At 38.0% G+C, this 57,671-nt stretch carries 58 protein-coding genes, 1 tRNA gene, 1 other RNA gene and 5 pseudogenes (1 of these 65 cut by a window edge); 51 read left to right on the top strand and 14 right to left on the bottom strand.

What is annotated here, in order from left to right; all coding sequences use genetic code 11:
* The 16 genes and pseudogenes from ACOI1C_RS13020 to ACOI1C_RS12945 all read left to right on the top strand — a co-directional run.
* Nucleotides 1-94, top strand: partial view of an ATP phosphoribosyltransferase regulatory subunit gene (locus tag ACOI1C_RS13020; RefSeq protein ID WP_422510958.1) — the 3' end only. 1,082 nt of this gene lie to the left of the window's left edge; the window shows 94 of its 1,176 coding nt (coding positions 1,083-1,176); its start codon lies off the left edge, out of view; its stop codon occupies nucleotides 92-94.
* Nucleotides 91-717, top strand: a complete 627-nt coding sequence (hisG, locus tag ACOI1C_RS13015; RefSeq protein WP_422510957.1) for an ATP phosphoribosyltransferase — start codon at nucleotides 91-93, stop codon at nucleotides 715-717. Before ACOI1C_RS13020 ends, hisG begins: the two co-directional genes overlap by 4 nt.
* A 13-nt stretch (nucleotides 718-730) precedes the next feature.
* Nucleotides 731-2,002: a histidinol dehydrogenase gene (hisD, locus tag ACOI1C_RS13010; RefSeq protein WP_422510956.1), complete on the top strand. Its 1,272-nt coding sequence runs from the start codon at nucleotides 731-733 to the stop codon at nucleotides 2,000-2,002.
* Nucleotides 2,002-2,595, top strand: coding sequence for an imidazoleglycerol-phosphate dehydratase HisB (gene hisB, locus ACOI1C_RS13005; RefSeq protein ID WP_422510955.1), 594 nt, complete (start codon nucleotides 2,002-2,004; stop codon nucleotides 2,593-2,595). Before hisD ends, hisB begins: the two co-directional genes overlap by 1 nt.
* Complete coding sequence (hisH, locus tag ACOI1C_RS13000; RefSeq protein WP_422510954.1) at nucleotides 2,596-3,234, top strand: imidazole glycerol phosphate synthase subunit HisH; 639 nt, start codon at nucleotides 2,596-2,598, stop codon at nucleotides 3,232-3,234.
* Nucleotides 3,231-3,971 (top strand): 1-(5-phosphoribosyl)-5-[(5-phosphoribosylamino)methylideneamino]imidazole-4-carboxamide isomerase, encoded by a 741-nt coding sequence (gene hisA, locus ACOI1C_RS12995; protein WP_422510953.1) that lies wholly within the window; start codon nucleotides 3,231-3,233, stop codon nucleotides 3,969-3,971. Before hisH ends, hisA begins: the two co-directional genes overlap by 4 nt.
* Complete coding sequence (gene hisF / locus ACOI1C_RS12990) at nucleotides 3,965-4,723, top strand: imidazole glycerol phosphate synthase subunit HisF (protein ID WP_422510952.1); 759 nt, start codon at nucleotides 3,965-3,967, stop codon at nucleotides 4,721-4,723. Before hisA ends, hisF begins: the two co-directional genes overlap by 7 nt.
* Nucleotides 4,720-5,349, top strand: a complete 630-nt coding sequence (gene hisIE, locus ACOI1C_RS12985) for a bifunctional phosphoribosyl-AMP cyclohydrolase/phosphoribosyl-ATP diphosphatase HisIE (RefSeq protein ID WP_422510951.1) — start codon at nucleotides 4,720-4,722, stop codon at nucleotides 5,347-5,349. Before hisF ends, hisIE begins: the two co-directional genes overlap by 4 nt.
* A gap of 1,152 nt (nucleotides 5,350-6,501) precedes the next feature.
* Nucleotides 6,502-6,600 (top strand): annotated as a pseudogene (locus ACOI1C_RS12980) (DNA mismatch repair protein MutT); the annotation flags it as partial.
* A gap of 174 nt (nucleotides 6,601-6,774) precedes the next feature.
* Nucleotides 6,775-8,130 (top strand): tetratricopeptide repeat protein, encoded by a 1,356-nt coding sequence (locus ACOI1C_RS12975; RefSeq protein WP_422510950.1) that lies wholly within the window; start codon nucleotides 6,775-6,777, stop codon nucleotides 8,128-8,130.
* 262 nt (nucleotides 8,131-8,392) lie between these two features.
* Nucleotides 8,393-9,346 (top strand): thioredoxin-disulfide reductase, encoded by a 954-nt coding sequence (gene trxB / locus ACOI1C_RS12970; RefSeq protein ID WP_422510949.1) that lies wholly within the window; start codon nucleotides 8,393-8,395, stop codon nucleotides 9,344-9,346.
* 639 nt (nucleotides 9,347-9,985) lie between these two features.
* Nucleotides 9,986-10,444: an NUDIX hydrolase gene (locus ACOI1C_RS12965; RefSeq protein WP_422510948.1), complete on the top strand. Its 459-nt coding sequence runs from the start codon at nucleotides 9,986-9,988 to the stop codon at nucleotides 10,442-10,444.
* A 35-nt stretch (nucleotides 10,445-10,479) separates the two neighbouring features.
* A complete protein-coding gene (rapZ, locus tag ACOI1C_RS12960) occupies nucleotides 10,480-11,370 on the top strand; it encodes an RNase adapter RapZ (RefSeq protein WP_422510947.1) in 891 nt (296 codons plus the stop codon).
* On the top strand, nucleotides 11,370-12,344 hold the full coding sequence (locus ACOI1C_RS12955) for a gluconeogenesis factor YvcK family protein (protein WP_422510946.1): 975 nt from the start codon (nucleotides 11,370-11,372) through the stop codon (nucleotides 12,342-12,344). The genes rapZ and ACOI1C_RS12955 overlap by 1 nt, the downstream gene beginning before the upstream one ends.
* An 87-nt stretch (nucleotides 12,345-12,431) precedes the next feature.
* Complete coding sequence (whiA, locus tag ACOI1C_RS12950; protein WP_422510945.1) at nucleotides 12,432-13,385, top strand: DNA-binding protein WhiA; 954 nt, start codon at nucleotides 12,432-12,434, stop codon at nucleotides 13,383-13,385.
* Between the two features lie 13 nt (nucleotides 13,386-13,398).
* Nucleotides 13,399-13,656, top strand: coding sequence for an HPr family phosphocarrier protein (locus tag ACOI1C_RS12945; protein ID WP_422510944.1), 258 nt, complete (start codon nucleotides 13,399-13,401; stop codon nucleotides 13,654-13,656).
* Nucleotides 13,657-14,061: 405 nt separating this feature from the next.
* Here ACOI1C_RS12945 and clpP read toward each other — a convergent pair whose 3' ends face one another.
* On the bottom strand, nucleotides 14,062-14,667 hold the full coding sequence (clpP, locus tag ACOI1C_RS12940) for an ATP-dependent Clp endopeptidase proteolytic subunit ClpP (RefSeq protein WP_422510943.1): 606 nt from the start codon (nucleotides 14,665-14,667) through the stop codon (nucleotides 14,062-14,064).
* Between the two features lie 264 nt (nucleotides 14,668-14,931).
* On the opposite strand from clpP, the gene ACOI1C_RS12935 reads away from it, so the two are divergent.
* Nucleotides 14,932-15,006 (top strand) — tRNA-Arg (locus ACOI1C_RS12935).
* 70 nt (nucleotides 15,007-15,076) lie between these two features.
* Here the strand turns inward: ACOI1C_RS12935 and ACOI1C_RS12930 are convergent.
* From ACOI1C_RS12930 to yvfG, 5 genes are all read right to left on the bottom strand, one after another.
* The gene (locus ACOI1C_RS12930) at nucleotides 15,077-15,202 is read right to left on the bottom strand and encodes a hypothetical protein (protein WP_422510942.1); all 126 of its coding nucleotides are present in this window, start codon (nucleotides 15,200-15,202) and stop codon (nucleotides 15,077-15,079) included.
* A gap of 33 nt (nucleotides 15,203-15,235) precedes the next feature.
* Nucleotides 15,236-15,553 (bottom strand): hypothetical protein, encoded by a 318-nt coding sequence (locus ACOI1C_RS12925; protein ID WP_422510941.1) that lies wholly within the window; start codon nucleotides 15,551-15,553, stop codon nucleotides 15,236-15,238.
* Nucleotides 15,554-15,662: 109 nt separating this feature from the next.
* Entirely contained in the window at nucleotides 15,663-16,127 is a 465-nt protein-coding gene (locus tag ACOI1C_RS12920; protein WP_422510940.1) for an SRPBCC family protein, read from the bottom strand.
* 126 nt (nucleotides 16,128-16,253) lie between these two features.
* A complete protein-coding gene (locus ACOI1C_RS12915; protein ID WP_422510939.1) occupies nucleotides 16,254-16,583 on the bottom strand; it encodes a DUF3817 domain-containing protein in 330 nt (109 codons plus the stop codon).
* Between the two features lie 100 nt (nucleotides 16,584-16,683).
* Nucleotides 16,684-16,902 carry a protein YvfG gene (gene yvfG / locus ACOI1C_RS12910; RefSeq protein WP_422510938.1) on the bottom strand — a complete coding sequence of 73 codons (219 nt, stop codon included), beginning with the start codon at nucleotides 16,900-16,902 and terminating at the stop codon, nucleotides 16,684-16,686.
* Between the two features lie 80 nt (nucleotides 16,903-16,982).
* Here yvfG and rpoN point away from each other — a divergent pair, with 80 nt between their 5' ends.
* From rpoN to ssrA, 13 genes are all read left to right on the top strand, one after another.
* A complete protein-coding gene (rpoN, locus tag ACOI1C_RS12905) occupies nucleotides 16,983-18,287 on the top strand; it encodes an RNA polymerase factor sigma-54 (protein WP_422510937.1) in 1,305 nt (434 codons plus the stop codon).
* A gap of 10 nt (nucleotides 18,288-18,297) precedes the next feature.
* Nucleotides 18,298-18,549, top strand: a complete 252-nt coding sequence (locus tag ACOI1C_RS12900; RefSeq protein WP_422510936.1) for a glutaredoxin family protein — start codon at nucleotides 18,298-18,300, stop codon at nucleotides 18,547-18,549.
* 145 nt (nucleotides 18,550-18,694) lie between these two features.
* The gene (locus ACOI1C_RS12895; protein ID WP_422510935.1) at nucleotides 18,695-19,714 is read left to right on the top strand and encodes a sugar-binding transcriptional regulator; all 1,020 of its coding nucleotides are present in this window, start codon (nucleotides 18,695-18,697) and stop codon (nucleotides 19,712-19,714) included.
* Nucleotides 19,715-19,889: 175 nt separating this feature from the next.
* A complete protein-coding gene (gene gap, locus ACOI1C_RS12890; protein ID WP_422510934.1) occupies nucleotides 19,890-20,900 on the top strand; it encodes a type I glyceraldehyde-3-phosphate dehydrogenase in 1,011 nt (336 codons plus the stop codon).
* A 177-nt stretch (nucleotides 20,901-21,077) separates the two neighbouring features.
* Nucleotides 21,078-22,262, top strand: coding sequence for a phosphoglycerate kinase (locus ACOI1C_RS12885; RefSeq protein ID WP_422510933.1), 1,185 nt, complete (start codon nucleotides 21,078-21,080; stop codon nucleotides 22,260-22,262).
* Between the two features lie 34 nt (nucleotides 22,263-22,296).
* Entirely contained in the window at nucleotides 22,297-23,058 is a 762-nt protein-coding gene (gene tpiA / locus ACOI1C_RS12880) for a triose-phosphate isomerase (protein WP_422510932.1), read from the top strand.
* Entirely contained in the window at nucleotides 23,051-24,586 is a 1,536-nt protein-coding gene (gene gpmI / locus ACOI1C_RS12875; protein ID WP_422510931.1) for a 2,3-bisphosphoglycerate-independent phosphoglycerate mutase, read from the top strand. Before tpiA ends, gpmI begins: the two co-directional genes overlap by 8 nt.
* Before the next feature lie 25 nt (nucleotides 24,587-24,611).
* Nucleotides 24,612-25,904 (top strand): phosphopyruvate hydratase, encoded by a 1,293-nt coding sequence (gene eno, locus ACOI1C_RS12870; protein WP_422510930.1) that lies wholly within the window; start codon nucleotides 24,612-24,614, stop codon nucleotides 25,902-25,904.
* 705 nt (nucleotides 25,905-26,609) lie between these two features.
* Complete coding sequence (secG, locus tag ACOI1C_RS12865; protein ID WP_422510983.1) at nucleotides 26,610-26,843, top strand: preprotein translocase subunit SecG; 234 nt, start codon at nucleotides 26,610-26,612, stop codon at nucleotides 26,841-26,843.
* 132 nt (nucleotides 26,844-26,975) lie between these two features.
* Nucleotides 26,976-27,722 (top strand): alpha/beta hydrolase, encoded by a 747-nt coding sequence (locus ACOI1C_RS12860; protein WP_422510929.1) that lies wholly within the window; start codon nucleotides 26,976-26,978, stop codon nucleotides 27,720-27,722.
* Nucleotides 27,723-27,786: 64 nt separating this feature from the next.
* A complete protein-coding gene (gene rnr / locus ACOI1C_RS12855; RefSeq protein ID WP_422510928.1) occupies nucleotides 27,787-30,123 on the top strand; it encodes a ribonuclease R in 2,337 nt (778 codons plus the stop codon).
* Nucleotides 30,124-30,225: 102 nt separating this feature from the next.
* Entirely contained in the window at nucleotides 30,226-30,693 is a 468-nt protein-coding gene (gene smpB, locus ACOI1C_RS12850) for an SsrA-binding protein SmpB (protein WP_422510927.1), read from the top strand.
* A gap of 186 nt (nucleotides 30,694-30,879) precedes the next feature.
* Nucleotides 30,880-31,218: a transfer-messenger RNA gene (gene ssrA / locus ACOI1C_RS12845) on the top strand.
* Nucleotides 31,219-31,921: 703 nt separating this feature from the next.
* Here the strand turns inward: ssrA and ACOI1C_RS12840 are convergent.
* The gene (locus tag ACOI1C_RS12840) at nucleotides 31,922-32,200 is read right to left on the bottom strand and encodes a stage II sporulation protein P (protein WP_422510926.1); all 279 of its coding nucleotides are present in this window, start codon (nucleotides 32,198-32,200) and stop codon (nucleotides 31,922-31,924) included.
* An 8-nt stretch (nucleotides 32,201-32,208) separates the two neighbouring features.
* On the opposite strand from ACOI1C_RS12840, the pseudogene ACOI1C_RS12835 reads away from it, so the two are divergent.
* From ACOI1C_RS12835 to ACOI1C_RS12795, 9 genes and pseudogenes are all read left to right on the top strand, one after another.
* Nucleotides 32,209-32,310 (top strand): annotated as a pseudogene (locus ACOI1C_RS12835) (transposase); the annotation flags it as partial.
* Nucleotides 32,311-32,555: 245 nt separating this feature from the next.
* The gene (locus tag ACOI1C_RS12830) at nucleotides 32,556-32,825 is read left to right on the top strand and encodes a hypothetical protein (protein WP_422510925.1); all 270 of its coding nucleotides are present in this window, start codon (nucleotides 32,556-32,558) and stop codon (nucleotides 32,823-32,825) included.
* A 46-nt stretch (nucleotides 32,826-32,871) separates the two neighbouring features.
* Nucleotides 32,872-33,012 (top strand): hypothetical protein, encoded by a 141-nt coding sequence (locus tag ACOI1C_RS12825; protein WP_422510924.1) that lies wholly within the window; start codon nucleotides 32,872-32,874, stop codon nucleotides 33,010-33,012.
* Between the two features lie 448 nt (nucleotides 33,013-33,460).
* Nucleotides 33,461-34,156, top strand: a complete 696-nt coding sequence (locus ACOI1C_RS12820) for an ABC transporter ATP-binding protein (protein ID WP_422510923.1) — start codon at nucleotides 33,461-33,463, stop codon at nucleotides 34,154-34,156.
* Nucleotides 34,149-37,337 carry an ABC transporter permease gene (locus ACOI1C_RS12815; protein WP_422510922.1) on the top strand — a complete coding sequence of 1,063 codons (3,189 nt, stop codon included), beginning with the start codon at nucleotides 34,149-34,151 and terminating at the stop codon, nucleotides 37,335-37,337. The genes ACOI1C_RS12820 and ACOI1C_RS12815 overlap by 8 nt, the downstream gene beginning before the upstream one ends.
* A 497-nt stretch (nucleotides 37,338-37,834) precedes the next feature.
* Nucleotides 37,835-38,095, top strand: a complete 261-nt coding sequence (locus ACOI1C_RS12810; protein ID WP_422510921.1) for a hypothetical protein — start codon at nucleotides 37,835-37,837, stop codon at nucleotides 38,093-38,095.
* Nucleotides 38,096-38,398: 303 nt separating this feature from the next.
* Entirely contained in the window at nucleotides 38,399-38,977 is a 579-nt protein-coding gene (locus ACOI1C_RS12805) for an MFS transporter (RefSeq protein ID WP_422510920.1), read from the top strand.
* 238 nt (nucleotides 38,978-39,215) lie between these two features.
* Entirely contained in the window at nucleotides 39,216-39,470 is a 255-nt protein-coding gene (locus ACOI1C_RS12800) for a hypothetical protein (RefSeq protein ID WP_422510919.1), read from the top strand.
* A 482-nt stretch (nucleotides 39,471-39,952) separates the two neighbouring features.
* Nucleotides 39,953-40,648, top strand: a complete 696-nt coding sequence (locus tag ACOI1C_RS12795) for an MFS transporter (RefSeq protein WP_422510918.1) — start codon at nucleotides 39,953-39,955, stop codon at nucleotides 40,646-40,648.
* A 966-nt stretch (nucleotides 40,649-41,614) separates the two neighbouring features.
* Here ACOI1C_RS12795 and ACOI1C_RS12790 read toward each other — a convergent pair.
* Nucleotides 41,615-42,520 carry a hypothetical protein gene (locus ACOI1C_RS12790; RefSeq protein ID WP_422510917.1) on the bottom strand — a complete coding sequence of 302 codons (906 nt, stop codon included), beginning with the start codon at nucleotides 42,518-42,520 and terminating at the stop codon, nucleotides 41,615-41,617.
* Between the two features lie 503 nt (nucleotides 42,521-43,023).
* Here ACOI1C_RS12790 and ACOI1C_RS12785 point away from each other — a divergent pair.
* Nucleotides 43,024-44,384, top strand: a pseudogene (locus tag ACOI1C_RS12785) (IS4 family transposase).
* A 352-nt stretch (nucleotides 44,385-44,736) separates the two neighbouring features.
* The gene (locus ACOI1C_RS12780; protein WP_422510916.1) at nucleotides 44,737-44,916 is read left to right on the top strand and encodes a hypothetical protein; all 180 of its coding nucleotides are present in this window, start codon (nucleotides 44,737-44,739) and stop codon (nucleotides 44,914-44,916) included.
* Between the two features lie 217 nt (nucleotides 44,917-45,133).
* On the opposite strand, the gene ACOI1C_RS12775 is transcribed toward ACOI1C_RS12780, so the two are convergent.
* From ACOI1C_RS12775 to ACOI1C_RS12765, 3 genes are read right to left on the bottom strand one after another with little or no spacing between them, the layout of a single operon-like run.
* Nucleotides 45,134-45,283, bottom strand: a complete 150-nt coding sequence (locus ACOI1C_RS12775) for a type II toxin-antitoxin system RelE/ParE family toxin (RefSeq protein ID WP_422510915.1) — start codon at nucleotides 45,281-45,283, stop codon at nucleotides 45,134-45,136.
* Nucleotides 45,267-45,413, bottom strand: a complete 147-nt coding sequence (locus ACOI1C_RS12770) for a hypothetical protein (protein ID WP_422510914.1) — start codon at nucleotides 45,411-45,413, stop codon at nucleotides 45,267-45,269. Before ACOI1C_RS12770 ends, ACOI1C_RS12775 begins: the two co-directional genes overlap by 17 nt.
* A 1-nt stretch (nucleotide 45,414) precedes the next feature.
* Nucleotides 45,415-45,762 (bottom strand): AbrB/MazE/SpoVT family DNA-binding domain-containing protein, encoded by a 348-nt coding sequence (locus tag ACOI1C_RS12765; RefSeq protein WP_422510913.1) that lies wholly within the window; start codon nucleotides 45,760-45,762, stop codon nucleotides 45,415-45,417.
* Between the two features lie 477 nt (nucleotides 45,763-46,239).
* Here ACOI1C_RS12765 and ACOI1C_RS12760 point away from each other — a divergent pair, with 477 nt between their 5' ends.
* The 9 genes and pseudogenes from ACOI1C_RS12760 to ACOI1C_RS12720 all read left to right on the top strand — a co-directional run bounded on the left by ACOI1C_RS12760 (nucleotide 46,240) and on the right by ACOI1C_RS12720 (nucleotide 53,017).
* Entirely contained in the window at nucleotides 46,240-46,707 is a 468-nt protein-coding gene (locus ACOI1C_RS12760) for a GNAT family N-acetyltransferase (RefSeq protein ID WP_422510912.1), read from the top strand.
* Nucleotides 46,708-46,712: 5 nt separating this feature from the next.
* Nucleotides 46,713-47,243 (top strand): GNAT family N-acetyltransferase, encoded by a 531-nt coding sequence (locus ACOI1C_RS12755; protein ID WP_422510911.1) that lies wholly within the window; start codon nucleotides 46,713-46,715, stop codon nucleotides 47,241-47,243.
* A gap of 690 nt (nucleotides 47,244-47,933) precedes the next feature.
* On the top strand, nucleotides 47,934-48,242 hold the full coding sequence (locus tag ACOI1C_RS12750; RefSeq protein ID WP_422510910.1) for a hypothetical protein: 309 nt from the start codon (nucleotides 47,934-47,936) through the stop codon (nucleotides 48,240-48,242).
* Nucleotides 48,243-48,459: 217 nt separating this feature from the next.
* Entirely contained in the window at nucleotides 48,460-49,017 is a 558-nt protein-coding gene (locus ACOI1C_RS12745) for a histidine phosphatase family protein (protein ID WP_422510909.1), read from the top strand.
* A 280-nt stretch (nucleotides 49,018-49,297) separates the two neighbouring features.
* Nucleotides 49,298-49,606 (top strand): hypothetical protein, encoded by a 309-nt coding sequence (locus ACOI1C_RS12740; protein ID WP_422510908.1) that lies wholly within the window; start codon nucleotides 49,298-49,300, stop codon nucleotides 49,604-49,606.
* 71 nt (nucleotides 49,607-49,677) lie between these two features.
* A pseudogene (locus ACOI1C_RS12735) lies at nucleotides 49,678-50,259 on the top strand (DUF4256 domain-containing protein).
* Nucleotides 50,260-50,380: 121 nt separating this feature from the next.
* Nucleotides 50,381-51,610: an RtcB family protein gene (locus tag ACOI1C_RS12730; RefSeq protein WP_422510907.1), complete on the top strand. Its 1,230-nt coding sequence runs from the start codon at nucleotides 50,381-50,383 to the stop codon at nucleotides 51,608-51,610.
* Nucleotides 51,611-51,758: 148 nt separating this feature from the next.
* Complete coding sequence (locus tag ACOI1C_RS12725; protein ID WP_422510982.1) at nucleotides 51,759-52,382, top strand: DUF3885 domain-containing protein; 624 nt, start codon at nucleotides 51,759-51,761, stop codon at nucleotides 52,380-52,382.
* Between the two features lie 158 nt (nucleotides 52,383-52,540).
* On the top strand, nucleotides 52,541-53,017 hold the full coding sequence (locus ACOI1C_RS12720; RefSeq protein WP_422510906.1) for a hypothetical protein: 477 nt from the start codon (nucleotides 52,541-52,543) through the stop codon (nucleotides 53,015-53,017).
* Between the two features lie 90 nt (nucleotides 53,018-53,107).
* On the opposite strand, the gene ACOI1C_RS12715 is transcribed toward ACOI1C_RS12720, so the two are convergent.
* Together ACOI1C_RS12715 and ACOI1C_RS12710 are read right to left on the bottom strand one after the other, a co-directional pair.
* A complete protein-coding gene (locus tag ACOI1C_RS12715; protein WP_422510905.1) occupies nucleotides 53,108-54,934 on the bottom strand; it encodes a dihydroorotate dehydrogenase in 1,827 nt (608 codons plus the stop codon).
* 116 nt (nucleotides 54,935-55,050) lie between these two features.
* On the bottom strand, nucleotides 55,051-55,419 hold the full coding sequence (locus ACOI1C_RS12710; protein ID WP_422510904.1) for a hypothetical protein: 369 nt from the start codon (nucleotides 55,417-55,419) through the stop codon (nucleotides 55,051-55,053).
* 402 nt (nucleotides 55,420-55,821) lie between these two features.
* On the opposite strand from ACOI1C_RS12710, the pseudogene ACOI1C_RS12705 reads away from it, so the two are divergent.
* Nucleotides 55,822-56,276 (top strand): annotated as a pseudogene (locus tag ACOI1C_RS12705) (NUDIX hydrolase).
* Between the two features lie 72 nt (nucleotides 56,277-56,348).
* On the opposite strand, the gene ACOI1C_RS12700 reads toward ACOI1C_RS12705, so the two are convergent.
* Nucleotides 56,349-57,575, bottom strand: coding sequence for a translocation protein TolB (locus ACOI1C_RS12700; protein ID WP_422510903.1), 1,227 nt, complete (start codon nucleotides 57,573-57,575; stop codon nucleotides 56,349-56,351).
* Between the last annotated feature and the right edge of the window lie 96 nt (nucleotides 57,576-57,671).

Below are 57,671 nucleotides of genomic sequence, written 5' to 3'. Positions count from 1 at the left end.
TCTACAGGATCTAGCGGGAGTCAGTGACGTTGATTCTTTTACCGCGAAATTTAAAGAAGTTTCTTATTTTATAGGGAGTGAGAATCACAGATGAGTTCTTTCCTAACCATTGCTATGCCAAAAGGCCGGATTTTTGAAGAAGCAGCTGAGCTGATGAGAAAGGCCGGATACCCAATACCAGAAGAATTTGATGAGTCAAGAAAGCTCATTTTAGATATAGAAGAGGCAAGAATGCGCTTTATTTTAGCAAAGCCCATGGATGTGGTGACCTATGTGGAGCACGGTGTTGCTGATGTAGGGATTGCTGGAAAAGATGTCATGATGGAAGAAGATCGTGATGTGTACGAAGTTCTTGACTTGAAGATTAGTGAATGTCATCTTGCGGTAGCAGGTCTAGCAAACGTGACATTTCGAGATGTGGCACCAAAGGTAGCAACAAAATATCCAAACGTGGCCGCAAGTTACTTCAGAGAGCAAGGGGAGCAAGTCGAAATAATTAAACTAAATGGATCCATTGAGCTTGCGCCACTCATTGGTCTTGCCGATCGGATTGTAGATATTGTGTCAACCGGTCAAACGTTAAAGGAAAACGGGCTGATCGAATTAGAGAGAATTGCCGATATCACCTCACGGCTAATTGTAAACCCAGTGAGTTACCGAGTGAAGGATCAAATCATAGATGAGTTAGTTCAACGGCTATCAAACGTAATTGAGTAAAGGAGGGGAACCAATGAACATAGTTAAAAATCCAGACTCTGCCTCGTTAAAACGGACACTTGAACAAGGAACAGACGAGCAGCGTTTTGCCGTCCTAGATATTATCACAGAGGTAAGGAAAAACGGGGATGCAGCCCTTTTTTCTTTGACCGAGAAGTTTGATCGTGTAGCCTTAGATCAGTTAAGGGTGACGGATACGGAAATCCAAGAAGCCTATCAAGATCTAGATGAGCAGCTTTTACCGATCATACGTGAAGCAGCTAGTAATATTAAAGATTATCACCAAAGACAAAAAAGAGAATCTTGGATTACAACTTCGGAAAACGGCACAATACTCGGTCAAAAAATGACCGCCTTAGATTCTGTCGGTATGTATGTGCCTGGTGGTTTGGCTGCTTATCCTTCTTCTGTTTTAATGAATGTCATTCCGGCTCTAGTTGCTGGGGTGAAACGAATTGTGATGGTATCTCCACCACTTGAAAACGGGAATCTACCTGCGGGTGTTCTGGTTGCAGCCAATGAGCTTGGCATCCGAGAGATTTATAAGGTTGGAGGAGCTCAGGCAATTGCAGCCCTAGCTTACGGTACAGAGAGTATTGAAAAAGTTGATAAAATCGTGGGACCGGGCAACATTTATGTGGCCCTTGCTAAGCGTGAGGTTTTTGGACATGTTTCAATTGACATGATCGCAGGACCGAGTGAGATTGTTATTTTGGCAGACGAAACAGCAAGACCAGTCGAAGTAGCGGCCGACCTGTTGTCACAGGCTGAGCATGATGAACGAGCATCGAGTGTTCTGGTCACGACTTCTATGACTCTTGCTGAGCAGGTGAAAGAGGAAGTGTATAAGCAGCTTGAAACGCTTCCAAGAAAAGAAATAGCCAGAGTGTCGATTGATACGTATGGGGCCATCTATGTAACGGATACTTTAAATGCGGCTATTGATCTTGTAAATGAGCTAGCGCCTGAGCACTTGGAAGTGATAACTGAGAGTCCGATGGATTTACTTGGTAGAATTCGACATGCAGGAGCTATTTTCCTAGGGAGATATAGCTCGGAGCCAATCGGGGATTATTTTGCTGGACCGAACCATGTTCTTCCAACAAACGGTACAGCTCGATTTTCAAGTCCCTTGAATGTGGACGACTTTATGAAAAAATCTAGTATTATCTTCTATAGTGAACAGGCCATGAAGGAAAATGGACATAAGGTAGCGGCTTTTGCCAGATTAGAAGGTTTGGAAGCCCATGCGCGTGCAGTTGAATATCGATTGGAGGAAGTATGATGTCAGAATTACGACAAGCGATCGTGGAGCGGAATACAAATGAAACACAAATTTCTCTTCAGTTTACCATTGATGGGGAAGGTCAATCAGATTTAGAAACGAGTGTCCCTTTTATGAATCACATGCTTGATTTATTTACGAAGCATGGTCAATTTAATTTGAATGTGGATGCAAAAGGCGATATCGAAATTGATGATCATCATACAACAGAGGATATCGGTATTTGTTTAGGAATGGCTTTAAAGGAAGCGCTAGGAGATAAAAAAGGCATTAAACGGTATGGAAATGCTTTTGTACCAATGGACGAAGCATTAGCCCAGGTTGTGGTGGACTTGAGTAATCGTCCACATCTCGAGTTCCGAGCGGCGTTTCCAAGTCAAAAGGTCGGAATGTTTGATACTGAACTCGTTCATGAGTTTTTGTGGAAGCTTGCCTTAGAAGCAAGAATGAACCTTCACGTTATCGTTCATTATGGTCAAAATACACACCATATTATTGAAGCAATTTTTAAAGCGTTAGGTCGTGCTTTGGATGAGGCGACAACGATTGACCCACGAATTAAGGGGGTCCCATCCACGAAGGGAATGTTATAGATGATTGGCATTATTGATTATGGCATGGGGAATTTATATAGCGTGAGTAAGGCATTAGAGCGTCTTGGGGTGGAGTGTATTCTGTCTAGTGATGAACATGAGCTGTCTCAAACAGACGGGCTCATTTTACCTGGTGTTGGTTCCTTTAAGGATGCAATGGAGATTCTGAATAAGACGGGTCTATCAGAGTTTGTAAAGCAGCAGGCAGCAAGTGGGAAGCCATTGCTTGGTATTTGTCTTGGCATGCAGCTGCTTTTTGAGGAAAGCACAGAAAATGGCCGATCATCTGGACTAGGTTTGTTATCTGGGAGTGTGACTCGCTTTCCTGGAGTAGACAGTGAAGGCAACAGCTATAAGGTACCTCATATGGGCTGGAACCGTTTGGCATTTCATCAGTCAAATCCCCTTTTAGAAGGGCTAGAAGAAGGCTATGTGTATTTTGTACACTCCTATCATGTTGACACAGATGTTGAAGAAGTAATCCTTGCAAGCACCTCGTATGATGTTCAAGTACCGGCAGTGGTAGGAAAGAACAATGTTTTTGGCACACAGTTTCACCCGGAAAAAAGTAGTGAGCTAGGTATGGCCATGCTAAAGAATTTCGTGACCATTGTAGAGAAGGGAGAGGACATAGGATGAGCCAATTTATTATTTATCCGGCTATTGATATGCGGGGAGGCAAATGTGTAAGACTTTTGCAGGGTGATTATGAAAAAGAAACGGTGTATGGTGATTCTCCGTTTGATATGGCCTCCCTTTTTTCAGAGCAAGGTGCGAGTTGGATTCATATGGTGGATTTAGATGGTGCAAAAGTTGGCAAGCGTGTGAATCATGAGTATGTGATTCAAGTTGCCAAACAGCTTAGATCAAACGTTCAAATTGGTGGGGGCATTCGTACGAGCCAAGACGTGGAATATTATTTAGAAAATGGTGTGGATCGTGTCATTCTAGGGAGTGCGGCGATTAAGGATCCGACATTTGTCAAAGAAATGCTTCGTGCTTATGGAGGCAAAATTGCCATTGGCCTTGATGCTAAAGATGGGCTAGTGGCAACAGAAGGCTGGCTGGAAACATCTTCAGTCAAAGCAACGGATTTGGCTCTTGAGCTAGTAGAGTTTGGTGCGGAAACGTTTATTTTTACGGATATTGCAACCGATGGGATGCTTTCAGGTCCTAATGTGGAAGCTGTTGTCGAGCTTGCCAAACTAACGGGTAAAAATGTTATTGCCTCAGGTGGGGTGAGCTCACTTGAAGATTTGCGCAAGTTAAAAGAGTACTCTTCCTTTGGTGTAGGTGGAGCAATTGTTGGCAAGGCCTTGTATACGAATCAGTTTACTGTCGCCGAGGCTGTTCGAGAGGTGGAAACCTCATGCTAGCCAAACGAATTATTCCGTGTTTAGACGTAAAAGACGGTCGTGTGGTAAAAGGGGTTCAATTCGTAGGTCTGCGTGATGCAGGGGATCCAGTTGATCTAGCAAAGTTCTATGATGAGGAAGGTGCAGATGAGCTCGTTTTTCTTGATATCTCAGCGTCCAATGAAGGCAGAAAGACAATGGTTGACGTTGTTGAGAAGGTTGCAGCAAAGCTTGCCATTCCATTTACAGTTGGCGGTGGAATTAACACAATAGAGGATATGAAACGAATTTTACGAGCTGGAGCAGACAAGGTTTCGGTTAATACAGCTGCCTTACTTAACCCGGGTCTTATTAATGAAGGGGCTGACTTTTTTGGCTCACAATGTATTGTTTGTGCGATTGATGCAAGGTACGACGCGGAACTTGGATCATGGCGAGTATATACACATGGTGGAAGAAATTCTACTGATTGGGAAGTGGTCGCTTGGGCGAAGGAAGCAGTTCGACGTGGAGCGGGAGAGATACTGTTAACAAGTATGGATAAGGACGGGGAGAAATCCGGATTTAATCTTGAGTTGACGAAGGCTGTGAGCTCTGCTGTAACCGTTCCAGTTATTGCTTCAGGCGGTGCAGGTTCGGCTGAGCATTTTGTTGAAGCGTTTGAAGAGGGTCTAGCCGATGCTGCCTTGGCCGCTTCTATCTTCCATTATAAAGAAACGTCCGTCAAAGAAGTGAAGCAATATCTTCGCGAGAAAGGTGTGGCAGTCAGGTGAGTATAGAAAAAGTGAAATTCGACGATAAAGGTTTAGTTCCAGCGATTGTTCAAGATGCTGTAAGTAAGGAAGTTCTAACACTTGCGTATATGAATGAAGAGTCGCTTGGAAAGTCTCTTGAAACGGGGGAGACATGGTTTTACAGCCGTTCTAGACAAGAGCTTTGGCACAAAGGGGCTACCTCTTTGAACACTCAAAAGATTGTCTCGATGAAATATGATTGTGACCAAGATGCGATTCTTGTTGGAGTAATCCCAGCAGGTCCAGCTTGCCATACGGGAGCATATACATGTTTTAACACAGTGTTAAAGGGCGAGGGGCAGGAACTAACTAGTGGTGATCGCTTTGCTATCCTAAACGAACTCGAATCCGTTATAGCCGCTCGTGAAAAGGAACGCCCTGAGGGAGCCTACACGACCTATCTATTTGACAAAGGTGTCGATAAAATTCTTAAAAAAATCGGGGAAGAAGCAGGAGAAGTCATTATTGCGGCAAAAAACCGTGATGCCGAGGAGCTAACCTGGGAAGTCGCAGACCTCCTATATCATGTTCTCGTCCTACTTCAAGAGCAAAAACTACCTCTAGACCGAGTGCTGGCAGCGTTAGAAGAGCGTCATAAAAGGTAAGAGTCAACAAACGCTGTAGTTCTTTAAAGCGGCGGGGGCCTGTCCCCCGCCGCTTTAAAGGGATAAAGTAAATAGCATGGAATGGGCCTATTTTCGGATGAAGATAGGTCATTTAGTTGTGGTTTTGGAGGTAATTGAGTAATCGCTGATATATCCGAATAATCGCTGATATATCCGAATAATGGCTGATATATCCGAATAATCGCTGATATATCCGAATAATCGCTGATATATCCGAGTAATCGCTGATATATCCGAATAATCGCTGATATATCCAGATAATCGCTGATATATCCGAGTAATCGCTGATATATCCGAATAATCGCTGATATATCCGAATAATCGCTGATATATCCAGATAATCGCTGATATATCCGAATAATCGCTGATATATCCGAATAATCGCTGATATATCCAGATAATCGCTGATATATCCGAATAATCGCTGATATATCCGAATAATCGCTGATATATCCGAATAATCGCTGATATATCCGAATAATCGCTGATATATCCAGATAATCGCTGATATATTCGAGTAATCGCTGATATATCCGAATAATCGCTGATATATCCGAATAATCGCTGATATATCCGAATAATCGCTGATATATCCAGATAATCGCTGATATATTCGAGTGATCGCTGATATATCCGAGTAATCGCTGATATATCCGAATAATCGCTGATATATCCGAATAATCGCTGATATATCCGAGTAATCGCTGATATATCCGAATAATCGCTGATAAAACCGAATAATCGCTGATATATCCGAATAATCGCTGATATATCCGAATAATCGCTGATGTATCCGAGTAATCGCTGATATATCCGAATAATCGCTGATATATCCGAGTAATCGCTGATATATCCAGATAATCGCTGATATATTCGAATAATCGCTGATATATCCAGATAATCGCTGATATATCCGAATAATCGCTGATATATCCAGATAATCGCTGATATATCCGAATAATCGATAAAAAAATCTATTTATTGCTCATAAAGCTTAACGGTTAGCTGTTCGAAACCTAGTATTATATATGAGCTGCATCTTAATTACCACAAATCAATCCCATCTCACTGATAAAATTGGAAGAAACACTCAATTCTTGCTAATAGCGATTAAAAAAGGGCTAAAAAAATGTGAGTGAAAACAAAAAATACAAACTAATAACAGTCTGTATGATTCAAGACGGTGACAAAGTGCTATTAATTGACCGTCAGCATGATCACTTCATAGGGTAAATCTCCCCTGGCGGAAAGGTTGAGTTTCCTGAGAGCATTGTGGATGTGTATTTCATATTTGAATAGATAGCAGTGAACCGACGAATTTCAACAAATATCGGGGAGTGACTGGCACTTGTCGAATATGGTATAATTAAAATTCATGATTGATGGTTTCGAAGGGAGGAAGGGATGAGTAAACTAGTGGGTGCAATAGAGCAAAAGGCAATCGTTATTCCCTTTCATATAGATGGAGATTTTTTCTTTAAAAAAGGCATGCGTGCTTATCGAAATAGAGAGTTAGATAGAGCCATACATCTTTTGAAGAGGGCTCATGAGCTTGATCCAGAAGATCAAACCATTCTTTTTCAATTAGCTACCGTTCTTTCAGATACAGGGCAATATCAGTTATCGACTGAATACTTCAAAATTGTCATAGAAGAGCTTGATCCAGAAATGGTAGAATGCTATTATTTTATATCTAATAATTATGCGCACCTCGGTTTGTTTCACGAGGCAAAGAAGCATGCATATAAATACTTAGAGCTTGCTCCAAACGGAGATTTTGTGGAAGAAATTGAGGACTTATTAGAAGTTCTTTGTATAGATCCCGACACGGAAGAGGATGAGGATGATCTGATATTCTTACAGGATCATGCTCGGGAGCTTATGGAAGATGGAGAGTTTCATCAAGCTATAGAAATTTTAAATGAGCTTTTAGAGGGTCATCCACAGTTTTGGTCAGCACACAATAATTTGGCGTTAGCACACTTTTATATTGGTGAGACCGAGGTCGCACTAAAGCTATTAAGTGAAGTACTTCAAAAAAATTCAGGAAATTTACATGCGTTATGCAATATGCTCGTTATCTATTATTATTTGCGAAATGACAAGAAGGTTGAATTACTAGTAAATCAGCTAAAGGTCGTTCATCCCATTTTGATTGAGCATCGTTATAAACTTGGCGCGACATTTGGAATGGTGGGTAAATATGACCTGGCACTACCTTGGTTACTTTCGCTTAAAAAAATAGGTTTTGATGGAGATGCTACTTTTTACTATTGGCTTTCCTATTCTGCCTACCATATGAAATATGGACAGCTTGCTACTTACGCTTGGAAAAAGGTACTTGCTCTTAAACCTGAAAAGGAAGGGTCAGCCCCTTGGGAAAAAGCTGAAAGTCTTGATTTGTTCGCGGTGAAAGATGTTCTTACTCTTTACCTTCAAATGAAAGAGCAGGATTCTTCGGAGGAATTGGATCAATCCCAGCTTGAAAAAGGATTTTTAGTTGCAGATTTGTTGTATAGTCGATATCAACATGACGAGTTGAACTTATCTGATCTGTTATCTCAGTGGTTTTATGTTCTGCCTCAATTACCAGAGAATCAATTGAAAAATACACCTGCACTAGCTGCTGCTGTTGAATTCCTTTATCTTAAAACACGAGGAGATGCCCCAACTAAGCAGGCATTGTCACAAACCTATAACGTGTCAGTGGCGACGGCGAGAAAATATATATCCTTACTTCATTCGTATGAACTAAGCTAAGCTGTCCTTGAGGGGGCAGTTTTTTTAATGCTTCTCCGCTTTAAAGGAATGGGGGACAGGCCCCCATTCCTTTAAAGCGGTAAAGAAAGAGTGTTTTTTTCGGGAATTTATGACAAGTGACTGGTACTGTTTACGCATTGATTACGTTTCTTAAGCAGATTTGTGGACGTTTTCGACAAGGTTTTATAGGATAAGAGTATACGGATGAGTTCATATTAAAAGAAGGATAGATGAACAAGTTGGGATATGGAGGGTGAGTTGTATGACGGAAGAGAAAATTTATGATGTGATTATAATTGGAGCAGGTCCTGCTGGGATGACGGCTGCTGTATACACTTCGCGTGCTAATATGAGTACGCTAATGCTTGAACGAGGTATTCCTGGTGGCCAAATGGCAAACACAGAGGAAGTTGAAAACTACCCTGGTTTTGATCATATATTAGGTCCAGATTTATCCACTAAAATGTTTGATCATGCAAAGAAATTCGGTGCGGAATATGCATACGGTGACATTAAACAAGTGATTGATGGAAAAAAATATAAGACGGTCATTGCCGGTAAAAAGGAATATAAGGCAAGAGCCATTATTATATCGTCTGGTGCGGAATACAAAAAAGTTGGAGTTCCTGGTGAAAAAGAGCTAGGTGGCCGAGGGGTATCCTACTGTGCGGTTTGTGATGGTGCCTTCTTTAAAGGGAAAGAACTTGTTGTCATTGGTGGTGGAGATTCTGCGGTTGAGGAAGGTGTCTATTTAACACGCTTTGCAACTAAAGTAACGATTGTTCATCGTCGTGAACAGCTTCGTGCTCAAAAGATTCTCCAAGATCGTGCTTTTAATAATGAGAAGGTTAATTTCATTTGGAATCATACGATAAAAGAAATCAATGAGGACAGTGGCAAAGTAGGAAGTGTGACTTTAGTTAGCACGGAAACTGGAGAAGAGCAAAATCTTCCAACAAACGGTGTTTTCATTTATGTTGGAATGCTCCCATTATCTAAGCCCTTTGAAAATCTAGGAATTACGAATACAATGGGTTATATTGAAACAAATAACCGTATGGAAACAAAGGTTGAAGGTATTTTCGCTGCAGGTGATGTTCGTGAAAAGACACTTAGACAAATTGTTACCGCAACTGGTGATGGTAGTATTGCCGCCCAAAGTGCTCAGCATTTTGTTGAAGAATTACTTGAAGAGCTAAAAGTTACAGATAATTAAGCTCGGGCTCTCTACCTTACAATTAGGTATCCCATGACAAATATCACTTTTTGTCGAACCATGTTTACAAATAAGTAACGTTGTTTTAACCCTTCTGTAACATGGGTGAAACATTAATGGGTTATTATAAGGATAAGTAATTGACCCCCTTTTATAGATATACGTTTTGGCACGGGAAATGTCCCGTGCCTCTTTTTTTTGTCACAATAATCCAAATACGGTATTGTTTTTATAAGTTTACATATAAAACGTAAATATAGACAAATCACGTTCATTGTTAGGCTATCGGAATAATAGTATAATAAAGGGTAACAAGCTAAGGGTTAGGTACTTTAGTAAAATGATAAGTCAGTATAAGTTTTTTCAACTAGGGTATTGTTCTAGCTCCACCACCTAGCCCCTCGAGGTCAAATAGAGACTACTGAGAAAGTAGTTACTTCCGAAAAAAGAGCTATTTTAAGAAATCAACAGGTATTATGCTAACACATACTTATTAAAAAGCAGACTTTTTCAGTGCCCTCGTCAAATAACCTCGGGGCCAAAAAGGCAAAGAGAGCCTTTATGATCCCGAGACCATTTGCTATGCCTAGGACTGGTCGAGGTGCTTGCCCTTTACTTATAGACGATGAGGTGTGCAATATGCAAAGAGTTACAAATTGTGTCTTGTTAAAGGATAATCAAGTCCTTCTATTACAGAAGCCTAGTCGTGGATGGTGGGTTGCCCCTGGAGGAAAGATGGAACAGGGAGAATCGATTAAGGACACGGTCATTCGTGAAGTTATGGAAGAAACAGGTGTATTTGTTAAAAACCCAACTTTAAAAGGAATCTTTACTATTATTATTCAGGAACAAGGTCAAGTAGTTTCCGAGTGGATGATGTTTACCTTTCTTGCCACAGAGTATGAGGGAGAAAATGTAAATGAATCAGAAGAAGGAAAGCTTGCTTGGCATTCTATAGATGATGTTTCTTCATTAGTAATGGCTCCTGGTGACTATCACATTATTGATTTTGCAACAAAAGGATTAGGTATCATCTACGGTACATTTACATATACACCTGACTTTGAGTTAATCTCATATCGTTTAGATCCTAATTAACTCCTAACCACTTAAAAAATGAAGGAGGTATTTCAATGAGTACTGGGTCCGTTCAAGATGTTCAAATGATTATTATTACTGGGATGTCTGGTGCAGGAAAGACAGTTGCGATTCAGAGTTTAGAGGATTTAGGTTACTTCTGTGTGGATAATTTACCTCCGACTTTACTGCCTAAGTTTTTAGAGCTAATGAAAGAATCAGGAAACAAAATGGATAAAGTGGCTCTCGTAATGGATCTCCGTGGTCGAGAATTTTTTGATAGTTTATTTCAAGCTTTAGATGATATTTCTAAAAAATCTTGGATCACCCCACAAATTGTATTCTTAGATGCTAAGGATTCTACACTTGTCACACGCTATAAAGAAACAAGACGTTCTCATCCTTTAGCCCCTTCAGGTTTACCATTAGAAGGGATCGGACTAGAGAGGGAACTTTTAGAAGAGCTCAAGGGACGTGCACAACTCATACTAGATACTTCAGATTTAAAGCCGCGGGAACTCCGGGAAAAAATCTTGAAGCAATTTGCAGCACACAGTAAACAAATATTTACTGTAAATGTGCTTTCCTTCGGTTTTAAATATGGGATTCCAATTGATGCAGACTTAGTTTTTGATGTTCGTTTTCTGCCAAACCCTCATTATATAGAACATATGAGACCGCAGACAGGTATGGATGAAGAAGTGTCCTCTTACGTTTTAAAGTGGTCAGAATCACAGAAGTTTCTAGAAAAGGTGCTAGATTTATTAACCTTTATGCTCCCTCAATATAAGAGGGAAGGAAAAAGCCAGCTTGTTATTGCCATTGGATGTACTGGTGGACAGCACCGTTCTGTAGCCCTTACAGAAAAAATCGGGCACTATTTTGAAGCAGATTATCGAACTCACATTAGTCACCGCGATATTGAGAGGAGAAAGGAAAATCGTTAATGGATAAAACAAAAAAACCAAGGATTGTCATCATCGGGGGTGGAACGGGATTGCCTGTCCTCCTCCGAGGTTTAAAGGAATACCCGGTTCACTTGTCAGCGATTGTAACAGTTGCGGATGATGGTGGAAGTTCAGGTCGTTTACGGGATGAACTTCAAATTCCTCCTCCAGGTGACATTCGAAACGTGTTAGCTGCTTTATCAGATGTGGAACCACTAGTTGTCGAACTATTTCAGCACCGCTTTAAAACCGGTAGTGGTCTGTCAGGCCATGCACTTGGAAACCTATTATTAGCTGCCTTAACCGATATAACCGGTGATTTCATGCATGCAATCCGTGAAATGAGCAAGGTTATGAATGTAAAAGGTAAAGTGCTTCCTGCAGCTAATCGAAGTATTGTCCTTCATGCTGAAATGGAAGATGGGTCCATTGTTTCTGGGGAATCAAAAATCCCTTACTCTGGAAAAAAAATTAAACGTGTATTTTTAACTCCAGAAGAAATCGAACCATTATCAGAAACGATTCGGGAGATTAGAAGAGCAGATTTGATTGTGATCGGTCCAGGAAGCTTATATACAAGTATTTTACCTAATTTATTGGTACCTAAAATAAAAGAGGAAATCATAAAAGCAAAAGCGCGAAAAATTTACATTTGCAATGTGATGACACAAGCTGGTGAGACACTCGACTATACGGCTAGCGACCATGTGGAAGCCCTATATTCTCATATCGGAAATACATGTATTGATACAATTTTAGTGAATGATGAAGAAATTCCTGCATATATTCAAGAAAAGTATGCAAAAGAATTAGCGAAACCTGTTTTTTATGACACAGAAAAGCTTTCTTCATTAGGGTTAGAGATCATTCATGATAATATCATTCAATATAATGAAGAGGTTATTCGTCATAATACGAACAAAGTGGCTGATCTTCTTTACAAGCTACTCCAACAAAATGAAACTTCTAAGTAATGTGAACGTACTATAAATATAAAGACAACCGTTTGCAAAAACTGTAAAATGGAGTGATTGGTTCAAGGGCATAAAGGGGGTGAAGAATTGTCATTTGCATCAGAGACAAAGAAGGAATTGACAAATCTTCCATTGAAGGATTGTTGTGGGAAAGCTGAACTAGCTGCACTCATTAGGATGAATGGATCGATATCTTTCTCAAACAGACAACTTTCTCTTGATATACAAACTGAAAACGCAGCGATTGCAAGACGAATTTATACTTTGCTTAAGAGAAGCTATGAAGTAGCCATTGAGCTTTTGGTTCGGAAGAAGATGCGTTTAAAGAAGAACAATGTATATATTGTTCGCATTTCAAAGAATGCCCATGTACTATTAGAAGACCTCCATATTTTAAAGGATGGGTTTACCTTTATCAGGGAGATCAACCCTTCTCTAGTCAAAAAAAAATGTTGTAAGCGTTCTTATTTAAGGGGAGCCTTTTTAGCCGGGGGATCTGTCAATAATCCAGAAACATCATCCTATCATTTAGAGATTTTCTCTTTATATAAAGAACATAATCAATCTCTTTGTGAATTAATGAATGTATTTGACCTCAATAGCAAGACGCTAGAGAGAAAAAAAGGCTACATTACGTACTTAAAAGAAGCAGAAAAAATCACGGAGCTCTTAAATATTATTGGAGCTCACCAAGCATTACTTCGCTTTGAGGATGTCCGTATTGTCAGGGACATGAGAAACTCTGTAAACCGACTTGTTAATTGCGAAACAGCCAACCTAAACAAGACGATAAGTGCTGCCATTCGACAAGTTGAAAATATAAAGTTTATTGATCGAACGGTTGGCCTTCAAGTGCTACCAGGGAAACTAAGAGAAATTGCCCAGCTCCGAGTCACCCATCAGGACGTCACGCTAAAGGAGTTAGGTGAAATGGTGTCAGGTGGGGAAATTAGTAAATCTGGCATTAACCATCGACTTCGGAAAATAGATGAGATTGCTGACAAGCTTCGAGCAGGAGAGCCCTTTACTATCAGTAAGTGAGGAGGAAATAAAAATGGTTGAGAAAAAAGTAGAAGTTAAATTAAAGTCCGGACTTCAAGCACGTCCTGCCGCTATGTTTGTCCAAGAAGCAAACCGCTTCACATCGGAGATCTTCTTAGAAAAAGACGGCAAGAAAGTAAACGCAAAAAGCATCATGGGACTCATGAGTCTAGCTGTCGGAACTGGCACAGAAGTCACGTTATCTGCCGTTGGTAACGACGAATCAGATGCACTATTGGCACTAGAAAATTTTGTTCAGCAAGAAGTGTAAAGTAATTTAGGGGATGGCCTTTGGGTTATCCTTTTTGTTTTGAACTAAGGCGATGGATGCAAGTAAAAAGAAGGCCAGTCACTTATATTATTTAGGTTTGTTTATGATTTTGGGTATCCGCTCATAAATAGAGATTTTCGCTCATAAAACCGGATATCCGATCATAAATAGAGATTTTCGCTCATCAAACTGGATATCCGATCATAAATAGAGATTTTCGCTCATCAAACTGGGTATCCGCTCATAAATAGAGATTTCCGCTCATAAAGCTGGGTATCCGCTCATAAAACCCAAAATCCGATCATAAAACGTAAATTACTCGCTTGTTCAGATGTCTATCCCTTGGATAACATCCTTCAATAACAAAAAAAAGAGTGAGCCAAGGCTCACCCTTCATAATCAAACTTATTTTTGTTCTTTAGTCACAGTTGAATCCTTTGTCATAACTTGGTCAATTAGACCGTATTCTTTTGCTCTGTCAGCTGTCATGAAGTTGTCACGCTCTGTGTCACGGTTGATAACTTCAATGGGTTGACCTGTGCGTTCGGATAAGATTTCGTTTAGTTTTGCACGTAAGAAAAGAATTCGCTTTGCAGCAATTTCGATTTCAGTTGCTTGGCCTTGAGCTCCACCAAGTGGTTGGTGAATCATTACTTCACTGTTTGGAAGGGAGAAACGCTTACCTTTTTCACCAGCTGCAAGTAAGAACGCACCCATTGATGCTGCCATACCGATACAAATCGTTGATACCTTTGGCTTGATGAATTGCATGGTGTCATAAATGGCCATTCCAGCTGTAATGGAACCACCTGGGCTGTTGATGTATAAAGAAATATCTTTATCTGGATCTTCAGCAGCTAGGAACAATAACTGAGCTACGATTGAGTTGGATACGTTGTCATCAATGGCAGAACCTAACATAATAATTCTGTCCTTTAAAAGACGAGAGTAGATGTCATATGCTCTTTCACCGCGATTGGTTTGTTCAATAACCGTTGGAATTAAATGCAAGATGATTCCTCCTTTTATAAATGCTTCAAATATATATGTATCATACAACTATGGTCAATGAAGGTCAAACGAAAGCCCTCTGATTCATCCTATTCGAGGATGTTACTGAACATGCCCTCTTCGTACCTTATTCATCATAACCAAACTTAGCTGTATTTTAACCATCATATCAAAATATTTCTTGCCCGCAAATCAGTCCTAACATAAATCAGACTTGAAAAGTTATACTATCTCTCATATAATGAATAAGCAACTTAAAAACGTGCGCTCGTAGCTCAGTGGATAGAGCGGTGGTTTCCGGTACCACGTCATGCGGGGGTTCGATTCCCTTCGAGCGCGTTGAAGAATATAAAAAGAATATAAATCAAAAAAGAGTATAGATTTCTTTATACTCTTTTTTGATTTATAATTATTTAGATTGGTTGGATGTAAATAGATCAACAAATGCATGGAATATCTCAATTCCTTGATAAGAAAATAGTGTAATCGCAGTAAGCGAGAACATACCCATAATTATGAAACGAACCCACATCATAATAATCTTCCTCCTTTTAAGATAAAAGTGATGTTACACTCTTTTATTTAAAAGAAGATTATCTAAATAATTGGACTGATAAAATTTGGGATTAAGTACTAGAGGCCTTAGTTTGAAAGTAATTGAAAGATTAAACTGAATTGAAAGTATTAAAATCATGCAGACTAGGCTTAACACATGGATAGTTACTGCTTTGTCTTTACTAGTGTCAAAGGAAATTGAATCAACCTTTTTTTCACTATCCATTACTTCTTGTACAGCATTTATTTGATGACTTTGCTCATGCTCGAAAACAAGGAAAAAAGAAAAAACAAACAATAAGATAAGAGTCAGGGCCATATATTTTTTCACATGTCTCGCCCCTTTAATCGAATTACTACAATCATATACCTTTTACCGTAACTTTAATACTGAAAATTTGTGTGAAACTAAAAATAGCACTAATGCCTTCAAACGGGGATTAGCTTCTGAGCACCACAACTTCTTCTTCCGCCACTTTCTTCACTCTCTCCACAAACTTAACGACAATCTTATCACTAGCAAGCACTAAGAATAGTTTCACAAACCATTTTAACGGATTGTTAGATGCTGTATATCGAAACCAAGTCTCTCCATCCTCGATTTCCTTCAGTTCGTAATCGGCAGTAATTTCGAACATATTTGCCAAAGTAAAGCCGACCTTTAGTTTTTTGTGGCCAGACGTATCAAGAAATTCTAAGGTCTCCACATCATATTCTTGAACCCGTTTGCCTTCTTTATATTTTTGACGATAAATACTCCCTACACCATTTTCAGTTACTGTAATCGGTTCATTGGCAATGACCTGGGGCATGATTTTTTGCATATTTTCTAATGAGCCATTTAATAGATCCCATACTTGTTCAATTGGAGCTTGAATTTCGATATCTTTCGACCATTCCTTCATCAAAAAACACTCCTCCGCTCATTCATTACTTACTAAATTCTCTATTTAAGGATTAAACCCTTTTATAAACAAAGAAAAAAACCGCCGTTTACTAGCGGTTCGAATCAGAGAAGATCTACTTAGGCCCTACATTACTTGATCCTTCTTCTTCACTACCACAACCGGTGCTTCGATCTTCTGCAGGCGACGGTCATAAATAAACGTACCAAATGGCACGAATGAGGCAAGTACACCAATCAAGCCAAACCAAAACGATTGACGGTAGGCGAAGAATACATGAGCTAATGCTAACAAAAATAAGACAAAAAACAATCCATGAATCGCTCCCGTGACCGAAACGGCCATTGGCATGTCAGCCCAGTATTTAAGTGGCATGGCAATACATAACAAAAATAAGTAAGACATACCTTCGATGAAACCAATCACTCTAAGGCGTCCAACGGGATTTCTAAGCATATAAGTAACCTCCATATGTAAACATGTTTGTCTCTACCATTATATTATACTGTCTATCAGCTTAAATAGACGAGTCTATTATGTTGAAATTTATTCATATTTAAAACTCCTGTCCCTTCACTGTCGTATAAGCCTCGTCTAAATTGCGGATTCGACTAAGGGTTTCAGAGCATCTAGTCCGTTGTTCTGTGACAAGTGTTGATACAATGGATCGGTAGTAGCTATTCATTGAATCGACTCGGTCATTAAAATCAATATGCATTTCCACATGCTTTCGTAAATTCTCGACAAAATAGTCAACGGAAAAAGTATCCGGCATTTTTTCCCTCCAAGGTTAACAAATTCTAGTCCTACACCAAACGCTAGATCTATTGTAAAATAGAGTTTGGGGTGAAAAAGATGAAAACAGGATTAGTACAGCAGCAATCGACTAAGTTAGCGTTGACAAAGGAATTGCAGCAAGCTATTACATTGCTTCAGTATACCTCTTATGAATTAACTCAATATATAAATGAGTTGTCCCTGGAAAATCCGTTTATTTTGCTTCATGACATGGTTTCTCGCACGAAAAAGAATACAAATGCCACTTCATTCACTAAAAATAAACCAGAATTTGATCCTGCTTCTCCATCATTACCAACCTTGTTTCAACATGCATTGTCTCAAATAGAGCTTCAAAAAATAAACCCAACATTCAAGAAAAAGATTCAATTCCTCCTTGAAAATATGGATGAGGATGGCTATATAAGAGAAGACATCCCTGATCTGTGTGAGAGAACGGATTACAAGGATAATGAACTTCAAGAAGCACTAGAATATATACAACACAATTTAGAACCAATCGGAATTGGCGCCCAAGACCTGCAGCAGTCTCTTCTCATACAATTGAAACGGATTTATCCTACTACTATCATTGCCCATAAACTTGTGGAACATTACTTTATACCGCTTGCTGAAAAAAAATGGTTCTCTATTAGTAAGGAGCTTGAAATTTCTTTAGAAGAAATTCAACAGTCATTCGATTTGTTAAAAAAACTAAATCCGAGACCAGGTTCACCATACAAAAAGGGAGAGACCTCTTATATCATTCCTGATTTATTTGTTGAAATGAGAGAGGATGGATTTCGAGTCCTACTTAATGAAAAAACACACACCTCTTTTACGATAGATGAGCAATATGTCTCAATTAAAAACCAGCAACTAGATCAGGCTGCTTCGGTTTATTTGAAAGAGAAGTATCAACAAGCTAGATGGGTAAAGAATAGTGTGGAACAACGTAAGAAAACGATGATTAAAGTAATGGAAGCCATTTTAGTGAGACAAGATCAATTCTTTGAGCATGGCCTATCCTTTCTGCAACCGCTTACCATGAGGGAAATTGCCGATGAGGTCCAACTCCATGAATCAACGATCAGTCGGACTGTAAGGGGAAAATACGTTCAATCTACTGGTGGAGTATTTGAGCTTAAATATTTCTTCCATTCAAAGGTAAAGTCCATGTATGATAAGGACATTTCCTCCGTTCGAGTGAAGGAAATGATCTCCCATATGATTGCTCATGAAGAAAAGCGAAAGCCACTTTCTGATGAAAAAATTTCCGCACGTCTAAAAGAAGAGCATAAACTCACGGTTTCTAGGAGAACGGTGGCTAAATATCGAGACCAACTGTTAATCCCCTCATCACCATCAAGGAAACAATTTTAAGGAGCGTACCATGGAGCCAATAGCCATTCATTTTTATACAAAGAAAAACTGCCCTTTATGTGACAAAGGCAAAGCGATTGTAGAAGAATTAGCAACTGAATTTCCAATCATCCTTTATGAACACGATATTTACCAGGATGATCAGCTCTTGGAGTTGTATCAGCTGATGATTCCGGTCGTCGAAATAGAGGGAGAACAGGTTAATTACGGCATCATAAAAAAAGATTTACTAAGAAAGCGTTTACTTCAAAGAATGGGTTAATTCGCGGTTGATTACAGAATTTATTCCTGCTACAATTGAACTTGTAACAGGGGTAAATTTTTTTGGAACGAGTGGGACATAATATGTCTAACGTGGACGAAAAAAGTCCCGATTGGAAAAATCTCCTGTAAGGGGCCCTGAAGTCATGAAATCTTTAATTGCTGTTCAACAGAAATTGTTACCCGATTTAGTAACCGTTATGCAAAAAAGGTATCGGATCTTGCATTACATCCGATTGACCGAACCGATTGGACGAAGAGCTTTAACCCTTGCGCTTGGGATAACAGAGAGAGTTTTACGGAGTGAAGTTGATTTCTTAAAAGAGCAAAACTTGTTAGCTATGGCAACATCAGGAATGAGCTTAACTGAAAAAGGACAAACCGTTCTTATAGAGTTAGAAGACATGATGAAGGAATTAACGGGCCTCACCTTGTTAGAGCAAGAATTGCAGCAAAAGCTCAAAATAAAGAAAGTCATCGTTGTATCTGGGGATAGTGATACCTCACCGTTTGTAAAGCAGGAAATGGGTAGAGCAGCAGTAGCCTGTATGAAGGTTTTTTTGGATAAAGAAACAGTGATTGCCGTAACGGGTGGTACAACACTTGCCTCTGTTGCAAGCATGATGACTCCTAATTTGTCCAACACAGAATTGCTTTTTATGCCTGCAAGAGGTGGGCTTGGCGAACAAGTTGAAAACCAAGCTAACACCATCTGTGCCAAAATGGCTGAAAAAGCGATGGGGCATTATCGACTTCTTCACGTACCCGATCAACTAAGTGAAGAAACGTATGAGTCTCTAATTGAAGAACCGAACATTAAAGAAATACTTCATCAAATACAATCAGCTGGAATGGTCATTCATGGCATTGGAGAAGCTATTACAATGGCTGAACGTCGTAAAACACCTCTAAAGGATTTGGAAAAAATCATCCAGGAAAAGGCGGTAGCAGAAGCATTTGGCTACTACTTTGACGCTACAGGTAATGTCGTACATAAAGTAAAAACAATCGGCATACAACTTGATGATTTAAAGAATGCTAAGTGTGTGATTGCCGTAGCCGGTGGATCCTCAAAAGCACAAGCTATTCAAGCATTTATGAAGCAAGGTCATGACACCATTATTGTGACAGATGAAGGTGCCGCTAAAGAGTTAGTTAACTTATAAAATATAGAAGTAAAAGGTATTTATAATGGTATTGATCTAGCTCCAGCGCCTAGCCCCTGAAGGTAAAATAACCTCAAGCCAAAAAGGCAAAGAACGCCTTTTCTGTCTTGTGAACATTTGCTAGTTGGGGCTGAGCAAGGCGCTTACGCTTTACTAAACTTAGGAGGAAATTAAAATGGCAGTAGTAAAACTTGGTATCAACGGTTTTGGACGTATCGGGCGCAATGTATTTCGTGCAGCATTAAACAACCCAAACATAGAAGTGGTAGCTGTAAATGATTTAACAGATGCTAACATGCTTGCTCATTTATTAAAGTATGACTCTATTCATGGAACACTAAATGCAGAAGTATCGGTGAGAGAAAATGCATTAGTGGTAAATGGTAAAGAGATTAAAGTACTAGCTGAACGTGACCCGGCGCAACTTGGTTGGGGGCAATTAGGTGTTGACATTGTTGTAGAATCAACAGGTCGTTTTACAAGCCGTGAAGATGCAGCAAAGCATTTAGAAGCTGGAGCGAAAAAGGTTATCATTTCTGCACCTGCATCGAACGAAGATATTACAATTGTTATGGGAGTAAACGAAGATAAATATGATGCTGCAAACCATCATGTATTATCAAACGCTTCTTGTACAACGAATTGTCTAGCTCCATTTGCAAAAGTTCTAAATGACAAGTTTGGAATCAAAAGGGGTATGATGACGACTGTTCACTCTTACACAAATGATCAACAAATTTTAGATCTTCCACATAAAGATTATCGCCGTGCACGTGCAGCTGCTGAGAACATCATTCCAACAACAACTGGTGCTGCAAAAGCAGTTTCATTAGTACTTCCTGAACTAAAAGGAAAATTAAATGGTATGGCTATGCGTGTGCCTACACCAAACGTTTCATTAGTAGATTTAGTAGCAGAGCTTGAGAAGAGCGTAACCGCTGAGGAAATTAATGCAGCTTTTAAAGAAGCAGCTGAAGGAAACTTAAAGGGGATTCTTGCTTATAGTGAAGAGCCATTAGTTTCAGGTGACTATAACGGAAATCCACATTCTTCAACGATTGATGCACTTTCAACGATGGTGATTGAAGGCAATTTAGTGAAAATCATCTCTTGGTATGATAACGAGTCAGGTTACTCACACCGAGTGATTGACCTTGCAGAATATATTGTAAATAAAGGACTATAAACCTAGATTAACTTCTAGACAACGTCTATAATAATGATGGAAAGATATGGGGAGCTGGGTATATACCAACTCCCCTTTTTTAAAGTCCCGAGTATGACCGTGACTGCTGGATAAAAATTGAGACTATGTACCAAAATAGTTGTAGTTTCTAAAATCCTTAAGGAGGACCTGAGTGAGATGAACAAGAAAACAGTTCGTGATGTCGATGTATTAGGGAAGAGAGTGTTTTGTCGTGTGGATTTCAATGTCCCGATGCAGGACGGGGAAGTAACGGATGATACACGTATTCGTGCGGCACTCCCAACCATTCAATACCTTACCGAGCAAGGTGCTAAAGTGATTCTTGCCACTCATCTTGGCAGGCCAAAAGGCAAAGTGGTTGAAGAACTTCGTTTAGACGCAGTTGCGAAGCGTTTGAGTGATCTTTCTGGTAAACGTGTAGCAAAGGTTGACGAGGCGTATGGTGAAGAAGCCGAGCAAGGAATTGCTAAGCTCCAAGATGGGGATATCCTATTACTTGAAAATGTTCGCTTTTATCCGGGTGAGGAAAAAAATGATGCAGATCTTTCAAAGGAATTTGCCAAACTTGCAGATCTTTACGTAAATGATGCCTTCGGTGCAGCCCACCGTGCACATGCTTCAACCTCAGGTATTGCCGAACATATCCCAGCAGTAGCTGGCTTCTTAATGGAGAAAGAACTAAATGTTTTAGGAAAAGCTTTACTAAATCCTGAGCGACCGTTTACAGCCATCATTGGTGGAGCCAAAGTGAAGGATAAAATTGGTGTAATTGATCACCTACTTGATAAAGTGGATAACCTGATTATTGGTGGTGGCCTTGCGTATACCTTTCTTAAAGCACAAGGGCATGAGGTCGGTCAGTCCTTACTAGAGGAAGATAAGTTGGAACTTGCCTTATCTTTTATCGAAAAAGCCAAGCAAAAAGGTGTTAAACTTTACATGCCAGTTGATGCGGTAGTTGCAGATGATTTCTCGAATGATGCTGAGACAAAGGTTGTTGCCATTGATTCAATCCCTAGTGACTGGCAAGGTCTTGATATTGGTCCAAAGACCAGTGAAATCTATGCATTGGTCATTTCTGAATCAAAGCTAGTGATTTGGAATGGTCCAATGGGTGTTTTTGAAATGGAGTCCTTCGAAAATGGAACAAAGTCAGTTGCACGTGCTTTAGCAGAAGCGACAAATGCTTATACCGTTATTGGTGGAGGAGATTCTGCTGCTGCTGTCGAAAAGTTTGATCTAGCAGAAAAGATGGATCATATTTCAACAGGTGGAGGAGCTTCACTAGAGTTTATGGAAGGCAAAGAGCTTCCAGGTGTAGTAGCTCTAAATGATAAATAAGGTTTGAAAATTTTATACATTGGGAAGGTGTCATATGCGTAAACCAATCATTGCAGGTAACTGGAAAATGTTTAAGACCTTGTCTGAAGCAAAAGGATTCATTGAAGAAGTGAAAGGGCTTGTGCCAACTTCTGAAAAGGTCGACACTGTTGTATGTGCACCTGCCTTATTTTTAGATAGTCTGGTTGGTTTGACAAAAGAGTACGACGTCAAAATAGGTGCTCAGAACATGCATTATGAAGCAAGTGGAGCTTTTACAGGTGAAATTAGTCCTGCTGCATTAGCTGATTTAGAGGTACCATATGTTATTATCGGTCATTCTGAACGCCGTGAAATGTTTGCTGAGACAGATGAGTCAGTCAATAAAAAAGTACTCTCAGCATTCCAGCATGGTTTAGTTCCAATTATCTGCTGTGGAGAAACATTAGAGCAACGTGAAGCAGGTGCAACAAATGAGGTAGTTGGAGCTCAAATTCAAAAGGCTCTAACAGGTCTAACCGATGCTCAAGTTGCACAAAGTGTGTTAGCTTATGAACCTATTTGGGCAATTGGTACAGGGAAAACAGCTTCTGCACAGGATGCAAATGTTGTATGTGAACACATTCGTCAAACGGTGGTTTCTCAGTTTTCAGAGCAGGCAGCACAAGCTATTCGTATCCAATACGGCGGAAGTGTCAAGCCTTCAAACATTAAGGAATTCATGTCACAATCTGATATTGATGGAGCCTTAGTTGGTGGAGCAAGCTTAGAGGCTTCCTCTTATTTACAGCTTTTGGAGGCTGTAGCAAATGAGTAAAAAGCCTGTTGCTCTCATTATTTTAGACGGCTTCGCGCTGCGTGATGAGCAAAAGGGAAATGCCGTAGCTGCAGCGAAAAAACCGAACTTTGATCGTTTTTGGCGGGAGTATCCCCACCAAACATTAACCGCATCTGGTGAGGAAGTAGGATTACCCATTGGACAAATGGGGAACTCTGAGGTTGGTCATTTAAATATTGGGGCAGGGCGTATTGTTTATCAAAGCTTAACGAGAGTGAATGTATCCATTCGTGAAGGTAAATTTGAAAGGAACGATACGTTCCTAGAAGCGATGAACCATGTGAAGAAGCATGGCACAAACTTGCACCTATTCGGACTATTATCTGATGGAGGCATCCATTCTCATATTCAGCATTTATATGCTTTACTGAGACTAGCAAAATCCGTTGGTCTAGAAAATGTGTATCTTCATGGTTTCCTTGATGGACGAGATGTGGGTCCTCAAACGGCCAAGCAATATATTCTTGATCTTCAGCAAAAGATTCAGGAAATTGGAATTGGGCAGATTGCGACCCTATCAGGTAGATATTACTCAATGGATCGTGATAACCGCTGGGAACGTGTGGAAAGATCATATCGGGCTATGGCCTATGGGGATGGACCAACGTATTCAGATCCATTGCAATGTGTGGAGGATTCCTATCAAAATGGAATTCACGATGAATTCGTCCTTCCGTCGGTTATGATTAATCCAGACGGGACACCGGTACAAACCATCAACGACAATGATGCCGTTATTTTTTACAATTTCCGACCAGACCGGGCGATCCAAATCTCCAACACGTTTACAAACGAAGATTTCCGTCCATTTGATCGTGGAGAGCATTATCCGAAAAACTTGCACTTCGTCTGCCTTACTCATTTTAGTGAGACCGTTCAGGGGTATGTGGCCTTCAAGCCTTCAAACCTGGATAACACACTTGGAGAAGTTTTGTCTCAAAATGATCTAAAGCAGCTTAGGATTGCTGAAACCGAGAAATATCCACATGTTACCTTTTTCTTCAGTGGAGGTCGTGAGGAACCATTTCCAGGTGAAACCAGGATCCTCATTGATTCACCGAAAGTCGCTACATATGATTTACAGCCTGAAATGAGTGCTTATCCACTTACGGAGGCACTGCTACAAGAAATCGAGCAGGATAACCATGATGTGATTATCTTGAACTATGCCAATCCTGATATGGTTGGTCACTCTGGGATGCTTGAGCCAACGATCCAAGCAATCGAAGTAGTAGACGCGTGCCTTGGGAAAATCGTGGACGCCATCCTTCAAAAAGGTGGAGTTGCGATTATTACAGCCGATCATGGAAATGCTGATGAGGTTACGACGCTTGAAGGTGGTCCGATGACTGCCCATACGACTAACCCGGTGCCTGTCATTGTTACCCAAAAAGGAATTCAGCTTAGAGAAGATGGGAAACTAGGCGATTTAGCACCAACATTGTTACATATCCTAGATATTCCACTTCCAAAAGAAATGACAGGTATCTCGCTTCTCAAAAACTAATTTAATCTAAAAGGAGAGAAAAATTATGCCATTTATTATTGATGTTTACGCTCGTGAAGTCTTAGATTCTCGTGGAAATCCAACAGTTGAAGTAGAGGTTTATACAGAGTCAGGTGCAATGGGCCGTGCTCTAGTTCCAAGTGGTGCTTCAACAGGTGAACATGAGGCTGTTGAATTACGTGATGGTGATAAGAATCGTTACCTTGGAAAAGGTGTAGAAAAAGCGGTAAATAACGTAAATGAAATTATCGCGCAAGAAATCATTGGTTTAGACGTTACCGATCAAGTAGCGATTGATGAGCTTCTAATCGAGCTTGATGGAACGGAAAACAAAAGTAAATTTGGGGCAAACGCCATTCTAGGCGTTTCAATGGCTGCGGCACGTGCGGCTGCTGATTACTTAGATATGCCGTTGTACAAATACCTTGGTGGATTCAACGCAAAAACGTTACCAGTACCGATGATGAATATCATTAACGGTGGGTCTCATGCAGACAACAACGTGGACATCCAGGAATTCATGGTTATGCCAATAGGTGCTGAAAGCTTTAAAGAAGCACTACGTACAGGTACTGAAATCTTCCATCACCTAAAAGACGTGTTAAAGTCTAAAGGTCATAACACCGCTGTTGGAGATGAGGGTGGATTCGCTCCAAACCTTGGCTCAAACGAAGAAGCACTTCAAACGATTATTGAAGCCATTGAGCGCGCTGGCTACAAGCCAGGAGAGCAAGTCATGCTTGCGATGGATGTTGCAGCTTCTGAGATCTACAATAAAGAGGATGGAAAGTATCATCTAGCTGGTGAAGGTGTGGTCAAAACTTCAGCAGAAATGGTTGATTGGTATGCCGAGCTCGTTTCTAAATACCCAATTATCTCGATTGAAGACGGGCTAGACGAGAACGACTGGGATGGGCATAAGCTTTTAACAGAACGTCTTGGCGGAAAAATTCAGTTAGTTGGTGACGATTTGTTTGTAACAAACACTAGCAAGCTTTCTGAAGGTATTCAAAAAGGAATTGCAAACTCGATTTTAATCAAAGTAAACCAAATTGGTACGTTGACGGAAACCTTCGAAGCGATCGAAATGGCGAAGCGTGCCGGCTACACAGCCGTTATCTCTCACCGTTCAGGTGAAACAGAAGATAGCACAATTGCCGACATCGCCGTTGCAACAAATGCAGGCCAAATCAAAACAGGTGCACCATCTCGTACAGACCGTGTAGCCAAATACAACCAATTACTACGTATTGAAGATGAGTTAGGATTCACTGGTTTGTATGGTGGATATAATTCGTTTTATAACTTGAAAAAATAAATGCTTGGTAGAGGGTGTCTCAGTTGAGGCGCTCTTTTTTTTGTTGTTGGAAAAGGGTATTATATGTCTTATCGCCGATATATCTCAATAATCGCTGATATATCCAGATAATCGCCGATAAAATTGAAAAATCGCTGATAAATACAAATAATCGCTGATATATTAGTATTATAAAGAAAATGGCCCATTGATTTTACTTAAATAGTGCCAAAACATTGTGCCATTGAGACATATAGTTGGGAATTCTAATGGAAGCAGGCTCACACTGCCATAATCTCCTTAGAACTCAGTCATTTGTCTGAAATTAACCATCTTTTACATTGAAGCTGAACATATAATAGGAAAATGTAAATGGTATATAGGAGACTACTCACCTGGAGATCAAATAGAATTTGCTATAAATAGGGTGGGAGAAGTTGAAGTAAGTGCTATTAAGAAGAATTCTGTTCTGTTTTTGTTTGGCACTATGCCGGCAAAGGAAACAGAAAACGAGTAATGAAAAACGATTAGAAAAGCATCAATGGACTAGAACGCAGAAAAACCTCTGTGAATAGGAGATACTGATTAAAGTAACACATCTTGACTGAATCACTAACCAGGTTTTTACTATATAAAATACAACATTCTAAAGTATTGTTGTCCAAATACTCTTTTTATGTTACATTATTAATAATGTGAAGTGCGTTTAGGAGGTGTCGTCTCGTGTTGCATACTTTATTCGTAACATTATTAATCATTGTCTGTATCGGTTTAATCGTTGTGGTATTACTTCAATCAAGTAAGAGTGCTGGATTATCAGGTGCTATCTCTGGTGGAGCTGAACAGCTTTTTGGAAAGCAAAAAGCACGCGGTATTGATGCGGTGTTACAACGTATTACGATCGTATTATCTGTTCTGTTTTTCGTTTTAACAATTGCCGTTGCATTCTTTGGCGTTTAATACTTGCAAGAAGAAAGGCGTTGGTAGCCCCAACGTCTTTTTTATTTTGCAAGAGACTATTACATATGAAAGTCATAGTAAGTCAAGAGTTTGTTTAAACTATCCATACGTGAAAATGAAAGGAGCTACAACATGAAAAGAGTGTTGCCACAACCGTTTTTCTTTGAGGGAGGAGAGCGCGCGGTTTTGTTTTTGCATGGATTTACGGGGAACTCTGCCGATTGCAGAATGCTAGCAAGGTCCTTAGAAAAGAACGGTTATACCTGTTATGGTCCACAGTATAGGGGACACGGTGTTCCACCAGAGGAGCTTGTGAAGTATGGACCTGAGGACTGGTGGCAGGATGTGATGGATGCATATGAGTTTCTAAAGAGTAAAGGTTATGAGAAAATTGCTGTAGCTGGCCTATCCTTGGGCGGGGTTTTTTCGCTGAAATTAGGTTATACTGTACCAATAAAGGGTATTGTATCAATGTGCGCTCCGATGTATATCAAGAGTGAGGAAATCATGTATCAAGGAGTTCTTGAATATGCCAGAGAATTTAAGAGACAAGAGGGTAAAGAGCATGCCGAGATAGAAGCCGAAATGGAGACATTCAAGCAGATGCCAATGGTGACATTAAAAGCACTCCAGAACCTTATCTCTGATGTTCGGAACCAAGTCGATCTTATTTACGCACCAACATTTGTCGTACAAGCTCGCCATGATTATATGATAAACACAGAAAGTGCCAATATAATATACAACGAGGTCGAATCAGTGGAAAAAAAGATTAAATGGTACGAGGAGTCCGGACATGTTATCACCCTCGATAAAGAAAGAAATCAGCTACATGCTGATGTTTATCAGTTTTTAGAAAAAATTGATTGGGAAGCTTAACACCAAAACTATATTAGGAAAAAGGGGAACCAAATGTTTTCCCTAGAGAGAGGAGTGACTCTGAATGAATGTCATTCAAGAACATATTAATCATTTGCTATCATTTATGAAAGAGGAAGCATACAAGCCTTTAACGGTCCAAGAATTAGAAGAAGCATTTGGTATAAAAGATGCCTCGGATTTTAAAAATTTCGTTAAAGCACTAGTTGCAATGGAGGAACAAGGATTAGTTGTGCGCACTCGCAGTAGCCGCTACGGTCTGCCTGACAAGATGAATCTCATTCGTGGAAAAGTAATCGGTCATCCAAAGGGCTTTGCCTTTGTCCAAACCGATGAAAAGGATAAACAGGATATCTTTATTCCTCCATCTGAATTAAAAAATGCGATGCACGGTGATACCGTCCTTGTTCGTGTTCTACCTAAATCCTCGGGATCTCGGGAAGAAGGGGAAGTTGTTCGGGTTGTCGAGCGTGGTGTCACAGAAATCGTTGGTACATATGAAGAAAGCAGAAGCTTTGGATTTGTTAGTGTAGATGATAAACGAATTACGCAGGATATTTTCATTCCCAAAAATGCCTCTAATGGTGCAATCGATGGTCATAAAGTAGTTGTTCGCTTAGTGACGTATCCTGAAGGCAGAATGAGTGCCGAGGGCGAAGTCATTCATATTCTTGGTCATAAAAATGATCCGGGTGTGGATATTCTTTCAGTGATTCATAAATACGGTTTACCACAGGAATTTCCGGCCGAGGCATTGCAACAAGCAAATGATGTTCCGGATACAATCACGGAAGACACGATCGGTAAACGCCGTGACCTACGAGGAGAGACCATTGTTACGATTGATGGGGCCGATGCAAAGGATCTAGATGACGCTGTAACGGTTACCAAACTCGAAAATGGCCACTTCAAATTAGGTGTTCATATCGCAGATGTTACTCATTATGTCAGAGAAGGGTCTCCAATTGATGTTGAAGCAGCTGATCGTGCAACAAGTATCTACTTAGTAGACCGCGTGATTCCAATGATTCCACATCGTTTATCCAATGGGATTTGCTCTTTGAATCCTAAGGTTGCTCGTTTCACTTTATCGTGTGAAATGATCATTAACCAGAGTGGTGAAGTGGTTAGTCATGAAATTTTTGAGAGTGTTATTAAGACAACTGAACGAATGACATATAAAGCCGTTAATCAAATCTTGGAAGAGAAAGATGAAGAAGTACGTCAGCAGTATAGTGAACTCGTCCCTATGTTTGAATTGATGGGCGAGCTTGCCCAAGTACTTCGAAACAAACGAATGGTTCGAGGAGCCATTGATTTTGACTTCAAAGAGGCGAAGGTTTTAGTTAATGAAGACGGCAAGCCTCATGATGTTGTTCTACGTGAACGTTCAGTAGGTGAGAAGTTAATAGAAGAATTTATGCTATTAGCTAATGAAACGGTGGCAGAACACTTCAACTCAATGAAAGTACCGTTTATGTATCGTATTCATGAAGATCCAAAGGAAGAAAAACTTACTAGGTTTTTTGAATTTATTACGACCTTTGGCTATGTTGTGAAAGGAACTGGAAGTGAGATCCATCCAAGAGCCCTACAGCAGGTTTTAGAGGCTGTAAAAGGTACACCAGAAGAGCCAGTGATTTCGACTGTACTTTTACGCTCAATGAAACAAGCACGATATGATGCGGAAAGCTTAGGCCACTTTGGATTATCGACTGAATTTTATACCCATTTCACATCGCCGATTCGTCGTTATCCTGACTTAATTGTTCACAGGCTGATCCGAACTTATTTGATTGAAGGAAAAGTGGATGAAAAGACCAAGGAAAAATGGGATTATAAACTTCCAGAGATTGCGGATCATTCATCGAATATGGAAAGAAGAGCCGTTGATTCTGAACGCGAAACAGATGAGCTAAAGAAAGCAGAATATATGGAAGATAAGGTTGGCGAAGAGTATGATGGTATCATTAGCTCTGTCACTAATTTCGGATTATTTGTCGCACTTGAGAACACGATTGAAGGACTTGTCCATGTAAGTTATTTAGGTGATGATTATTACCGTTTTGATGAGCGGTCCTATTCCATGATTGGAGAACGAACGGGTAATATCTTTAGAATTGGTGACGAGATTAGAGTTCGCGTCATTAATGTTAATAAGGACGAACGTTCCATTGATTTCGAAATTGTCGGGATGACAGTCACAAAGCGTCCGGAACGAAAGGATCGACCAACTGTTATTAAAAGTGAAAAAGGTAGCAGCGGTAGAAATAGTCGAGGCGGTAGAGGTGGAACGGGTCGCACTACTCAAAGTAAAGATGATTCAAAAGGTCCGCCTAAGAAAAAGAAAAAACACTTTGAGAATGCACCTAAGCAAAAACGCAAACCAAAAAAGAAGTAGGACAATTCTTCGGGTGGTACCTGGTACCACCCTTCGTTTGTGTATGTAGCGATTATTTGTTAAAATATATGTACTGTTTTATTTAAGAAGGGGATGTCCGTCATGCCAAAGGGAGAAGGAAAGCTACTCGCTCAAAATAAGAAAGCGAATCATGATTTCTTTATTGAAGAGACATATGAAGCGGGGATTGTACTTGTGGGTACTGAAATCAAAGCGATTCGTGCAGGGAAAATAAACCTACGAGATGCATATGCGAGAATTTTTCAAGGTGAATTGTTCCTCTATAATGCCCATGTAAGTCATTATGAACAAGGAAACCAATTTAATCATGAGCCATTACGAACACGCAAGCTGCTACTTCACAAAAAGCAAATCAATAAGCTGATCGGTGATGCAAAAGAAGAAGGCTATACGTTAATCCCATTGAAAGTTTATTTGAAGAACGGTTTTGCAAAAGTACTTATTGGTCTTGGTAAAGGAAAGAAGAATTATGATAAACGTGATGATCTTAAAAAGAAGGAAGCAAAACGTGATATAGCTCGTGCTTTCCGTGATCGACAGAAGGAATAGTATATGATTTAAGGTGACCTAGTAACTACCAATTGTATAAGTGGATTTATATGCTATAATAAGAACTGTTGGTAGGATATCAACTCACCAACATTGACAATTGAATAAGCAATAAGCTTATTTATTTCTTTCCCGTAACACCATTCGATCTGAGAATTCATTTTCTCACATCCATTATGGGGACGCTACGGATTCGACAGGGATAGTTTGAGCTTAGGTTGCGAGTCGAGGGGATCGGCCTCGTTAAAACGTCAAAGCCAATAACTGGCAAAACTAACAACAACCTAGCTTTAGCTGCTTAATAACAGTCTATAGCTGTTCCTCCCTCCATCTCCCATGTGGTAGGGTAAGGGACTCACTCTAAGTGGGATACGCCGGAGTTCGCCGTCTGAGGACAAAGGAAGAGAGTAATCAGACTAGCTACTTCAACGCCTGTCGATAGGCATAGAAGGTAGCGAAATGCTAATATATCGACTACACTCGTAGACGCTTAAGTGGCAATGTTTCTGGACGTGGGTTCGATTTTTATTAGTCGCCTTGTGTGGTAACACACAAGTGATAATCCGGCTTTATCGGTGAAACCTAAGTCGCAAAATTGCGATAGGGCAATGCCGAGCGGTATGTGGAGCAATCCAACAGCCGTGTATCGACTTATAGGCTGCCATTTTGGTAGTACTAGGATGCGAGATCCTACTTCTCCTTGAGGTAAAATTACATTTCGCATAAGACGCCGGAGGACCTGAATCACTCAGGTTCAAGATATAGTCAGTGCCATGTCGAAAGCATGGAAATGCACGTCCCACCGTCTCCACCATACATAGGTGGAATTCAAAGGCCAACAGATTGTGACTTAAAGCATAAAAATGTCACCATTACATCATTATGCTTGAAACACTCGTTTGAGTCATTGATGATTTTAAAAATGTAGGTCCTAAGAGATCTACATTTTTTTATTTGTGACTTTAACCATAAGTCTGCATGTTTGGGAGGCTATTGCCTAGTAATACTATGTGCTAGGTTATGCTTAAATTATGTAAAGATAAACCTTTTCCTAAAAAGCTGTCGAGAGAATGACAGCTTTTTTGTAATTTTCAGCATAAGACTCGACTAAGTAAATTTTCAGGAGGCTCATATAAAATAGTTTTAAATTCATTGCTAGTGTCTAATCTTAGCTAACTGGGTATAGAAAGCTTCATTGGATGCATTAAAGCAGGTGACTAACTAGTAATCAATGCAAATTGTCCCAATAATATTCACTTATTCCAAACCCCAAAACATCAGCACTTCGATAGAGTTCCTCCATTGTATTTTCAACTCCGCCAATCTCAACAATCACACTATTCTTAGACAAATCCTGATTGTAAATTCCGTTACCTTGGCTATTATCCTTGATAATTAAATCTCTTGAGATTCCAGGGTACATTTGAGTCATCGTGTCATGAAGCATTTGAGCCATTTTTAGATTTTCATGATATTGTGGATTGCCACTTCCAATAACAAAGGCCACTTTTGCGTGTATCAGTAAAGAAGAATGGCAAATATCGAGCGAGACAGCGTTATTTGTGCAAGGACTGTGGGAAAACGTTCAACGATATGACCAACACCCCATTGTCGGGTTTAACGGGTTCTCTTTTGGAGTGCAAAACGTGAAAAGACATATTAAATAACAGTTAAAAAAGCATGATAATTATCAACTCAATTATCATGCTTTTTCGTCTATCTAAAATTACAGTTACCCGATATTATCCGCGAGATTTCAAAGTTGATATAATTAGAGGTATAAGATCAGGTAGGAATGGATGAATTTAATTCAATTACAGTTAGACATTTATTGCGAAGTAAAAAGTTTATTAAAAAGGAGAATGGAAATGTCTTTTAAAATTGAATTGGAAAACGGTAAATACAGTTTTGTAAATGACAATGGAGTTGTTAAAATCCTACTTTACAGCGAGGAATGTCAAGAAGAAACTGGAAATAGCTCATTATTGTGTTTGTTGCAGTATGTTGAACAATTAGAAGAGTCAAAGAAATCATTAGAAGAGGCCTTGAGTGAAATGGTCAAAAGAGATGATGATTTTAGAATTAAGATTATTGAATTAGAAGAAGAAAATCAACGTCTTTTAAAGAGATAATCGTCTCATATGAAAACATTTGTGCAGTAAAGAAAGGATGATAAAAATGGAAAATAAATGGTTTGATATTCAAGGTTCGGTAGAAGCAGATTTAGATGAAGATACTTTTAACGAAGAGTTCTTAAAATTTTTAGTTAGCAAAGGTTGGGTATTTGCAGGTGTAATTAAGCCATCAAAAGATGAATAACCATGAAATTCACCATATACCGAAGGGGTGGGATTTTTGAAATCATTTACAATCATTTGCCTTTAAATTACGGAATGAAGTCGAGTTTTTGGATTATAAAAATAAGAAAAGAATATTGGAGAATATTAAGTGGTTCAGACAAAGTGAAGAAATAGCATAATTAGCATAGGGAGATCCGAGTATGAAATTAAAAAGGTTTTATACTCGAATTTTTTATTTGTAAAACTATTCCTGCTTTCATTGTCGAATTTAACAAATCAAAATTAACAACTATTCTCATTCCTCTATTTTATATGAAACAATCGTTTTAATTTGATGTAATAAGATTGCACTATTAACAATCTTTTTTTGCTATTTTTTAACAAATACTGAGATTTCAGTAAAAATATGATATATTCAGAATAAAGTGATATTTATTGCGTTTCAATTTTCAAAGGGGGAATAGGTAATGGAGCACACAATTGAATGTAGGAATTTAAATAAGATATTTTTAGGTGATGGTACTAAAACCTATGCACTTAAAGATATTAATGTTCAATTTGATAAAGGTGAGTTTGTCTCGATTGTGGGAACATCTGGCTCTGGAAAATCTACACTGTTAAGTATCTTAGGCACTCTGGATACACCTACCGAAGGGGAGATTCGTTATGGAGGAGAAAAGATAAGTTCTCTTAATAGCAAGTTCTTGGCAGATTTCCGTTTCAATAACATTGGATTTATCTTTCAACAATTTCATTTAATACCTACTTTAACGGCGGTAGAAAATGTAATGTCTCCTCTATTTGGGAGAAAGGTATCTTATGATAAAAAAGACAGAGCTATGAAAATGTTAGAGAGTGTGGGTTTAAAGGAAAAGGTTAATTCTCTGCCTTCACAGTTATCTGGTGGGCAACAACAAAGAGTTGCAATTGCCCGTGCTTTGGTACATGAACCGAACTGGTTATTAGCAGATGAACCAACAGGAAACCTTGATTCAGAAACGGGTGAAAATATTTTTAATATCCTTAATCATTTAAATAAAGAAAAAGGCTGTGGTGTAATTTTTGTTACACACGATACAGAATTAGCCAAAAGAGCGAATGTACAAATCGAAATGAAGGATGGGGAAATTATTAGGCAAGACAGGGTGGCTAATTATGCTTAGATTTATTTGGAATTCTTGGTGGAGAAATAAAGAACGTCTTATTTTGCTAATAATTGGAGTTCTTATAATAAGCACGGGCTTAAGTTATTTAGTTGGTATTACCCAAGCTACAGATGGAACAATTACTGATGAGCTACAAAAAAGGTGGGAATCTTCATACCATATTGTTGTTCGCTCCGATGGCAGTAGAAGTGTCACAGAAGACAAGAAGTTGTTAGAGCCTAATTACCTAAGTGGTCTTGAGGGGGGCATTACCCTAGAACAGTACGAGAAGATTAAATCAATTGATGACATTGATGTAGCTGCTCCAATTTCTATGATGGGTTACGTGTACAATTCAGTACAACTTGATAAGCTTAACATTACAAAGCCTGGTGTTTATAGATTAAAAATAACTGAAGAAACAAATACGGGTGTTGATACATATACATCGACTGGTAACTTGTATTTTACAAAAGGTGGATGGCAACCAGAAGGTACGGGGAAAGAATATGGTATTTCCCAATTTGAAGGAGAACTTGGCTTCGGATCCGAGGTTATGCTTGCTGGAATAGACCCAGAACAAGAGTCCTCATTGATCGGAATTGATGGAGCGATGGTAGAAAGCAAGAATAGTCGCTTTTTTACTAATGAAGATGAAGCTAGTGTAAAAGAAGAAGATGGACAAACAGATACTCAGATTCCAGTAATTATAAGCAACCAAGAATTTGTAGATGGTAACATAACATTTAGTGTTGAGAAATTAGACTTGCCATTTGAGCCGGCTGAACAAGGGGAGACAATGGAAAAAGTTAAACAGAACGGTGGAATGGAGTACCTAGAAAAACAAAACGGTAAAGATATTGAAAAAAGGGTCTTTACGACTGAACAAGCACATAAAAAAATTATTAGCCAATTATCAAAAGGTTCTTCTGAAGGCCTTGATGCCTTTCATTGGATGGCTTATAAACCATCACCAGTGACATACCGTCCTGTATCAAGTCCTTATCCTGAACGTTGGCCATTTTCATACGAAGTTCAACCGTATAAAATTCCTGAAGATTCATTACTAGCAGTAGATCACTCGTATAGACCAGTTCATTTATTTAGTGAAGATAGCTCAGGATGGAAAAGGCTACAATTTGATTTTAAGGGAATTTTTGATCCAAGAAAATTAAACATTTCAAAAGACCCATTAACTGAATTACCAATGGAAACATATTTTCCATCAAAAGCCCAATGGGTAATTGATAAAGAAAATCAGCCTGTAAACCCACCAACAGATATGAAGCCATTAAATAACCCATATGGCTTTCTAACAAAACCACCGCTTATCCTGACAACAATTGATGCTGCTGCAAAGGTATTAGGAGACAAACCAATCTCTGCCATACGTGTTAAAGTATCAGGTGTAGAAAAACTAACTGACGAAAGTGAACAAATTCTCCAGCAAGTTGCAGAAAGAATCGAAAATGAGACTGGCTTAATTACTGATATTACGCTGGGGTCTTCACCACAACCTGCTTTAACACATATTCCAGGGATTGAAGGAAAAGAGAATTTAGGTTGGGTTCAACAACCTTGGATTAAACTTGGTTCCTCTATTACAATTTTCCAAGAAACAAAGGTTGGGTTTTCCGGGATTATTGCGAGTGTCATATTGGTTGCAATTGTGTATGTATTCTCCTCTAACCTCATCATGATGTTTTCAAGGAAGAAGGAATTTGCAGTACTCTTATCATTAGGATGGAGGCCTAGTAAATTATCAAAACTATTATTCATAGAATCAACTATCTTAGGTCTTACAGTATCCTCTATAAGTTGGTTAATATTGGGGTTCTTCTATCTAACAAATGATATTGATACTTCCGTAAGGAGAATCCTATTGATCGGTGTATTTGGTATAGTAATCTATTGGTTAGGGATGATTATTCCAGCATTGTTGGTGAAACGGATAAAACCTTATGAAGCAATGAAACAAGGAGAAATTTCAAGACAATACAAAAGGATAACTCGAGCGCAATCCATAGTGGGGATGACATTTAACTATTTAGTAACAATGTGGAAAAGAACAGCTCTATCTATTGTTTCAATTGCTTTTCCAACTAGTTTATTAATTTTCTTCTTGTTTATCACCTTCCGTCTTCGTGGGATCATGTATGCCACTTGGTTAGGAGAATTTGTCGCAATGGAAGTTGGAACAATGCATTATATTGCGATGGGAGTGGCTATATTAATTGCTATCTTAACAACCGCTGAAATTATTTGGCAAAATGTTTCTGAACGGCAATCTGAAATTGCTGTATTGAAAGCATTAGGGTGGCAGAACAAAAATATAAGACTGCTTGTTTTACTGGAAGGCGGTATAAGTGGTTTTCTTGCAGGATTAGTTGGACTTGGTTTGGCATTTATAATCATTTGGAGTATGTATGGTGAAATTCCAAGTGGAGAGATGTTATTCCTTTTTGGAACATTGCTTATTCCGATTTTAACAGGGGTTTTAGCAGCAATATTGCCAGCTGAAAAGGCAGTTAAAATCCAGCCTTATCAAGGTTTGCAAGGTACAATTAGTAACTCCAAAGGAACGGAAAAGCGATTTAAGTATGCATTTGGAGTTGCAGGAGCAGGCTTGACTGTAGCCATTCTAACCTTACTCTTTTTATCACTTCCTGACACCGAAGGATCCCAAATGGCTAGTACTCTTGCTCCTACCAATCAAGAAGGAACAGTGGGTGAAGTAACCGAAGCTTTTAAGGATACAAAAGTAAATGAGGAATCAACTAAATCAGAAGGTAGTGACAATATCATAGAGCAATATTTGGAGTCTGCTTGGGTAGATAGTAAATTAGGAGAACGAATTGATCTCAATAAAGATGGTAGCGAAGTGTTTTCATTTGGAGATCTAACTGCACCGCCAGCTGATATTACTAAAGAAGATGACAATTCAGAGTTACTTACAATTCCACTAACATTTGAAAGAATGCAAATTGATGACAAACCTAATGGTAGTATTTTTTACAAACCATATTTTAGAGTAGTTGATGAGAAAGGGATAGAGTATCGCCCTAAAGATATGAAGATAGTAGGTAGAGAAAACTGGGATAAGAGTTTCAATTTAAGAGCACCAGGAAAAGCAGAAGCTTTACTAACTTATGAGGTTTCTAAAAAATTCAAGGCATTTAATACTGGTAATGGATGTTGAGGGCTTTGAAGTCGGGAATATAGTAGTTAAAATTAAGTAAATATTAATTGAATGATAAATAACTAATAATAGACAGCAAAAACACTAGAAAGGTAGACACTCACTTTCCAGTGTTTTTTTGAGAAACATATTTTTAAATTTTTTTAGATAGCTAGAATACAACTTTAATGGGTTGATATTAAAAGGTCTAATAAAGTAAATTCTTTACTAGACCTTTTAGGTAAATATGTATCCACATTTAGCTTATCATGAATGTGTTGGGAAATAATTAAAATTGCTTAGCAAGGACAAGCTACTGAAAGAACTAATAAATAGATATATGTCCATGATTTAACAAAGCTACTAGGTGTTGTTGGTATTAGGGTTGGTATAAATGTTGAGGTTAACTGGGCAGTGGTGAAGGATTGGTCTTAACAAGCACGATATAAAAAGTAAACCGAGGAAGAGGCCAAAGACATGTATGTAGCAGTTGCTGATCCTAATGAGGGGGTTTTGGAATGGATAAAACACCACTGGTAGAAAGGGATTTTAAAGACGGAGAACTTCTAATAAAACATTTAGATATGGAAAGTATAAATGTTCATTCTGCATTCTGGTTATATGATTCAGAGATGGAGAATTGGAGGTTAATAATTGCCTCGAAAATTGCTGAATTTGTAAGTCCTAGGAGAGCTTATATTAATATAAGAGATGTTTTAAGGAAACTGGAAATGGCAGTGGGCTATAAGTTTTACTTTGGAAAACATATCAGTTATTAGTCCGGATCATCCTCTTATAAAGATATTAAGTAGTGCAGTGCATACTACCCCAGATGATATAAGTGGTATTAGGTTTTCAAGAAACAGAATAGGAAATAGCTACATTGAAGATGTCTATATATATAGAATTCAATAATGGTTTGTTCAAATAAAACTTATGAGATGAAAAGTGATTGTCGCTAGCTTGTAACAACAAAAAGTGCTAGGTGTTTTCCAGAAAACTGGAGTGTGCCTGGCACCTTTTTTGCTATAATAAGTGAAACAGGAAAATATTGAATTCAACGCAATGAACCAGGGGGAACTATGAATAAAATCACCTATGTGCTTTGGGGGCTCATTATTACAACACTTATTTCGGCACTTGATGCAAATATTATGCAAACAGCAAGTCCGACGATTGTGAATCAGCTTGGTGGAAAGGAATTGTTCGCTTGGATTTTCTCTGTCTACATGCTGGCTAGCACGATTATGGTACCACTCTTTGGGAAATTGAGTGATATTTACGGAAGAAAGAAGCTCTTAATTATAGCAGTTGCCCTATTTACTCTTGGTTCTGTACTTTGTGGATTGGCGAATTCAATGGTCACTTTAATCATCTTTAGAGGAATACAAGGCTTGGGAGCTGGAGGAATGATTCCACTTTCCATGATTATTTTGGGAGATCTGTTTTCAATCGAAAAGCGAGGCAAAATTCAAGCCATCTTTAGTAGTATTTGGGCTCTATCTTCCATCGTAGGTCCGATATTAGGCTCATTTTTTGCGGAAGCCTTAACATGGAGATGGATTTTCTTTATTAATATTCCAATAGGCATTGCCACTGTTCTTTGTTTAATTCCTTATAAGGAACAGGCTGAATTTAAAAAAGCATATATTGATTATTAACGGGTTCGGTTGAGAAGTAGAAAATGTTTAATAACAATCAAAAAAGAGGTGCTAATAGCACCTCTTTTTCAATAGTATTGAAAACTATTTTGACTGCCTAATTAGCTCGATTTTTTTTCGTAGCCTTGAACAATGCATATTTGAGTAGAAACTGACTTATTTTTTGTAACTCTACTAAAATATTTCAAAGGTAATTGTATTATTGTGGTAAAAATATTTATAAAAGGAGGAGGTTATATTGCGAAAATACTCAGGAGTAGTATCAATCTTAATTTTAATTGGGACTTTTTTGTTTTTACAAGTTTCCATCGTTGAGCAAAACGAGAATTTGGGGGTTTCGATAATCGCCATTGGATATTTGGCTTCGGCTTTTGCTTCTTGGTTTAGTACAAGTGGACCTTGGAGGAAGGTATCCGCAATTATTTTAATTTTACTCCCAGTTGGTTATCTGGCATTTATTTTACTATTTGCGTTTGCAATGTCTGATTTTTAATATAATCATTCATAGTGTTGTTGTAATAACAATTAAAATGTCTAAAGAGGTTAGGATTTCCTAAGCTCTTTCTATTATATATTTTCAACTGAGACGTGAAAACTGTTAATTTAATTTATTGCATATAAATGATGTCATTTATAATGAATTTCTATTTTGCAATTCCTAGTCTTTGAGCTGGAGTTTCCGTTGTTCCGTCTGATAGCCAATTTACACCATTTTTGTCACCATATATAACAACTGTCTGCTAGACAGCAGATAGTTCCTAATTTAAGTGAGAATTGGTACGCTAATTAAGGTGTTAAAATGAACTAAATGTTGATAAATTAACACATAAATCAGAAGTCTGATTCATATGTGAATTAGACTTCTGATTTATGTGTTAATTGATATTTTCTACTTCTGTACCGAACCCTTTAATTGATTATAAAGGATTTTTTCTATTTGAAATTTCAATCACACTCTTATTGCTTGCTACCAACATGAGCAACGCCATTTGGTATATCACAGCTGGTATCGTAGGTTTGGTTATCTTTGTTATGGTTGAAAGGAAGGAAACGTACCCCTTCCTGCCAGTTTCGCTGCTAAAGAATAAGGGGATTTTTATGATCAATCTTTTCATGTTATTTTATTGTCTTTCCTTTTTCGGCACGTCTAATTTCATCCCTTTGTTTCTACAAGAGGGGAGTAATATGAGCATCTACAAAAGTGGTCTGATTCTATTAAGTATTGCATTAGGTTGGACGTTTGGAAGCACACCAGCTGGAAAATGGATACTGAAATTTGGGTATAAGCGTTTGTTTATAGTAGGAAGCATTATTACAACAATTTCAGGGCTAGCACTCTATTTGTTTATACAGAATATGTCGTATTCAACTTTATTTATCATCTTAACGATTCAGGGCTTTGCGTTTGGATTGCTATTTGCAATCGGAACAATTGCGTTACAGGAATTTGCCGAACCGACATTAAAAGGTATGTCGACCTCGCTTCAAATGTTTTTACGAAACATCGGTACTTCAATTGGTGTGACCATTATGGGTGTGATTATAAATCATGCATTAACAATTGGAAGCGGGATGCAAAATGTATTTCTGTTTGCACTTTGTATGAGTGTGATAACGGTGTTTTTAAGCTTTATGATTCCGGTGAATACGGGCTCGGTAAGTAAGGCGTAAAGAGGATGATTCATGGAAACAGTGTGTTAACTAGATTCCTGGTTTAAAGATAATGGTTATAAGGGTCCTATAATCATACCCGTGTTTCTATTTGCGCAACAGTTTAGCTTTGGGCTAGAGTGTGGCGGGCACCTTATTATCGTAGCATGCCTCGAAATCAGGATATACTAAAAAAATAGAAGTGCGCTAACACTTCTCCTTGCAACTTCTACTCTCAGGGTGGTGGTTGTCAGAATTTATCTGTTACTACGAGAACCACCCCTTTGCTTGTGATGGCGCGGGGTGGTTTTCTTGTGTTCTAGTAAGTTCTTATAAACTCAACTTTCGCACTTCAATAATGAGTGTAATAGGTTGAGCTCCTAAGGTATAATGTCATTCCATTCTGTTCGTTGACAAACGTTGTAGCTATATGTGTTAAATATACCTTATTTCCACTCCAAGATGCTGACTAAGGTAGGAAGACTATCTCCAAAATCTTGATAAAGCCTTGGTCTCATCAGCCCCACTCCTCCCGTGAAGTAAAGTGTCTTCCACTACTAACAAGATAAGGCACTATAACTAAATCATATTTTTCTTCAAATATAATTATTCTGTGAACCTGAAAAGACACCATTCCGCTAACTTATCAGGACACGGTTCCTGTCCCCACTTCAAAAAACGAAAACAGGTAGTCCATAGGCTACCTGTTTTTGCATTTAGATGAAACATTGTGAACAATAAAACTCAATATTCATCATAATAGGTTTTCATGCTATTTACTCTTGAGTATTCTTTTTTCTAAAAATTAGATTTGTTATCGTCCCAATAACCAAGGATGTAATCAAAGCAGCTAAAATAGATTTAGACAGCGGAAGTAAAATACTAACACCCTCTATATCTAAGATACTAGCACTAAAAATTACTAGAAATATAATAAAAGCTATTGCAAAGTCTTTTTTTCTAAATTTCATACTTTATCCCTACCCATCAATCAATGATTGTGCTTTTACTTATCTTACCATATTTATCACATCTTATTTGTGCCTTAACTTTTAAATATTGTACAACAAGTCCTACACCACTATATTCTAGACCATAATGAAAGTTAGCACGCGTATATACCGTCGCCCAAGATTTATCTGCTGCTTGAGTAGTCCCTTCTGCATAATTATCTATCTGCCAAACTACACCTCCCCATCGTTTGTCAACATCCCCATCGTAGAAATGACCTTGAACATAAGTAGACTTATTGTAACTAAATTCACCCTCTGTCCAAATCTCCCAAATAGGCATACCTACCCAGCTATAAGCTACATACTTTTCTGTTACGCGACCTGAGTAGTATGTGGCAGCACTTACTGTTTGTGGTTCAGTAATATCTTTAATATTACTACTTAATGAAGATAAGAGTGATGCATCGGAACTGTCCTCCTCCAGCTCCAGTTCTCCATCTATATTTATATAATTTATAAAAAACAAGTCTTCATTTGTGAATATTATGGAAACACCCTTACTTATTTCTTCCACTCTAAAGTTTCCATGTGCTACATTTTCTTTAATATATGAATTCAAGTCTAGCTCTTCTGTATCTTCTAATTCTTCAATGGACATTTCAGGGAATGGAGAAGATTTTCTCAGCTTTTTAGTTATTTTTTCTACATCATAATCTGACTTCTCTAAAACTTTTTGTAATTTAGTCTCAATATCTTTTTGGTCTGTTAAATATTTGTTACCGACTTTCTTTAGTGCACTTACTAACTCTTTTTCCTGATTCTTCAGGTTTTCATTTTGAATCTTAGTATAATCTTTACCAACGTTTGCTGAAACCTCAGGTAAAGTTATTGGGAGAACCAATAACATTACTACAATAATTGTAAAAAACTTCTTAAACATAGAATACCTTCCGCATTATTTTTTGTCACAATCACCAAATTATATTCTGTAATTGTAAAAATATTCCTCGCTTACACGATTAAGGAAGGAGATCCTTGTTCGTAACACGTTGAAAAAAGGTAGCATGCTTACATAGTAGTCTTAGTGCTTCAACAATAGTTGGAATTGCCGAATAAAAAGTTTAAAGACAACAGTTTATTTTCCTAGGGGCTTTGATCAGGATGTATTATCACATATATCTGAATATTCCCTGAGGCAATATGATAAAATCTTTTATAAGATCGGATTAACCAGAAGTAATAAGGACGTCTCTTAAATCAACTGGTAACCCCTCGATTATAACTGATTTTCCTAGTATGTAAATATTATAGTCATGATGAATTAATCCTACTAGGTACATTAATATACTGGTTAACCCTAGCTAGAATATGAAAAAACACCTCGTTCTGTGGTAAAGTGAGATTAACTAGAAATCACTACCATACAGAAGAGGTTCTCCCTATATGATAGACCAAAGTAAGCTAAACTTTCAACTACCTGACGAACTAAAATTAGCATTTTGTGAACTGGAAATCTTTAAACACCTTCGAAACGCAAACATCAAAAGGAATCTCGGATTTACTTGTTCCTATTTATTTCAACTAGTATTCTGTCTCATCTTTCAACATAAAAATTGGTTTAGACTTTTAGAATCTATAAAAGCCGATCAGTTCCCAGCAAAGGATACAGTCTATCGCTTTTTAAACTATTCCAAGTTTGCATGGCGAAGATTCTTACTATCTTTTAGTGCTTCCGCCATATCTAAAGTCGACCAGTTAACAGACTCTAAACGGGTAAAGGTGTTTATTATTGATGACTCTATGTTTGAGCGAAATCGAAGCAAAAAAGTAGAGCTACTGGCTCGTTGTATGGATCATTCGACGATCTACAAGCGTTTTTATAAAGGTTTTCGTATGCTTACTTTGGGTTGGTCTGATGGCTATTCTTTCATGCCAGTAGACTTCTCTTTGTTAAGCTCTATTAAGGCTCAGATAAATGGTATTTCAGAGAAAGTTGATAAGCGAACATCTGGGTATAAACGCCGTGTAGATGCATTACAGACAGCACCAGAACAAGTCCCAGTGATGCTTAAGCAAGCATTAGAAGCAGGGATAGAAGCTAATTATGTTCTGATGGATACTTGGTTCACTCATACACCTCTCATCAACAAAATTGCAGATTTAGGTCTGGATGTAATTGGAATGGTCAAGACCTCTAATCAACGATTTTTGATAGAGGATAAGGAACTTTCATTGAAGGAACTGTTTCGCGTCACTCAACCAACTCAACAAAAAAGCGATATCCTTTCCTCTATTCATACCGTTTTAAAGAACGAATTCCTGTTAAAGTGGTCTTCATTCGAAACCGCAATAAGAAAAGTGAATGGCTAGCCATACTTAGCACTGACTGCACGTTATCAGACCAAGAAATTGTAAAAATTTACGGAATGCGCTGGGATATTGAGGTGTTTTTTAAGACGACCAAATCTCTTTTGCGTCTACAAAAAGAGTTTCAAGGGCGCTCTTACGACTTGTTAATTAGTCATACAACGATTGTGTTTGCACGCTATATCGTCCTATCTTGGCAAAACCGTTGTAATACGGATGACCGCACAATTGGTGGTCTATTTTATGAACTTTGTGATGAAATTAACGACCTAGATTGGGCTGTAGCTTTACAGCAGCTCATCGAGCTTCTTCAAGATGCCTTGTTAAAGACAAACAAGAGAATCAAAGATTTAATTCAACGTCAACTCCAGCAATGGATCTCAGGCCTGCCTAGTTATATCAAGGCTTATTTGCCAATTTCTATCTGCGAAAGTTGAGTTATAAACTAATAATAAGTGGAGATAATACTACATAAGGACTAATCTCATTTGAAGAAGTGGATGACAGAGATGGATATGTCTTTGTTAGGTATATTGAATCCTCACCACATAACAAAGGACGTAACGGGGAGTTCAGAATTGCTCCTGTATTGTTGGCATTCGCTTGTAAGCGAAGTTTTGAACGGGGATACGAGGGTTTTGTTTGCATTCATATTAAGATGGAGAAAACACTTATAGAGTATTATAAAAGTTTAGGTGCACAATACATTGGGAATCAGCGGATGATCCTTGATACGGTGCATCACAACATTTAATTGATTTTTATTTGGATAAAGGAGAGTGATAGTCATTGTCTAACAAACGAAATCAACTCATACAAAAGCAAAATAAAATGCACGATTTGGCAGAAGAATCAACAAATGGTGTATTCGCAATCGCGCCGAAAGAAAGCCCGGTTGAACGTAAAAAAAATCATGATAAAGTGACAGGTTTCATAAAGAATTATAAGACAAGTAAAAGAATAGAATAATATTTACTCAACAAACGTTATTCCAATTATTTGCTGAGAATTATCCATTCCGAAGACACGGTGTCTAAAGCTGCCAATGAAATTGATACATCTACAATTATCGTATTAAAACTACTTATTGAATTACTTACAAATTCTAATTTCGGAACTCCTAGTAAAAGACAACATGGATCTATTACTTATGACCATACGATTTAAGCATCGGACATCAAAATAACTAAAGTCTTCTTTTTAACTCTTCGTAGTAATTCTCTCTCGTTCCTACACGAATGATTTTTACCTCAACACGATCATCATATATTTCATAAGCTATACAATATTGAATTCCTTGTTCTTTATCACCCATTTTCTTATTTCTGATAATCACCCTTTAAAGGATCACCGAGATAAGGATTTTCTGCAATATCACTTATTGCTTTTTTCACTTTTTGAGCTACCGGTTTTCTTGATTTTTTTATCTCTTTAATTACAGATTTTGGAATATTAATTCCGTGCATATTATTCCTCGCCCTCAAGTTCCTCATCTAGTTGATCAAGTGTAAAATATTCTCCACGCTCGATTTCCTGTTCCACTTCACTAGCCATTTTTAGTAATGCTTTACCTAGTTCTTTTTTTCGCTCTGGGAGCTTTTTTTCGACTTGTTCAGCGGATAGTCCTTCACCTTCTAAGTCTTTACGAATTAAGTCTTCAACATCATCAAAGAAGTCTGACTTATAAAGTATTATGCGTCCATCTGTATTAATGCTCAGTTTTAATCTATCATGTGCTTGTAAGTTAACCGTATCACGTAATTCTTTTGGTATTGTAATTTGGCCTCTATCGTTGATTTGCACATCATACAACATCAATGTCACCCTTTCAGTAATGCTGAATTGATGAAAGCATAACATACATTTAGAAAAAGAACACACCTTCAGATAGACTTAATATCAGTTTCCAAAAGTAAGCAATTATGTAGGATGTAAGCGGTATAGAGTCACTTATTTGTTGGTAAATGCGGATGCAGAACACGTTACTTATTAGACAAAAATATTCGGGCGACCCAAGAAATCGATTATCCAGAAGGTGTCGATTTCTTAAGACAAATTACCTGAATGTAGAAAGATGGACATAACCATCATTATCCAAATTGTGGTACTATCAAACTATGAAATTAATACAAACCCCTTCGTGAAACAAAACAAGAATAATTTAGCTGCTTTGCTACAGATATCCCCTATTTCTACTCTAAATGTCGTAAGATTAGCCTAAGAATCTATCAAGTCCCTTATATAACCGAAAGCATCGTTGAAGACATTAAGTGAACTTGAGGAGGCTTTGAGATGAACCAATACAGAATAATAATTAGTGAATATAGTCAAAAATATGCTGAACAAACAGTAAAAATGTGGAGAGCAAGTAAAGAACAAGCAATTGGCAAGAGTGAAATTCATAGCTTTAAAAATCATGTGAACTTTTTAAATCATATCTTATCTACACAATATCAAGTAGAGCTAGCTTTGATTGATGATGAAGTAGTTGGAATGATTGCCTACAATGATAAGGAATTATGCCAATTATACATAAATACCGGATATCAAGGAATTGGGATTGGTCAACTATTACTTGAAAAAGCAAAGGCACAATCAACTGGGAGATTAACGTTATATACGTTTGAGGTGAATCAGAAAGCACAACAATTTTATGAAAAACATGGATTTGTAGTCATTGGTAGAGGGTATGAAAACGAGGAAAATTTGCCAGATATTCAATATGAATGGATTTCCCAGACTAAAAAACTAAGGATGTGAAAAAAATGAGTGATCTACCACTAGTCATATTAAGAGAACTAAACCTACATGATGCCAATGATCGGTACCAGTGGTGTTTAGACAAAGAAGTAACAAAGCACCTAAACATGCCAGACAAGTATCCGCCCTTTAGTTTAGAAGAAACGAAGCAATGGATAGAAATGTGTATCTCAAGGACCAATGGGTATGAACAAAAGGCTATCCAAACCGCTGATGGTGTTCATATCGGTTGGGTTGATTTAAAGAATTTAGATAAATTGAACAAGCATGCAGAGTTGGGAATTGCTATTGGCAATAAGGATTATTGGGGGAAAGGCTATGGCCTATCTGCAATGAGAGAGATGTTGCAATGTGGGTTTCATGCCTTGCAGTTAAATAAAATCTGGCTGAGAGTTGAAGTTGATAACACTAAAGCAATTAGCTCCTATAGAAGAATGGGATATGTGGAGGAAGGAATTCTAAGACAGGATAGACTATGGAACGGAGAATATGTTGATCGGCTTAGAATGAGTATTCTGAAGGTTGAGTTTGTTTAAAGGATTCATTCAAGATAAGTTTCAGAAATATGGTTTGCAGATGTACGACCTAGTCAGGAAGTAATAATTGATTTGTAGTCTTTCAGTTGTGATTCATTGAAATAGGTAGAATTCATATAACTTTATCCGAACTTCAATCAGGAAGAGTTTAGTTGAAAATAGAACTAGCTATTGAGAAAAAAGTACTAGGTGGTGCATTAGTGGGATTGTTTTTTGAGGAAAAAGAGAACCAACAAAGAAGGATTCACTATTAACCATTCATTTGTTGATAAACGTAATCATAACTCTGATTGAGCATTTTACGGATATAAATCTATTCTGGTTATTTATGGTAGTCGCTATAGGGATATTTGTACTTGGTATTTTAATGTATAAAGAAGAACGGAGAAGAGATAAGAAACTTTAGAAATAATTCAGTATCCAATAGCTTAAGATGGAGCAGGTCCCCTCTGTTAGTGTGACAGCACTAGTAATCAATTGTTTAAATAAACTAAAAGAGGTCGTCGTCCTATGCCCAAGTTGAACTATATGCTTCAAAAGGTAGCATTACCTTCCTCGAGGATGGTGTAATGGAATAGAAAGAGAAAGATGGGTTAATTCAGAAGAGGATTAAGCATTTTTTTATGGAAGTAGATTTATACAGGGATTTTGAATTTGTAGGTGCTGATAAAATTGAAGGAGTACTGTTTTATGCATAGGATTCGATTAGCTCGGCTAGAGGACTTACAAGGGATTCTCTCAATATTGAATGAAACCACTTTGGATTTGAAACAAAAAGGAATAGACCAATGGAGCTATCCTTGGGATGAAATTGAGATTGCGAATCAAGTAATCAACAATAATTCTTATGTTCTATGTGTCGATAACGAAGTAATAGGAACTTTTTTTATTCATGATATAGAAAGTATTAATGAGTTATGGGTTGAATCTGGAAATAAATATCTATCAAAAATAGCAATTAGCCAGAGTACCAAGGTAGGAAACTGGGTTGTAAAATAACGGATTATGCTTGTTCTTTCGTAAGAGGATTAAATAAATCTCTTTATTTAGACTGCTGGGCAGGAAATCAAAAATTAAAAGACTTCTATATAAAAAGCGATTAGATTATATAGGTGACTTTCCTGAGGAAAATTATTTTATTAGTATTTTTAAGTATAACTAAGTCTTTTCGTAAATCCGAGTGCGAAATAATTAAAACCCTTGGAAGTGAAAAAGTATGCTAACTACTATCTATTTTGTACGACATGCCCATTCTACTTATACACCAGAAGAATTAGCGAGACCATTATCTGAACGAGGATTATTAGATGCAATTAAGGTAAGTCATATACTTGAAAAAGAGAACGTAGATATTGTAATTTCCAGCCCATACAAACGAGCTATTCAAACAATTGACGGTGTGGCAAAGCACATTGGAAAAGATATAGTACTAGAGGAAGACTTCAAAGAACGATCTTTGAGTGAGAATCCTGTTGACGATTTTGGACTAGCCATTACAAAAGTGTGGGAAGAACCTACCTTTGCTTGGGAAGGTGGAGAGTCTAATATTATGGCTCAGAAAAGAGGGATTCAGGCATCTTTACGAGTATTAGATAAGTACGAAGGAAAAAGAATTGCAATAGGGACACATGGTAATATCATGGTGCTGATCATGAATTACTTTGATCACAAATATGATTTTAGCTTTTGGAAAGAACTCGAGATGCCGGATATTTATAAACTGACATTTGATAAGCATAACTTGATAGATGTTAAGAGATTATGGAATAGGTAGTAAGGTTTAGCAAAGGACGGAGTGATAACGATAACTGTTAATATTGTCTTCTTCCTACTAATAGTGATAGAGATCTTCATTTTATATTGGCTTAATAAGAAGTATAAATCAATGTTTCCATTTGAAAAATCCCAAAGAATTATATTCAATATTTTCCTGTTTTTATTTGGAGTGGCAGTGATTTTGATCATTTTCACTTCAATTGCCGACACGATTAGGTTTACTTATAGCTGATAAGGTCATAGCTGAACAGACTAAAGATATAAAGAGGGAGAGAAACATGCTAGATTATGGTTGGCTTAATGTTGGTAGTTTGGTGTTAGGGCTGATTGCTTGGATAATCCCAATTTTTAGATTTACCCGAAATAAAAAAGATAAAAATAATGAGACTACCTTATTATTTTTGAGCTTAAGTGTGTGTGCTATTTCGCTATGTTTCCAAGTTTTCTACACTTATCATCTTGTAATGATTAAGGACTGGAGTGCCCTCCAGGATACAATGTATGCTGTGGCAATCGCAGCAACAGTTCTACTCATAGTGACCATCTTATTAAATGGAATGACTTTAATTGCTTATCGAAGAAAATAGTTAAACATTTAAGACAAAGATAACAAGGTAACAAATATATGTCTTTAGATAAATTAGAGGAGGAACACAGTATGACAAATGCAAATGAAGCCAGCAATATAAAGAACTTGTCACTTGAACAACGTGAAACCTTATTCAGAGTACTAGAAGCCCGTTTTGAGAAAAATATGAATCGCCATGAAGGTCTTGAGTGGGCTAAAGTCCAAGCAAAGCTGGAAGCTAATCCTGAAAAACTGTGGTCACTTCATGAAATGGAAAGAACCGAGGGTGAACCCGATGTTGTTGGATATGATGAGAAAAAGGACGAATACATTTTTTATGATTGCTCTGCGGAAACTCCTAAAGGTCGAAAAAGTGTTTGTTATGACCGGGAAGCACTGGAATCGAGGAAAAATCATAAGCCAGAAACTAGTGTTATTGATATGGCGAATGCAATGAACATCGAACTATTAACCGAAGAACAATATCGAGAGCTACAAAACCTCGGAAGCTTTGATATGAAAACGTCGAGCTGGGTGTAGACACCCTCTGATATTAGAAAACTCGGTGGTGCCCTTTTTTGCGATCGTCGCTTCGGACACATCTTCGTGTACCAAAATGGTGCGGACTCTTACTATGCTGCCAGAGGGTTTCGTGGTTCGTTGAGGGTTTAGTTTTTGTTCAGACAGCTGTGTTGATAAAACCGTATTACTTTTAATCTAAAGGTGTAACGGAGAGGTAATGAGATTAGTAGTTGTTAACTGTGATCCCACGTGAACAGGGAGGATGAACTATATGAAAAGCAATCAATTAATGTTGAACGGTAAAAAGAGTGATGCTAAAGTCTTTACGAAAAATATAGATGAAACAACCATTAATCAAATTCTAACTTTGCTAGAACAGGATTTTGCAGAAGAGGCGAATGTTAGAATTATGCCAGATTGTCATGCTGGCAAAGGTGCTGTGATTGGTACAACCATGAAAGTGAAAGATAAAGTTGTTCCAAACTTGGTGGGAGTAGACATTGGGTGCGGGGTTTTGTGTGTTGAGTTTGAGAAAACAGAGCTGGACTTTGAGAAACTAGACAATACGATTAGAAAGTTTGTTCCTTCTGGAATGAACATTCGAGAAACTCCTCACCCATATACTGAAAACTTGGATCTAGATCATGTAGAAGCCAACTTTTCAATGAATACGGCCCTTCTTTCACTCGGAACTCTCGGTGGGGGCAACCATTATATCGAGGTGAATGCATCAACAGAGGGAAAGTATTATCTGGCTATTCATTCCGGAAGCCGTCATATAGGAGTAAAGGTTGCCAACTATCATCAGAAGAAAGCCATTGAGCAGCTAAGTAATGGTAAAGAGAAACTTGAAAAGTTAATTTCTGATTTAAAGGAACAAGGCAAACATAAAGAGATACAGGATACGATTAAGAACTTCAAGGCTGATATTCCTACTGTTCCTAATGACTTGGCATACTTAACTGGCTTACCCATGGAAGACTACCTAAAGGATTTAAAGATTGCACAAGAATTTGCCATGTGGAATCGTGCAGCGATGGCTCAAGTCATTATTGAGGCTATGGAATTGATTGAAGTTAATCGTGTTGACACCGTCCATAACTACATCGATTTAGACCATATGATTCTCCGTAAAGGTGCGATCTCTGCGCAAAGGGATGAAATGGTTATCATTCCTATTAATATGAGGGACGGCTCCATTCTAGCCAAAGGGAAAGGGAACCCAGACTGGAACTATTCAGGACCACACGGAGCAGGCCGAATCCTCTCCAGAACGAAGGCAAAACAACTACTCTCTATTCAAGATTTTAAAGAGACAATGAAAGACGTCTTCACAACTAGTGTAAGTGAAGACACAATCGATGAATCCCCATTTGCCTACAAAACGATGGAGGAAATTATTGAGAACACAAAGGATACAATTGATATCATTTCTGTTCTAAAACCTTTGTACAACTTTAAAGCGGCTGAAGTTACAGGTTGGTCGAGGAAGAAAAAATAATTCTTTTAGGACGGTGTAAAAGCCGTTCTGTTTCTTTTTGAGATTTCACACTAGGTGATTCATAATAGTATGGACAGGCTAATTTGACTAAAAGATTTTCAAAATTTTAAACACTAAATGAGGTGTGGCTTTGCTTTTAGATGACTTTATGAATGAGTATTTTCCCAACTTAGTCCTAAGACCTCCTTTGTTCTATAACTGGAAGATTGGCATACGTTTTGAATTAGGGGTAGAGTGGAGTCGAGAATACTGTTATGAAAACAGTCCTTATGTACAAGAGGTTTATAAAAGGGTTGTAAGCATATTTGAATCAGTACATTCCAAAGACGATGATATATTTGTTGTAATAGATGTGAATGATTTTAGAGATGGAAAAACCTACATGCACAACTCCAGAATTTTTTCTCCTTATATCTATAAAAAATCTGTCTTATATAAATTGAAACATTCTGAAATGCCCTGTATTTTCCCGGATGATGATGAGGATGGAAAGTATAAAACACATAGATTTACTCTTACATGTAAAGCATCAGATATAAAATACATACCATTGCTAAAAGCCCTATGTAATCAGGATCTAGGAATTCAACCTAGTATCTTACATAGGGTATATTTCTTAAATATCAAAAAGAAAACTATCTTTCACGTTTACGACGATCGAGGATGTGATTTGCTTGCTACCTCGACTGAATCAATAAGAGACATCTATAACACATACAATTATTGGATTTTAGATTACGACAAGGATGTAGTAGATGAAGTGTTTAAGTAATAATCCTTTGTTTGACTTGCAGGTGCCTTTAGTTAAATACAAGGTGCTATTATTGCTGGCTTTTCGTGTCTCAATTGCGGCGGGTTAAAAAGTATATGGCCATAAAATCAGTAAGAGTTTTTCCTTTTTAATTACTTGTATAGTAAGGGTGGAAGTTTGTGGAAAATAATTTTGGCGATTTTAATAGCGTTCTGGAAACCGAGAGGAATAACGGAAAAGTAATATGTAACATTACAGATATGACTACCGGTAGCCAGGGTAAGGCTGGAAAAATAACAAAAGTCGAAGTTGTAAAATTTTTAGATGCAATTGGTTTGAAATCCCACAGAATAAAAGAAAAGTGGGAACGGATAAATCGAGGGACGGCCGGTAGAATTATCGAGTATATACTTTCTTCGGATATGGCATATGATTTGGAATTAAGGACCAAACCAATTTCTAAGAACTTAAGCGATTATTTCCTCAGTCAATTCACAACTGAAGTTGAGTACTATACAAACGGGAAGTTTGATAAAGAATCCGGAATTTTTAGGTTAAGGAGTTGGACTTCATTGACTAATTCTACCTTTGACACTGGAGTTCTAGTGATAGATATGTCAAAGATAGGTATCCTCTGGGCAGAAGATAATGATTGATTTCTAGGGAATTGTAACGAAGTAAACGTAATGTCCTAATCGAAGGGAAAGATAAACAAAAAAGCCGTACCCTTTGCCGTTACGGCTTCTTTATTTCCCTTTCAAGAAAGGATAAGACAATACCAATCCTAACAAATATAGAATTACTAGAAAGTAAACAGGTAGTAGATGAATAAATGTCGTATACCCAATAAATATATGGGTCGCAATTCCAGCTATAAACGCGGGCAATGCTCCTATTGCAAGGGTATTCCATACCCAGCGTTCTCCTTTTCCGAATCCCCACAAGGAAATCAGTTGAACTAGCAATCCAACACTAACTAGCGCGCTGCCAAACCCAGCTCGGTCATGAGCAATCACAGGAATCAAATTGGCACTGATTTGGTCTAACATGTCAGGGGTCATACACAAGAAAGCTAAGTCGGTTGATACAAATACGTTGGAGACACCAATTGTAGAGATTACAATGCCACCCACTAGTATCAAAAAGCCAAGCAGAATAAACATAAGCTGCCCATATAGCCCAACTTTCCATACTCTATCATTCGTGCCATGACTAGAAGAGGGAGGACCTGTAATTCTCTTGCCTTCTCGAAAGCTAAGAAAATAGATAGGCAAAAGAATGAGCCAGAATAGACCGTGCAGCCAATCAAAATACCCATATCCAATAAAAAGTAAGATACCAAGAAAACCTATGATTGCTGCACTGTGAAAAGCAATCTTTGTCCAATGCAAATCATGTCTAATACCGTGACGGGCAAGTTGGATATACAAAATCCCTCCAGATATCATGGTTCCGGCAAGAGCCATTCGATCATGAAACATAAATGAAAGTATGAGTGGATTGACTTGTAGAATATCATCCCTATTTAACCCGATAAACGATTCATCATAAGGGAGAATAACGCTGGTAACAGCAAAATACAATGCAATAAGTCCTCCGATTAGGATGGAGAGACCAAACAGAAATGACCAGAACCAGGTTTGCTTTTTTACTGGTGGAGCTTCTTCATATACTAATCGTTCATGAATGCGTTTCGGTAGCCCTGGACCAGCTTTTACATAGCCTTCTGATAGGAGTAAGAGATCTGCACCGGCACGAAATAGAGTAAAAGCTTCATTTGGAGTCTCTGCTCCGCCAGAGGTTACGATGTGCAGCTCTGGGTGTAGATTGTTAATCTGTTTAACTGTTTTAGTTAGGCATTCATTTGCATTAACAGATTCATGCCAATAGCCAGCTGCTGATTGACGAGGAGCATTTATGACAATACCATCAACAAAATTGTGTTCTACTATTTTACCTATTTCATTTATGTTCATTTCATCAGAGGAAAATGATACATAAAAAGGACGCTCCAAAGATGAAAAACTATTATCTACACAATAGTTAATCTGTTCAAGTGTGATGATAAAGGCATCCACAAATGGAGTTAATTGTTGCACAATGATGTCCCATTCATTTCTTGTTACATATGGATCTATCTTTGCAAGTATAGGAACTCGAATATCATGGAGAATCAATTTTTTAATTGCTAGTTTGAGAGGAACCTTCTCTGGGTGATTAGAAAAAAGAAAGTGGTTATCTTTCCTTCTGAGTTCACCCTGTTCCACAGGTTCGTTCAGCACAATAGGGCCAATTTCCAGAAAACCAAAACCTAATTCTTGGAAAGCATTGATACCTGACAACTTAGGATCTATATGGCCACTTAGCCCAACTGGAGAAGAAAATGTAGTGTGATGGAATGTCTTTTGAAGTTCTTGTGATGGTTTCATATGTCCTAAGAACTCAATAAAATTCCGTCCACCAGGTAAGGAGGCAATGGTGCTCATCGACTTATGAATAAACTCCCGGCTTGCTTTCGGACTAATCCGCTCTAGGAGTAACTTCTTTAACGGATGATAAGACCAATCGGGCATAGACAACACCTTCTAAACATAAATTTACACTGCTTTTTAACTGTTTGCTTAAATGTAGGATCCACATATTTTATATCTTTATTTTAGCATGGAGAGTTCAAAGCTTAGTCTCCAATCTATCCTATTAGCAAAGCTAAATCAATTATGTACATAATTTCGCTATCCAATTCCGTAAAATAAGCTTCACTTTCACTTTGGGATAATCCTAGTCTCATCATCGTTTCTTCCTTGTTCTTAAAAATTATTTTGTATGTAGGAGCAGCAATATCAGAAGTATCGGACATTTTTTCCCCGTGTGCTTTATTTAATTTAGTAACAAGTGAATTTATCAGTGATGTGTCTTCAAAGGATTTTATTTGTTTTTTATCCTCCCAATTATAAACTTCTACTTTGGTTACATCTTCATTTAAGTTGAGGCTATTACTTTGACATCCGATCAATACAATAGAAAAGAGAAATAACAATAAAATAAGCTTAATTCTCAACTAGATTCCCCCTCCTGATTATCTCACTCTATTATTCCCACTGAATGTTATAGTTAACTTACTTAACATTTTTCTCCTATTCTGATTTTAGCATGTAGATTTACAAAGCATATTAATTACTTTTGTTGTTGGTTAAATAATTTTCAGGAAGAGTATTGAAAATAGGAGGATTAATAAATTGAAATATGTAGTTAAGTATCTCATCATTTTTGTATGGGCAGTTATCTTCTTATACTATTTTAACAAGCTGCTTCCTAAAAATATTTTCTTCTCAGTAGGTGGCTGTATAGTTACGATAATAAGTTCACTGGTGATTCTAAAGTTATATGAAAGTAAAAAGGTGCGCTGACTCGTGTGGTTAGCGTGAAGGGCAGTGCCGTTTAATATAAGTGGAGGTTAGTTATGGGCTATATAATGGAATTAAGGAAATTAGTGGGAAGCCGTCCCCTAATAATGACTGGAGCATGTGTTATCTTAATTAATCAAAATAAAGAGATATTATTGCAACTTCGTAATGACAAAAACTGTTGGAGATTAGCTGGAGGTTCAATGGAGATCGGTGAAACTTTAGTACAAGTAGCAAAGCGAGAGCTGTTTGAGGAAACGGGATTAATTGCAAATAAATTAAAGTTATTTAATGTTTACTCAGGAGAAAATTTTTACTATAAATATCCTCACGGTGATGAAGTTATAATGTCATTTCAGCCTATGTATGCAGTGATTATGAAGGTGTAATTACTAGAGAAGTAAGTGAAGTTCAAGAATTGAGGTTTTTTAAGGTTAACGAACTTCCACAGAACATTAGTCCACCAGATTTCCCGATTTTAAGTGAATATATAAGAAATAGTGCATATTAATTTAAGGAGCTTTAGAGAAATAAGGGAATTCCAAAGAAAAGGAGTTCCCTTTCTATATTTAGAAAATCAGCATTAGTCTTTAGTATAGATCGAAAATAAGGAGGGTGAAGAATCAACATCCCCTATCCAAATTCTCGATTCCTTTTGCTTATTTTGCTGTATCCAAACATCAGCTTTATATATCTTGTCTTGCTTGCGTACCCATGTGAGAAAAGATCCAACAGCCTGTGGATTTTCATCTAACTCATTTTCTTTTGGAAAGGTAAGTTGATTTTGAGTGCCTGATTTTACATCTATCTCATACAGAGAGGTGAACATTGTAGGTGGTGGTCCCTCTTTCCACGCTTTGTTCTCCTGTGACCGAGCAACAATTACTTTAGAGGGTGACAGCCACTCTAAATCAAGGTCTACATATCCTTTCGGGGTGTATTCTACCTGCTTGGCAGTTACCTCCATATCTGCAATCTTAGTAATCTTATTATCAACGAAAAACCGTCCTTCTCCTGAAATGTAAGCTAATTGGCTGGCTTGTGGTGCCCACTTAAACCAGTTACTAAATCCTAGCATCCTTCCGATATCCTTGAACACTTCTCCATCTGAAGATAGGACACATAAGGGATTACTGTCCATTGCCCATGAAGGTGTTGGGGTGCCGAGAAAACTGACCCACTTGCCATCATGACTCCACTTGAAATTACCGACATCAACAGCAAATAAACTATTCTCATCTATTTTAATTGAGTACAATAGCTCAGCTTTGTTCTCATTAAGATTCATATCCTTTGGAATACGAAACAATCGAATTGGCTCCCAGCCTGTGGGAAGGCGATTTGAACTAGCAGAAACAATTAACTCTTTCCCATTTGGGAACCACTCAAATCCACTAACACCTAACGACACATTTTCAAATCCATATGGCCTTCCATCCTTCGTCTTTGTAACATTTAGGACCCATCCAGATAGATAAGCCAACTCATTTGCAACAGGGGACCATGTAAAAGAAGAGGCATCAATGCTCGTATATGGTTCGTAGTTTTCCTTCTTCACTGTATCATATATCCATAGGTTAGATTTCTCCCTCTGCTCATCCCCGTCAATATATGCAATAAATCTCCCATCGTAAGACCACTGAGGTGAGTAAACATATTTATCATTGGTAAGCTGTGTTTCCTTATCACCTACCTTCATCCATAGCTGGTGATCACGAACAAACGCAGCCTTCAAAGGCACTTCTGCCTTCGTCACAGAAATAAACTGAACTAACAAAAGCACCATAAGTAATACAATTTTTCTTAGCATGGCAATCCCTCCTACTGTTTAGATTCACCTATTAGATTCAAGTTGATGCTATTTTCTAAGCAGGAATAAAGCCTTTACTCATTGAAGTAAAGGGAA

It is taken from the genome of Bacillus sp. DJP31 (assembly GCF_049310945.1).
In the GTDB taxonomy this organism is placed as follows: domain Bacteria; phylum Bacillota; class Bacilli; order Bacillales; family SA4; genus Bacillus_BS.
The sequence above is the reverse complement of the archived record's forward strand: the minus strand, read 5'-3'. Positions and strand labels throughout refer to the sequence as shown.

What these genes read in the sequence shown, in the direction of transcription:
- hisG (WP_422510957.1), top strand. Translation starts at nt 91, where the DNA reads ATGAGTTCTTTCCTAACCATTGCTATGCCAAAAGGCCGGATTTTTGAA.
- hisD (WP_422510956.1), top strand. Translation starts at nt 731, where the DNA reads ATGAACATAGTTAAAAATCCAGACTCTGCCTCGTTAAAACGGACACTT.
- hisB (WP_422510955.1), top strand. Translation starts at nt 2,002, where the DNA reads ATGTCAGAATTACGACAAGCGATCGTGGAGCGGAATACAAATGAAACA.
- hisH (WP_422510954.1), top strand. Translation starts at nt 2,596, where the DNA reads ATGATTGGCATTATTGATTATGGCATGGGGAATTTATATAGCGTGAGT.
- hisA (WP_422510953.1), top strand. Translation starts at nt 3,231, where the DNA reads ATGAGCCAATTTATTATTTATCCGGCTATTGATATGCGGGGAGGCAAA.
- hisF (WP_422510952.1), top strand. Translation starts at nt 3,965, where the DNA reads ATGCTAGCCAAACGAATTATTCCGTGTTTAGACGTAAAAGACGGTCGT.
- ACOI1C_RS12975 (WP_422510950.1), top strand. Translation starts at nt 6,775, where the DNA reads ATGAGTAAACTAGTGGGTGCAATAGAGCAAAAGGCAATCGTTATTCCC.
- trxB (WP_422510949.1), top strand. Translation starts at nt 8,393, where the DNA reads ATGACGGAAGAGAAAATTTATGATGTGATTATAATTGGAGCAGGTCCT.
- ACOI1C_RS12965 (WP_422510948.1), top strand. Translation starts at nt 9,986, where the DNA reads ATGCAAAGAGTTACAAATTGTGTCTTGTTAAAGGATAATCAAGTCCTT.
- rapZ (WP_422510947.1), top strand. Translation starts at nt 10,480, where the DNA reads ATGAGTACTGGGTCCGTTCAAGATGTTCAAATGATTATTATTACTGGG.
- ACOI1C_RS12955 (WP_422510946.1), top strand. Translation starts at nt 11,370, where the DNA reads ATGGATAAAACAAAAAAACCAAGGATTGTCATCATCGGGGGTGGAACG.
- ACOI1C_RS12945 (WP_422510944.1), top strand. Translation starts at nt 13,399, where the DNA reads ATGGTTGAGAAAAAAGTAGAAGTTAAATTAAAGTCCGGACTTCAAGCA.
- ACOI1C_RS12930 (WP_422510942.1), bottom strand. Translation starts at nt 15,202, where the DNA reads ATGATGTGGGTTCGTTTCATAATTATGGGTATGTTCTCGCTTACTGCG.
- ACOI1C_RS12920 (WP_422510940.1), bottom strand. Translation starts at nt 16,127, where the DNA reads ATGAAGGAATGGTCGAAAGATATCGAAATTCAAGCTCCAATTGAACAA.
- ACOI1C_RS12915 (WP_422510939.1), bottom strand. Translation starts at nt 16,583, where the DNA reads ATGCTTAGAAATCCCGTTGGACGCCTTAGAGTGATTGGTTTCATCGAA.
- yvfG (WP_422510938.1), bottom strand. Translation starts at nt 16,902, where the DNA reads ATGCCGGATACTTTTTCCGTTGACTATTTTGTCGAGAATTTACGAAAG.
- rpoN (WP_422510937.1), top strand. Translation starts at nt 16,983, where the DNA reads ATGAAAACAGGATTAGTACAGCAGCAATCGACTAAGTTAGCGTTGACA.
- ACOI1C_RS12900 (WP_422510936.1), top strand. Translation starts at nt 18,298, where the DNA reads ATGGAGCCAATAGCCATTCATTTTTATACAAAGAAAAACTGCCCTTTA.
- ACOI1C_RS12895 (WP_422510935.1), top strand. Translation starts at nt 18,695, where the DNA reads ATGAAATCTTTAATTGCTGTTCAACAGAAATTGTTACCCGATTTAGTA.
- gap (WP_422510934.1), top strand. Translation starts at nt 19,890, where the DNA reads ATGGCAGTAGTAAAACTTGGTATCAACGGTTTTGGACGTATCGGGCGC.
- ACOI1C_RS12885 (WP_422510933.1), top strand. Translation starts at nt 21,078, where the DNA reads ATGAACAAGAAAACAGTTCGTGATGTCGATGTATTAGGGAAGAGAGTG.
- tpiA (WP_422510932.1), top strand. Translation starts at nt 22,297, where the DNA reads ATGCGTAAACCAATCATTGCAGGTAACTGGAAAATGTTTAAGACCTTG.
- gpmI (WP_422510931.1), top strand. Translation starts at nt 23,051, where the DNA reads ATGAGTAAAAAGCCTGTTGCTCTCATTATTTTAGACGGCTTCGCGCTG.
- eno (WP_422510930.1), top strand. Translation starts at nt 24,612, where the DNA reads ATGCCATTTATTATTGATGTTTACGCTCGTGAAGTCTTAGATTCTCGT.
- ACOI1C_RS12860 (WP_422510929.1), top strand. Translation starts at nt 26,976, where the DNA reads ATGAAAAGAGTGTTGCCACAACCGTTTTTCTTTGAGGGAGGAGAGCGC.
- rnr (WP_422510928.1), top strand. Translation starts at nt 27,787, where the DNA reads ATGAATGTCATTCAAGAACATATTAATCATTTGCTATCATTTATGAAA.
- smpB (WP_422510927.1), top strand. Translation starts at nt 30,226, where the DNA reads ATGCCAAAGGGAGAAGGAAAGCTACTCGCTCAAAATAAGAAAGCGAAT.
- ACOI1C_RS12830 (WP_422510925.1), top strand. Translation starts at nt 32,556, where the DNA reads ATGGAAATGTCTTTTAAAATTGAATTGGAAAACGGTAAATACAGTTTT.
- ACOI1C_RS12825 (WP_422510924.1), top strand. Translation starts at nt 32,872, where the DNA reads ATGGAAAATAAATGGTTTGATATTCAAGGTTCGGTAGAAGCAGATTTA.
- ACOI1C_RS12820 (WP_422510923.1), top strand. Translation starts at nt 33,461, where the DNA reads ATGGAGCACACAATTGAATGTAGGAATTTAAATAAGATATTTTTAGGT.
- ACOI1C_RS12815 (WP_422510922.1), top strand. Translation starts at nt 34,149, where the DNA reads ATGCTTAGATTTATTTGGAATTCTTGGTGGAGAAATAAAGAACGTCTT.
- ACOI1C_RS12810 (WP_422510921.1), top strand. Translation starts at nt 37,835, where the DNA reads ATGGATAAAACACCACTGGTAGAAAGGGATTTTAAAGACGGAGAACTT.
- ACOI1C_RS12805 (WP_422510920.1), top strand. Translation starts at nt 38,399, where the DNA reads ATGAATAAAATCACCTATGTGCTTTGGGGGCTCATTATTACAACACTT.
- ACOI1C_RS12795 (WP_422510918.1), top strand. Translation starts at nt 39,953, where the DNA reads ATGAGCAACGCCATTTGGTATATCACAGCTGGTATCGTAGGTTTGGTT.
- ACOI1C_RS12790 (WP_422510917.1), bottom strand. Translation starts at nt 42,520, where the DNA reads ATGTTTAAGAAGTTTTTTACAATTATTGTAGTAATGTTATTGGTTCTC.
- ACOI1C_RS12770 (WP_422510914.1), bottom strand. Translation starts at nt 45,413, where the DNA reads ATGCACGGAATTAATATTCCAAAATCTGTAATTAAAGAGATAAAAAAA.
- ACOI1C_RS12765 (WP_422510913.1), bottom strand. Translation starts at nt 45,762, where the DNA reads ATGTTGTATGATGTGCAAATCAACGATAGAGGCCAAATTACAATACCA.
- ACOI1C_RS12760 (WP_422510912.1), top strand. Translation starts at nt 46,240, where the DNA reads ATGAACCAATACAGAATAATAATTAGTGAATATAGTCAAAAATATGCT.
- ACOI1C_RS12755 (WP_422510911.1), top strand. Translation starts at nt 46,713, where the DNA reads ATGAGTGATCTACCACTAGTCATATTAAGAGAACTAAACCTACATGAT.
- ACOI1C_RS12750 (WP_422510910.1), top strand. Translation starts at nt 47,934, where the DNA reads ATGCATAGGATTCGATTAGCTCGGCTAGAGGACTTACAAGGGATTCTC.
- ACOI1C_RS12745 (WP_422510909.1), top strand. Translation starts at nt 48,460, where the DNA reads ATGCTAACTACTATCTATTTTGTACGACATGCCCATTCTACTTATACA.
- ACOI1C_RS12740 (WP_422510908.1), top strand. Translation starts at nt 49,298, where the DNA reads ATGCTAGATTATGGTTGGCTTAATGTTGGTAGTTTGGTGTTAGGGCTG.
- ACOI1C_RS12730 (WP_422510907.1), top strand. Translation starts at nt 50,381, where the DNA reads ATGAAAAGCAATCAATTAATGTTGAACGGTAAAAAGAGTGATGCTAAA.
- ACOI1C_RS12725 (WP_422510982.1), top strand. Translation starts at nt 51,759, where the DNA reads ATGAATGAGTATTTTCCCAACTTAGTCCTAAGACCTCCTTTGTTCTAT.
- ACOI1C_RS12715 (WP_422510905.1), bottom strand. Translation starts at nt 54,934, where the DNA reads ATGCCCGATTGGTCTTATCATCCGTTAAAGAAGTTACTCCTAGAGCGG.
- ACOI1C_RS12700 (WP_422510903.1), bottom strand. Translation starts at nt 57,575, where the DNA reads ATGCTAAGAAAAATTGTATTACTTATGGTGCTTTTGTTAGTTCAGTTT.